The sequence below is a fragment of the Flavobacterium sp. genome (genome assembly GCF_004211145.1).
GTDB lineage: Bacteria > Bacteroidota > Bacteroidia > Flavobacteriales > Flavobacteriaceae > Flavobacterium.
This window is the reverse complement of the sequence record NZ_SEBS01000023.1, coordinates 1-57,671: the sequence shown is the minus strand read 5'-3', so window position 1 is coordinate 57,671 and position 57,671 is coordinate 1. Positions and strand designations below refer to the sequence as shown.

Annotated in this window: 48 protein-coding genes and 1 tRNA gene (1 of these 49 running past the window's edge); 26 read left to right on the top strand and 23 right to left on the bottom strand. The window is 48.1% G+C overall.

Annotation, left to right across the window (positions count from 1 at the left end; translation table 11 throughout):
* The 3 genes from EOO50_RS11670 to EOO50_RS11660 form a co-directional block, all read left to right on the top strand.
* Positions 1-1,525: the 3' portion of an ABC transporter permease gene (locus tag EOO50_RS11670; RefSeq protein ID WP_290840309.1), read on the top strand. 905 nt of this gene lie to the left of the window's left edge; only the last 1,525 of its 2,430 coding nucleotides appear in the window; the start codon falls outside the window, past its left edge; the stop codon is at positions 1,523-1,525.
* A 130-nt stretch (positions 1,526-1,655) separates the two neighbouring features.
* Complete coding sequence (locus EOO50_RS11665) at positions 1,656-2,180, top strand: hypothetical protein (protein WP_290840307.1); 525 nt, start codon at positions 1,656-1,658, stop codon at positions 2,178-2,180.
* Positions 2,177-3,067, top strand: coding sequence for an alpha/beta hydrolase (locus EOO50_RS11660; RefSeq protein ID WP_290840305.1), 891 nt, complete (start codon positions 2,177-2,179; stop codon positions 3,065-3,067). Before EOO50_RS11665 ends, EOO50_RS11660 begins: the two co-directional genes overlap by 4 nt.
* 122 nt (positions 3,068-3,189) lie before the next feature.
* Here EOO50_RS11660 and EOO50_RS11655 read toward each other — a convergent pair whose 3' ends face one another.
* On the bottom strand, positions 3,190-3,774 hold the full coding sequence (locus EOO50_RS11655; RefSeq protein WP_290840304.1) for a porin family protein: 585 nt from the start codon (positions 3,772-3,774) through the stop codon (positions 3,190-3,192).
* 289 nt (positions 3,775-4,063) lie between these two features.
* Here EOO50_RS11655 and EOO50_RS11650 point away from each other — a divergent pair, with 289 nt between their 5' ends.
* The 4 genes from EOO50_RS11650 to EOO50_RS11635 all read left to right on the top strand — a co-directional run bounded on the left by EOO50_RS11650 (position 4,064) and on the right by EOO50_RS11635 (position 7,542).
* Positions 4,064-5,203: an Mrp/NBP35 family ATP-binding protein gene (locus tag EOO50_RS11650; protein ID WP_290840302.1), complete on the top strand. Its 1,140-nt coding sequence runs from the start codon at positions 4,064-4,066 to the stop codon at positions 5,201-5,203.
* A 95-nt stretch (positions 5,204-5,298) separates the two neighbouring features.
* A complete protein-coding gene (locus EOO50_RS11645) occupies positions 5,299-5,538 on the top strand; it encodes a NifU family protein (RefSeq protein WP_290840300.1) in 240 nt (79 codons plus the stop codon).
* 237 nt (positions 5,539-5,775) lie between these two features.
* A complete protein-coding gene (locus EOO50_RS11640) occupies positions 5,776-6,828 on the top strand; it encodes an NAD(P)/FAD-dependent oxidoreductase (protein WP_290840319.1) in 1,053 nt (350 codons plus the stop codon).
* Complete coding sequence (locus EOO50_RS11635) at positions 6,829-7,542, top strand: methyltransferase (RefSeq protein ID WP_290840298.1); 714 nt, start codon at positions 6,829-6,831, stop codon at positions 7,540-7,542. It abuts the gene before it with no gap.
* On the opposite strand, the gene EOO50_RS11630 is transcribed toward EOO50_RS11635, so the two are convergent.
* Entirely contained in the window at positions 7,543-9,066 is a 1,524-nt protein-coding gene (locus tag EOO50_RS11630) for a carboxypeptidase-like regulatory domain-containing protein (protein WP_290840296.1), read from the bottom strand.
* A gap of 365 nt (positions 9,067-9,431) precedes the next feature.
* Between EOO50_RS11630 and EOO50_RS11625 the strand changes: the two genes are divergently transcribed.
* From EOO50_RS11625 to EOO50_RS11605, 5 genes are all read left to right on the top strand, one after another.
* The gene (locus EOO50_RS11625) at positions 9,432-10,610 is read left to right on the top strand and encodes an acyl-CoA dehydrogenase family protein (RefSeq protein WP_290840294.1); all 1,179 of its coding nucleotides are present in this window, start codon (positions 9,432-9,434) and stop codon (positions 10,608-10,610) included.
* Between the two features lie 380 nt (positions 10,611-10,990).
* On the top strand, positions 10,991-11,773 hold the full coding sequence (locus EOO50_RS11620; RefSeq protein WP_290840292.1) for a DUF3050 domain-containing protein: 783 nt from the start codon (positions 10,991-10,993) through the stop codon (positions 11,771-11,773).
* Positions 11,774-11,865: 92 nt separating this feature from the next.
* Positions 11,866-13,248, top strand: a complete 1,383-nt coding sequence (locus tag EOO50_RS11615) for a T9SS type A sorting domain-containing protein (RefSeq protein WP_290840290.1) — start codon at positions 11,866-11,868, stop codon at positions 13,246-13,248.
* An 89-nt stretch (positions 13,249-13,337) separates the two neighbouring features.
* Complete coding sequence (locus EOO50_RS11610; protein WP_290840288.1) at positions 13,338-14,099, top strand: SGNH/GDSL hydrolase family protein; 762 nt, start codon at positions 13,338-13,340, stop codon at positions 14,097-14,099.
* Positions 14,100-14,205: 106 nt separating this feature from the next.
* Positions 14,206-14,928, top strand: coding sequence for an intradiol ring-cleavage dioxygenase (locus tag EOO50_RS11605; protein ID WP_290840286.1), 723 nt, complete (start codon positions 14,206-14,208; stop codon positions 14,926-14,928).
* Positions 14,929-15,034: 106 nt separating this feature from the next.
* Here the strand turns inward: EOO50_RS11605 and EOO50_RS11600 are convergent, their stop codons facing one another.
* The 3 genes from EOO50_RS11600 to EOO50_RS11590 form a co-directional block, all read right to left on the bottom strand.
* Positions 15,035-15,358, bottom strand: coding sequence for a 2Fe-2S iron-sulfur cluster-binding protein (locus EOO50_RS11600; RefSeq protein ID WP_290840284.1), 324 nt, complete (start codon positions 15,356-15,358; stop codon positions 15,035-15,037).
* Between the two features lie 85 nt (positions 15,359-15,443).
* Positions 15,444-15,968, bottom strand: coding sequence for a ribosome maturation factor RimM (gene rimM, locus EOO50_RS11595; RefSeq protein WP_290840282.1), 525 nt, complete (start codon positions 15,966-15,968; stop codon positions 15,444-15,446).
* Positions 15,969-15,979: 11 nt separating this feature from the next.
* Positions 15,980-16,606, bottom strand: coding sequence for a 30S ribosomal protein S16 (locus EOO50_RS11590; protein ID WP_290840280.1), 627 nt, complete (start codon positions 16,604-16,606; stop codon positions 15,980-15,982).
* 195 nt (positions 16,607-16,801) lie between these two features.
* Here EOO50_RS11590 and EOO50_RS11585 point away from each other — a divergent pair, with 195 nt between their 5' ends.
* The 7 genes from EOO50_RS11585 to trxA all read left to right on the top strand — a co-directional run bounded on the left by EOO50_RS11585 (position 16,802) and on the right by trxA (position 24,643).
* Positions 16,802-17,296 (top strand): DUF6252 family protein, encoded by a 495-nt coding sequence (locus EOO50_RS11585; protein ID WP_290840278.1) that lies wholly within the window; start codon positions 16,802-16,804, stop codon positions 17,294-17,296.
* Between the two features lie 291 nt (positions 17,297-17,587).
* Positions 17,588-22,102 (top strand): DNA polymerase III subunit alpha, encoded by a 4,515-nt coding sequence (dnaE, locus tag EOO50_RS11580; RefSeq protein WP_290840276.1) that lies wholly within the window; start codon positions 17,588-17,590, stop codon positions 22,100-22,102.
* A 5-nt stretch (positions 22,103-22,107) separates the two neighbouring features.
* Entirely contained in the window at positions 22,108-22,671 is a 564-nt protein-coding gene (locus tag EOO50_RS11575) for a hypothetical protein (protein WP_290840274.1), read from the top strand.
* A gap of 10 nt (positions 22,672-22,681) precedes the next feature.
* Positions 22,682-23,182 carry a hypothetical protein gene (locus EOO50_RS11570; RefSeq protein WP_290840272.1) on the top strand — a complete coding sequence of 167 codons (501 nt, stop codon included), beginning with the start codon at positions 22,682-22,684 and terminating at the stop codon, positions 23,180-23,182.
* Positions 23,179-23,688, top strand: a complete 510-nt coding sequence (locus EOO50_RS11565; RefSeq protein WP_290840270.1) for a hypothetical protein — start codon at positions 23,179-23,181, stop codon at positions 23,686-23,688. Before EOO50_RS11570 ends, EOO50_RS11565 begins: the two co-directional genes overlap by 4 nt.
* A 30-nt stretch (positions 23,689-23,718) precedes the next feature.
* On the top strand, positions 23,719-23,877 hold the full coding sequence (locus tag EOO50_RS11560) for a hypothetical protein (RefSeq protein WP_290840268.1): 159 nt from the start codon (positions 23,719-23,721) through the stop codon (positions 23,875-23,877).
* Between the two features lie 448 nt (positions 23,878-24,325).
* Entirely contained in the window at positions 24,326-24,643 is a 318-nt protein-coding gene (trxA, locus tag EOO50_RS11555; protein ID WP_290840265.1) for a thioredoxin, read from the top strand.
* An 86-nt stretch (positions 24,644-24,729) separates the two neighbouring features.
* Here trxA and EOO50_RS11550 read toward each other — a convergent pair whose 3' ends face one another.
* From EOO50_RS11550 to EOO50_RS11540, 3 genes are read right to left on the bottom strand one after another with little or no spacing between them, the layout of a single operon-like run.
* Positions 24,730-25,119: a hypothetical protein gene (locus tag EOO50_RS11550; RefSeq protein WP_290840263.1), complete on the bottom strand. Its 390-nt coding sequence runs from the start codon at positions 25,117-25,119 to the stop codon at positions 24,730-24,732.
* 23 nt (positions 25,120-25,142) lie between these two features.
* Entirely contained in the window at positions 25,143-27,143 is a 2,001-nt protein-coding gene (locus tag EOO50_RS11545; protein WP_290840261.1) for a tetratricopeptide repeat protein, read from the bottom strand.
* Positions 27,140-27,844, bottom strand: a complete 705-nt coding sequence (locus tag EOO50_RS11540) for a LytTR family DNA-binding domain-containing protein (RefSeq protein WP_290840259.1) — start codon at positions 27,842-27,844, stop codon at positions 27,140-27,142. Before EOO50_RS11540 ends, EOO50_RS11545 begins: the two co-directional genes overlap by 4 nt.
* Before the next feature lie 287 nt (positions 27,845-28,131).
* Between EOO50_RS11540 and EOO50_RS11535 the strand changes: the two genes are divergently transcribed.
* From EOO50_RS11535 to EOO50_RS11520, 4 genes are all read left to right on the top strand, one after another.
* On the top strand, positions 28,132-28,509 hold the full coding sequence (locus EOO50_RS11535; RefSeq protein WP_290840257.1) for a hypothetical protein: 378 nt from the start codon (positions 28,132-28,134) through the stop codon (positions 28,507-28,509).
* A gap of 255 nt (positions 28,510-28,764) precedes the next feature.
* Positions 28,765-33,210 carry a tail fiber domain-containing protein gene (locus EOO50_RS11530; protein ID WP_290840255.1) on the top strand — a complete coding sequence of 1,482 codons (4,446 nt, stop codon included), beginning with the start codon at positions 28,765-28,767 and terminating at the stop codon, positions 33,208-33,210.
* 184 nt (positions 33,211-33,394) lie between these two features.
* Positions 33,395-34,321 (top strand): DUF58 domain-containing protein, encoded by a 927-nt coding sequence (locus EOO50_RS11525; protein WP_290840252.1) that lies wholly within the window; start codon positions 33,395-33,397, stop codon positions 34,319-34,321.
* A gap of 86 nt (positions 34,322-34,407) precedes the next feature.
* Positions 34,408-34,481: transfer RNA gene (locus EOO50_RS11520), tRNA-Asp, on the top strand.
* Positions 34,482-34,788: 307 nt separating this feature from the next.
* On the opposite strand, the gene EOO50_RS11515 is transcribed toward EOO50_RS11520, so the two are convergent.
* From EOO50_RS11515 to EOO50_RS11460, 12 genes are all read right to left on the bottom strand, one after another.
* Positions 34,789-35,334: a hypothetical protein gene (locus tag EOO50_RS11515; protein ID WP_290840250.1), complete on the bottom strand. Its 546-nt coding sequence runs from the start codon at positions 35,332-35,334 to the stop codon at positions 34,789-34,791.
* A 153-nt stretch (positions 35,335-35,487) separates the two neighbouring features.
* Positions 35,488-40,065 carry a PQQ-dependent sugar dehydrogenase gene (locus EOO50_RS11510; RefSeq protein WP_290840248.1) on the bottom strand — a complete coding sequence of 1,526 codons (4,578 nt, stop codon included), beginning with the start codon at positions 40,063-40,065 and terminating at the stop codon, positions 35,488-35,490.
* A gap of 323 nt (positions 40,066-40,388) precedes the next feature.
* Positions 40,389-41,699 (bottom strand): APC family permease, encoded by a 1,311-nt coding sequence (locus tag EOO50_RS11505; RefSeq protein WP_290840246.1) that lies wholly within the window; start codon positions 41,697-41,699, stop codon positions 40,389-40,391.
* A 50-nt stretch (positions 41,700-41,749) separates the two neighbouring features.
* Positions 41,750-43,501, bottom strand: coding sequence for an amidohydrolase family protein (locus tag EOO50_RS11500; protein WP_290840244.1), 1,752 nt, complete (start codon positions 43,499-43,501; stop codon positions 41,750-41,752).
* A gap of 171 nt (positions 43,502-43,672) precedes the next feature.
* Entirely contained in the window at positions 43,673-44,152 is a 480-nt protein-coding gene (locus EOO50_RS11495; RefSeq protein WP_290840242.1) for a RidA family protein, read from the bottom strand.
* 29 nt (positions 44,153-44,181) lie between these two features.
* Positions 44,182-45,537 carry an MFS transporter gene (locus EOO50_RS11490; protein ID WP_290840240.1) on the bottom strand — a complete coding sequence of 452 codons (1,356 nt, stop codon included), beginning with the start codon at positions 45,535-45,537 and terminating at the stop codon, positions 44,182-44,184.
* A 12-nt stretch (positions 45,538-45,549) separates the two neighbouring features.
* Entirely contained in the window at positions 45,550-46,488 is a 939-nt protein-coding gene (locus EOO50_RS11485) for an NAD-dependent epimerase/dehydratase family protein (RefSeq protein WP_290840239.1), read from the bottom strand.
* 6 nt (positions 46,489-46,494) lie between these two features.
* A complete protein-coding gene (locus tag EOO50_RS11480; RefSeq protein ID WP_290840237.1) occupies positions 46,495-47,010 on the bottom strand; it encodes a nuclear transport factor 2 family protein in 516 nt (171 codons plus the stop codon).
* 11 nt (positions 47,011-47,021) lie between these two features.
* Positions 47,022-47,780 carry a hypothetical protein gene (locus EOO50_RS11475; protein ID WP_290840235.1) on the bottom strand — a complete coding sequence of 253 codons (759 nt, stop codon included), beginning with the start codon at positions 47,778-47,780 and terminating at the stop codon, positions 47,022-47,024.
* 164 nt (positions 47,781-47,944) lie between these two features.
* Positions 47,945-49,834, bottom strand: coding sequence for a histidine kinase dimerization/phosphoacceptor domain -containing protein (locus EOO50_RS11470; RefSeq protein WP_290840233.1), 1,890 nt, complete (start codon positions 49,832-49,834; stop codon positions 47,945-47,947).
* Positions 49,835-49,838: 4 nt separating this feature from the next.
* Positions 49,839-50,579 carry a LytTR family transcriptional regulator DNA-binding domain-containing protein gene (locus tag EOO50_RS11465; protein ID WP_290840231.1) on the bottom strand — a complete coding sequence of 247 codons (741 nt, stop codon included), beginning with the start codon at positions 50,577-50,579 and terminating at the stop codon, positions 49,839-49,841.
* A gap of 136 nt (positions 50,580-50,715) precedes the next feature.
* Positions 50,716-51,510, bottom strand: coding sequence for a hypothetical protein (locus tag EOO50_RS11460; RefSeq protein ID WP_290840229.1), 795 nt, complete (start codon positions 51,508-51,510; stop codon positions 50,716-50,718).
* Between the two features lie 283 nt (positions 51,511-51,793).
* Here EOO50_RS11460 and EOO50_RS11455 point away from each other — a divergent pair, with 283 nt between their 5' ends.
* Positions 51,794-53,971 carry a T9SS type A sorting domain-containing protein gene (locus tag EOO50_RS11455; protein ID WP_290840227.1) on the top strand — a complete coding sequence of 726 codons (2,178 nt, stop codon included), beginning with the start codon at positions 51,794-51,796 and terminating at the stop codon, positions 53,969-53,971.
* A gap of 166 nt (positions 53,972-54,137) precedes the next feature.
* Here the strand turns inward: EOO50_RS11455 and EOO50_RS11450 are convergent, their stop codons facing one another.
* Entirely contained in the window at positions 54,138-54,638 is a 501-nt protein-coding gene (locus EOO50_RS11450; RefSeq protein ID WP_290840224.1) for a DUF456 domain-containing protein, read from the bottom strand.
* 72 nt (positions 54,639-54,710) lie between these two features.
* Between EOO50_RS11450 and EOO50_RS11445 the strand changes: the two genes are divergently transcribed.
* Positions 54,711-55,190, top strand: a complete 480-nt coding sequence (locus tag EOO50_RS11445; protein ID WP_363331752.1) for a hypothetical protein — start codon at positions 54,711-54,713, stop codon at positions 55,188-55,190.
* A gap of 174 nt (positions 55,191-55,364) precedes the next feature.
* On the opposite strand, the gene EOO50_RS11440 is transcribed toward EOO50_RS11445, so the two are convergent.
* Both EOO50_RS11440 and EOO50_RS11435 read right to left on the bottom strand, forming a co-directional pair.
* Positions 55,365-56,498 carry a glycosyltransferase gene (locus EOO50_RS11440; RefSeq protein WP_290840222.1) on the bottom strand — a complete coding sequence of 378 codons (1,134 nt, stop codon included), beginning with the start codon at positions 56,496-56,498 and terminating at the stop codon, positions 55,365-55,367.
* Positions 56,486-57,427 carry a lysylphosphatidylglycerol synthase domain-containing protein gene (locus EOO50_RS11435; RefSeq protein ID WP_290840220.1) on the bottom strand — a complete coding sequence of 314 codons (942 nt, stop codon included), beginning with the start codon at positions 57,425-57,427 and terminating at the stop codon, positions 56,486-56,488. Before EOO50_RS11435 ends, EOO50_RS11440 begins: the two co-directional genes overlap by 13 nt.
* Before the next feature lie 20 nt (positions 57,428-57,447).
* On the opposite strand from EOO50_RS11435, the gene EOO50_RS11430 reads away from it, so the two are divergent.
* On the top strand, positions 57,448-57,671 hold a 224-nt coding region (locus EOO50_RS11430; RefSeq protein WP_290840218.1), incomplete at its 3' end, for a crossover junction endodeoxyribonuclease RuvC.

Genomic DNA, 57,671 nt, shown 5'->3' with positions numbered 1-57,671 from the left:
TTTATCTATCGTGAATTACGTGAATCTTGCCACGGCCGGCGCGATAAAACGCGCGAAAGAAGTCGGCGTACGTCGGATCATGGGCGCGAGCAAGTCGAACATTGTTTTGCAGTTCCTGTCCGAGACCGTTTTCACGACAATGTTCTCAATCGTGCTCGCGTTGGCGATCGTCGAACTCGGATTACCGTTTTACAACGACTTTTTAAGCAAGGATTTAACGATGAACGGAAGCGAATTCTTCTTGAAACTCATCGCGATTTTCGTGCTCGTGATCGTTTTTGCAGGGATTTTCCCGGCCGTTTACGTGTCGAATTTCGAAACTTTAAAAGTGCTCAAAGGCAATTTCGGGCGCAGCAAAGGCGGCGTTTGGATTCGCAACAGCATGCTTGTGATGCAATTTGCGATCGCGACGTTTTTTATAATCGGCTCTCACATCGTGTACGAGCAAGTACATTTTATGAGCACGAAGGATTTAGGCTTCAACGGAAATCAGGTCGTCGATATCGTGTATCGCAACAATTACGACTGGCACGAACCGAATTTCAAGGAAAAAATGGTCGCGCGTTATAGACTCGTAAAACAAGAGGTCGAAAAAATGCCCGGAGTAAAAGCCGTTTCGGGAGGCGCGTTCTCATTTGGGCATAGTGTGAACTCGACGTCGGGATTCGACTATAACGACAATCAGATCATGGCCAAGAACATGGCGGTCGATTTCGAATTTTTCGACATGATGGACGTAAAGGTTGTAAAAGGCCGAAAGATATCCAAGGATTTCGCGTCCGACACGATACAGTCAGTGCTTTTAAACGAAACGGCGGTGCGCAAAATGCAGGAAAAAGATCCGATCGGCAAGAAATTCAAGTGGAACGATCACGAGTTCACGATTGTTGGAATCGTCAAGGATTTTCACATCAACGGGCCGCAAGAGGAAATTCCGGCGATGATTTTCTTCCATTACCGAACCGTCGACTGGATGATCAACAACACCAACCATATCATGGTGAAGGTCGATCCGCAGCAGACCGAAGCCGCGCTGGCGTCGCTTGAAAAATTTTGGAACAAGACCGTCGATCCTGAATATTCGTTCGAATATGATTTCGTCGACAAGAATTTCGCGAGAACGTATAAAGCCTTTGTCAATCAACGCAATCTGTTCGAGTTGCTCAACGTCGTCGTAATCCTGATCGCATTGTTCGGATTGTTTTCACTCGCGTCATTTTCAATCGAAAGGCGCATGAAGGAAATCGCGATCCGCAAGACATTGGGAGCCGAAACAGGTTCTTTGCTCAAGGAATTGTCGAAACAATATTTGCTGTTTTGCATCATCGGTTTCGCGATCGCCTTTTTTCCGACGCGCATCATTTTGTCGAAATGGCTCGAGGAATTTGCGTATCGCGTCGAGATTACGATACTGCCATTCCTGATCGGATTCGCTGTCTTGGGAACACTGACGATCGCGGTCGTAATCGCGAAGGCATACAAGGCGACGAAAGTGGATGTTTTGCGGTATTTGAAATACGAATAGGAGGAACGCTGCGCTCGTGCTTATCATACGCTACATCTGAAATCTAAAATCAGCAATCTGAAATCAAAAACGGCGAAAGGCGCTCAAGCTTGACGCCGTTTTTATATATTGTACGCTGTAAACCAACAACATGATTTTCGAGTTCAAGTTCAACCCAACGGCGTATCGCACACAATTCCGCGAGACGTTCAACCACATGTGGGGAAAAGTCCTCAAACAACGCAATTATTATTTCATTGGTGGCGCGATCATTACGGCGCTTGGGATTTTTGCGGTGGTCGGGAAAAGCAATTTTGGGTATTTGTTTATTTTTATTTCGTTTGGATTGTGGTATTGGGGTTGCAGGTTGCATCTGCATTTTTACGACAACCGAAAGAAGTACGAAAGAAACATCGAAGAAACGATTTCAAATTATCCTGCTGACGGCATAATCATCTGGGAATTCCAGCCCGACCATTTCATCTTCAAGGATTACAGGATGGAAACCAAAATGCTGTGGTCAGTGTTTTCAGGTTATAGGATGATTGGCAAAAACATGGTGCTCGAATCAAAAGTCGGGATCGGCTATTCGCTTGCCGCCGACGAGATCGGCAAAGAAGATTTCGAAAAAGTGATCACATTCCTAAACACAAAAACCAAAAAGCTCACGACATGAAAAAATTGCTGATGATTGCTCTCGCGGCCGCGATTTGTTCGTGTTCGAAACAAGAGTTGAAAGAAAACCCGAATCCGCAGCAGGCCTATGACGACGCGCTAAAAACGTCCGACTACGGCAAGAACAAATCCGGGAAATTCTACGACATCCGAGGATTCAAGATGTATTGTGAAACCTACGGAAGCGGCGAGCCATTACTTTTGATCCATGGCAATGGCGGCAACATTTCGAACTTCGTGATGCAAATCGACTATTTCTCGAAAAAGTATAAAGTGATCGTGCCTGACAGCCGCGCCCAAGGAAAATCGATCGACGCGAAGGATTCGTTGAGTTATGAGATGATGGCCGACGATTTCTCGGAACTGCTCAAACAATTGAAAATCCAAAAAGCCGACGTAATCGGTTGGAGCGATGGCGGAATCAACGCGTTGTTGCTCGCCAAACGCCATCCCGAACAAGTCAAAAAACTCGCGATCACAGGCGCAAATGCGTGGCCCGATGAAACCGCGATCGAACCCGGCGAATGGACGAACATGCAAAAAGGATTTCACGAAATCGAAACGAAAATAAAAAGCGGCGCGTCCAAAAAACCTGAAGATTCGCTTTCGTACAAACTCCAAAAATTGATGGCCGAAAATCCGCACATTTCAACGCGTGACTTATCGGAAATCAAAGCGCCGGTTTTGGTAATAGGCGGCGATCACGACATGATCAGGCCAGAACACACGCTCGCGATTTTCAGGGCTTTGCCGAACGCACAACTTTGGATAATGCCCGATTCGGGACACGCGACGTTAATTGGTTTTGCCAAGGAATTCAATGAAAAAATCGACGCGTTCTTCTCGCGGGATTTTCATATACGCGCCGAAAACGAACGGTTCTTTTAGGAAAAAATGTCATTTCGAATCCTTGCGATTCTTTCTTCGCATCGAAATGCCCAACTAACGTAACTCAATTGCATGAAACGAAAAAGCAGCCATTCCTGACTGCTCTTTCCTACCTTTTTTTTTTAGAATTTGTAACCTGCCGAAACCTGGAATACCCGGTTCTGGATTTTGTTGTCGCCCAGGTCATTGATGTCGGTAAATCCAAAGTTGTAACGCGTCTGAATGAACAAGCCGAAGTCGAATTCATATTCGAGGTTTAAGACGGCTGCGAAATCGGTCGACTTGTAGATGTCTTTTATGTCTTCTTCCTCTCCGCCGCCTTCCGCTTTTGCGTTTACCAAAAATCCGACCTGAGGACCGATGCCCACGCCGAAACCTTTAACGCCGAGATTGTTGTATTTGAAAACGATCGGAACATTGACGTAATCGACATGGAAGTCTATTTTTTCTCCCGCATCCTCCAATGTCGTTCCTTGTTTCGAATACACGACTTCAGGCTGTAATGACAGGTTCTCAGTAAACGCGAACTCCACGACACCGCCCACGTGGAATCCGATTTTCGATTCCTGGTCGATACTCCCGAGTTCCTCGATTTTTTGCGTCGCGACGTTCAATCCGCCTTTAACGCCGAAGCGAACCTTTTTTTCTTGGGCGTGGGCCGCAATAGTGCATGCAGCGACAAGCGCCGTTAAAACGATTTTTCTCATTTTTGTTTGTTTTGTAAATGGATAGTGGCGTGAAAATATAAAAAAAATTACTGCGGTTGATGAGGTCGATGTGAAATTTGACGAATTTTTTAAATCAAACCGAACTGACGCAAAGCGGTTAAAGGCGATCAGAAAACGTTGCGTTGCGGTCGGCAATTATCACTTTCGCATGAACGCCGAAGAGTTTTCAATTATTAACTATTAATTACCCAATTATCAATTGCCAATTGTGATTTGTCAATTATCTTTGCAATCTGAAATCAGTCTTAATAAAGACTGTCGCAATCCTATGAAATTAGACCGTAAAGAAATACTGAAAGCGCTCGAAACCATTACCATAGCCGGAGAAGGCCAGAACATGGTAGAGAGCGGAGCCGTTAAAAACGTACTCACGTTCGGCGACGAGGTCGTAGTCGACCTGGTTTTGTCAACGCCCGCGATGCATATCCGCAAAAGAGCCGAAGACGACATCAAGAAACTGATCCATGAAACGTTCTCGCCCGACATCAACGTAAAAGTCAATTCCAAAGTCGAAGTTCCCGAGAAAGGAACCGAGAACCAGATCAAAGGCAAAGCCGTTCCCGGAATCTCGAACATCATCGCAGTCGCTTCAGGCAAAGGCGGTGTCGGGAAATCTACGGTAACCGCGAATCTCGCCGTGACGTTGGCCAAAATGGGCTTCAACGTCGGGATTCTGGACGCCGACATTTACGGGCCGAGCATGCCGATCATGTTCGACGTCGAAATGGAAAAACCAATCTCGGTCACCGTCGATGGAAAATCGAAAATGAAACCCGTAGAAAGCTACGGCATCAAAATATTGTCGATCGGTTTTTTTACGGCGCCGAGCCAAGCCGTCATCTGGCGCGGACCGATGGCATCGAAAGCCCTGAACCAGATGATTTTCGACGCCGATTGGGGCAATCTCGATTTCATGCTCATCGACCTTCCGCCGGGCACGGGCGACATCCATTTGAGCATCATGCAATCACTGCCGATCACGGGCGCGGTCGTAGTCAGCACGCCACAAGCCGTTGCATTGGCCGATGCCAAGAAAGGCGTTTCGATGTTCCTCAGCGATGCGATACAAGTGCCGGTTTTGGGAATCATTGAGAACATGGCTTATTTCACGCCCGAGGAATTGCCTGATAACAAGTATTACATTTTCGGCAAAGAAGGTGCTAAAAACCTCGCTCAGGATCTGAACGTTCCGTTTCTTGGCGAAGTGCCGCTCGTACAATCGATACGCGAAGCCGGTGATTACGGTCGTCCCGCAGCGATGCAGACCGCGTCGGTCATCGAAAGCATTTTCGAGGAAGTCACGCGCAACGTCGTGCAGGAAACCGTGAACCGCAACGAAAGCCTTCCGCCGACCGAAGCGATCAAGATCACGACGATGGCGGGATGTTCTGCCGTTAAGAAGAATTGAAAGATTGAAAAATTAAAGGATTAAAAGATTAAAGACTCGGTTATCATGACACCGAATCTTTCAATTTTTAAATCTTTAAACCTTTAAATAAAACTATGAATACAACCGAATTAACCCAAACCGTAGAAAAGGCGCTCGAAGAAATCCGACCGTTTTTGAACAGCGACGGAGGCGATATTTCACTCGTTTCGATCGACGACGACAAACACGTGACCGTGCGTTTGCAAGGCGCCTGCACAAACTGCAGCGTGAACCAGATGACGTTGAGGGCCGGAGTCGAAACGACGATCAAAAAATACGCGCCACAAATCGAAACGGTTACCAACATCGCTTAAATTTTTTGGGCGTGCCGGCGGCGTCAAGTCGCAGTTACAAAAGCAATAGCAGTTCGCCGCCGTCGGGCTTCCGCTGCAATCTTTTGGTTTGTTGACCAAAAGGATTTCCGCTAAAATCCCTCACGCGGGTGCGGATTATCGGCGCGATTTCGTCCAACTGATAAATATCATAACCTCGGCCAAAGGAATACCGGAATTTTACATAAATCAAACTCCGAGGCCATGTTCAAAAGAAAAATGATCAAAACCGACATACTTATCATCGGCGCCGGCCCAACCGGATTGTTCGCCGTTTTCGAAGCAGGACTTTTAAAACTGAAATGCCACATAATTGACGCTTTGCCACAAATCGGCGGTCAACTTTCAGAACTCTATCCAAAGAAACCCATTTTCGACATCCCCGGATTTCCTGAAGTGCTGGCAGGCGACCTGATCAAGAACCAGATGGAACAGATCAAGCAGTTCGAACCCGGATTCACATTGGGCGAACGCGCTGAAACCATAGAAACGCTCGAGGACGGAACCTTCATCGTCACAACCAACAAAGGAACCCAACATCATTGCAACGCCGTCGCGATCGCGGGTGGTTTGGGGAGTTTCGAACCACGCAAGCCCGTTATTGAAGACATCGAATTCTACGAAGACAAAGGCGTCGAATATTTCGTGAAAGATCCTGAAAAATACCGTGGGAAACGCGTCGTGATCGCGGGCGGAGGCGACTCGGCTCTTGACTGGAGCGTATTCCTCGCGAACGTTGCATCAGAAGTCACGCTGATCCACAGACGCAATGAATTCCGCGGCGCTCTCGATTCGGTCGAGAAAGTCCAGGAACTCAAACATGCCGGTAAAATAAAACTCATCACGCCGGCTGAAGTCGTCGGGCTCAACGGAGCAGAGAAACTCGAATCCATCGACATAGACGAAAATGGCGCGCACCGCAATATCGCCGCCGACCATTTCATCCCGCTTTTTGGATTGACTCCGAAGCTCGGCCCGATCGCAAATTGGGGATTGGAAATCGAGAAGAACGCCATCAAGGTTAACAATGCACTCGACTACCAAACCAACATTTCAGGCATTTACGCGATCGGCGATGTGAATACGTATCCCGGAAAATTAAAACTCATCCTTTGCGGGTATCACGAGGCGACCTTGATGGTCCAGTCGGTTTACCAACGCATGAATCCGGGCAAAAAGTACGTGTTGAAATACACCACGGTTTCAGGTGTCGACGGTTTCGACGGCACGCGCAAAGAAGCTGAAAAAGCCGTAGTAAAAGCCATCGACTAGATGTTCAATTTCAAGCAATTCGCCGTGCGTCAGGAAAAAGCCGCAATGAAAGTCGGTACCGACGGGGTTTTGCTTGGCGCGTGGGCTTTAATTGATCATGATCCATTTTCAATACTCGACATCGGAACAGGAACAGGTTTGATTGCGTTGATGCTCGCCCAACGTACATCGGCCGAAATCATCGAAGCGCTTGAAATCGACGGGAATGCATTTGAAGAAGCCGTTGAGAATTTCGAGCAATCGCCTTGGAACGATCGTCTTTTTTGCTTTCACGCGTCGCTCGACGATTTCATGGACGAACTCGAGGACGAAGAATACGATTTGATCGTTTCCAATCCGCCGTTTTATTCCGAAGGTGTTTCATCGGGAAATGAATCCAGAGATAACGCGCGACAAAACCAATCGTTGCCTTTTGGAGATTTGGTCGAAGCGGCCGGTGTCTTGCTGTCGGACGAAGGAATTTTTTGCGTCATAGTTCCGTTTAAGGAAGAGCAAAATTTCATCGCACTTGCACAAAATGAAGAGTTGTTCCCGATTAAAATTACGCGTGTGAAAGGAACGCCGGATTCGGAAATCAAACGAACCCTGATCGCATTCTCAAGAACCCAAAACGAAATTCAGGTTGATGAATTGGTCATCGAAACCTCGCGGCATCGTTACACGACCGAATACATCAACCTGACTTCAGGCTTTTATCTGGATTTAAAATCCTGATCAATTGTCAATAGGAACACTGAACTGCTTCATTTCTTCAAGCGGCTCGATCGCGGCATTGTCCTTCCAGATACTCGCGTCGTATTTTCGTATTTTCTGGTAGGTGAAATTCTCCTCTTTCACTGCGTCGAAATCGGCACTGGCGATCTCGCTTCGGTTCACGTTGAGATATTCGGTTTTTTCGAACATATTGCCTTCGATTTTTACGTCGAGCGCGAAAACATCCTTGTCTGACTTGGCGAGTTCTATGAATTTCAACGGTCGGTTCAAATATATGTACTGGCCGCTTTCTTCCGAAGCATATTGCAAGAAATAACCCTCGCCGTCTTTGTTGGGTTTGTAGATAATCGTGCCACGGCTGATATTTTGGGCCGTTTTCACACCGAGCAATAATTTCACGTTCACGCTGTTGAGTTTTCGGCCTTCGTACAAGGAATAGTCGGCGCGCAATACGGCGAAGTCACTGTCGGAAACATAAATTTTGCCCTTGTAGTTCGCACGGCCTTTGCGCGGCTTGAACGTCAAGACATAGGCGAAATTTCCATCGTTCATATAGACCGATCCTTCATACTTGTACTCATATATGTCGCTTTCTTTTATGAAATCCAGGCTCGGGCTGTTCAGGAAGTTCTGATCGGTCGTAAAATTAGTAACCGAAGTCTTGGCGTGCGTAAGCTCATTCCTGACTTCCTTATTCTTTTTCTTTTTCTTGTTGAAGTCCTTGCGCATCGAAATCGTGTCTTTTGTTCCGAACCAACCACTTTTAAAGCGATAGTATTTTGTCGAATCCAAATGTTTAAGGAACAGATCAGTCGTTACTTTTTCAATATCGTCAAGCGAACTCATACGCGTTTCATCTTTCAGGGTCGTGGCTTTTACGACATCGAGTTTGGATGAAAGCGTTTTTCCATCGGTAGTGGATTTTGTTGGGGAATTGTAATAGTTGCAAAGCATGTCGATGAAGACGCGCGGCGGGCTTGACACTAATTTTGACGTAAAGGCCGTGACTTCAGAATTGATTGTCTTCAAGTTGTTTTTTGTGAAGCCCGACGATTCGGTGATTTCGAGATCAAGGATTTTAGGTGCGAACGAGGTCGATTTCCTGATAAAAAGTTTGTCTTTCACAGGTTGTTTCGAATTTCCATAATTGCGGGAAAGGTTCTTTTTGACTTCGGCCATGATCACTTTTGCGTCGGGCGGCCCGGAAACGTTGACCATGTCGAGTTCGATGGGAGTCGGTTTTAACGCGATGACTGAATTGTTCGATGTGATGCCGCCCACGGTCAATTGTCTTCCCGCATACCCGAAGAACGAGACCAGGACAACCGCATCAGGATTGCTGTTTGCGGCTGAAATCGTGAAGAAACCTTCGTCGTTTGAAATGTGATTCTCAGAATTGTTCACGCTGACACTGGCGTACGAGATGACTTCCTTGGTTTCGGAATCGATGATTTTTACGGTCGTCTGTGCCGATAAGCAGTGGATTGACCCTATAAAAAATAGGAGTAAAGCGATTGATTTCATGTTGTTTTGGTTGAATGATTTGTAACGTAGACGGTTTCAAAACGATTAGGGTTGCACGATGTTACAATTTTTTTTCGGGTTGTGGGTGATTTGGTGTTTTGATATGCGTGAGAATTTGATTTTGAGAATCATTAGATTGATGCGGATTTTAGGAAAATGTATGGTTTTAATGGCGTGTTGGATGGAATTTGGGTTTTACCTTATAACCCTTTAAGAGTTTGAAACTCTTAAAGGGTTGCGAATCCAAAAAAAATCGCCCAATCAATCCAAAAAAATCCCATACCAAAACTTTCCACGAAATCGGTTTCGTAACCTTGCCGTTCCCATAATCTTCCTTACTTTTGCCGCGTTAAAAACTTGATTCCATGAAGCCAGACTTGTTCCAAGCGCCCGATTACTACAACCTCGACGATTTATTGAACGACGAGCACAAATTGGTGCGCGACGCCGCCCGCGAATGGGTAAAGCGCGAAGTTTCGCCAATCATCGAGGATTACGCGCAAAAAGCCGAATTCCCGAAACAGATCATAAACGGCCTCGCCGAAATCGGTGCGTTCGGTCCATACATTCCTGAAGAATACGGAGGCGCGGGCCTCGACCAGATTTCCTACGGCTTGATCATGCAGGAAATCGAGCGAGGCGATTCAGGCGTCCGATCGACTGCGTCGGTGCAATCGTCGCTCGTCATGTACCCGATCTGGAAATACGGGAACGAGGAACAACGTATGAAATGGCTTCCGAAATTAGCCTCGGGAGAATTCATCGGCTGTTTCGGCCTGACCGAGCCCGATCACGGTTCGAATCCCGGCGGAATGACCACGAACTTTAAAGACAAAGGCGACCACTACCTTTTGAATGGCGCCAAAATGTGGATTTCAAATGCTCCATTCGCCGATATCGCCGTAGTTTGGGCGAAAGACGAATCGGGCCGCATCCACGGGCTCGTCGTAGAACGCGGCATGGAAGGTTTCACGACACCGGAGACGCACAACAAATGGTCGTTGCGCGCATCGGCTACGGGCGAACTTATTTTCGACAATGTAAAAGTTCCGAAAGAGAACCTGCTACCAAATAAATCGGGTCTCGGCGCGCCGCTAGGCTGTCTCGACTCGGCCCGTTACGGCATCGCATGGGGCGCGATCGGAGCCGCGATGGATTGTTACGACACGGCTTTGCGTTATTCTCAGGAGCGCATCCAGTTCGATAAACCTATCGGAGCGACGCAATTGCAGCAAAAGAAATTGGCCGAAATGATCACCGAAATCACCAAAGCACAATTATTGACGTGGCGTCTCGGCGTCTTGAGGAATGAAGGTCGCGCGACAACCGCACAGATTTCGATGGCGAAACGCAACAACGTCGACATGGCGATCAATATCGCACGCGAAGCACGTCAAATCCTTGGCGGAATGGGCATCACGGGCGAATATTCGATCATGCGCCACATGATGAACTTAGAATCGGTGATTACATATGAAGGAACGCACGACATTCACTTGTTGATTACGGGTGCGGATATTACCGGGTTTCCGGCGTTTAAGTAGTCTGTAACAGACAATTGCGAAAAGCAAAAAACGAAGGACATTTTTATTGGATGTTCTTCGTTTTTTTATTCGAAGCTATTCCGGCTACCGCTATTAGCTTTCTCAAAAGTCATAGATTTTGCAAGCGTTTTTGATGGGCTTACTTTGGTCGCCATCAAAACGCCGCAAAAGCTAATGTCTTTTTTCAAAAGGCTAGCCGCTTGTATCCGGGCTAGGCAAAAACCTCAATCTCCAAAAAACCGTATATCATAAAAGTTTGGTTTGAAATCTTTGAGCAACAACGAATTATCGCTTCGGTGGCTAAAACGATGTATGTTAATCCTATCGAACCGTCGTAATTTCCAGACACGTTTTTTTACTTTTGACCTAAATACCGCTTCATGAACATTGCTACAATCAATGCGGCCATTCAACCGCAGAAAGATATTCTATTACAACATCCGCTTTACAACAAGATTAAAACCGTCGAGGATCTGCACATTTTTCTCGAGAATCACGTGTACGCCGTGTGGGATTTCATGTCTCTTTTGAAGGCGTTGCAACAGAAACTCACGTGTACGACAACACCTTGGTTCGCGACCAAGAATCCTGAAACGAGATATTTGATCAACGAGATCGTGCTCGCCGAGGAGTCGGATCTTGCGATCGACGGAACGCGCAAAAGTCATTTCGAAATGTACCTCGAAGCGATGAAATCCTGCGGAGCGAGTACATTGGAAGTTGAATTGTTCATCGAGGAAATCTTCGCCCTGCACAACGAATTCGTCGCGATCAAGCGCAGTAATTTACACGCCGATGTGAAGGCGTTTCTCGATTTCACGTTCCGCGTGATTGAGGAAGGCAAATCGCACAAGATCGCCGCCGCGTTCACATTCGGGCGCGAAGATTTGATTCCCGATATGTTCACGCAGATCCTCAAGAATTTTCAGGCGCAATTCCCCGAGACCGATTTGTCGCAACTCGTATATTACTTTGAACGCCACATCGAACTCGATGCCGACGAACACGGCCCGATGGCGATGAAGATGATCGACGAATTGTGCGGTGACGATATTCAAAAATGGAAGGAAGTGCAGGAAATTTCTGTACAGGCGCTCGAAAAACGCATCGGTTTGTGGAATGCAATCGAGCAGCAAATCACGATGAAGCCCGAGTTGGCTTAATTTTTTCACCTCTTAAATAGCAGATTTAACCTCTTTTAGGTTGTTTTTTCCAACTAAAAAATTAGATTTGCGCCCTTACTTAAATCACGTCTATGAGAAATCGTTTTACTTTAACATCGGTGCTTTTCCTTTTGGTGTCGATCGCATCATTCGCGCAAACCTCGCGCACGGTTTTCGGAAAGCCCGTTAACAGTATCAACCCATCGAATGGATTGGTTCGTTGTGTTTCATCGGAATATGAACAATCACTTCAGGAAAAAATATCAGGTCGTGCGACCGAAGCGGAATTCGAAGCGTGGATCGCTCCAAAAATCGAAGAAGCGAAACAGAGAATGGCCAGCGGAAAAAGCGTAAACGTAGTCGTAACGATTCCGGTCGTCGTGCACGTAATCCATAATGGCGACGCTGTCGGAACAAGCGAAAACATTTCAGATGCCCGCGTTCTTTCGCAAATCACGGTGCTTAACAATGATTTCCGTCGTGTCTTTGGTACGCCGGGTTACAATACGAATGCTGTCGGAGCTGACGTTGAAGTACAGTTTTGCATGGCTCAGCAAAAGCCTGACGGAACTGCCACGAACGGCATCGACCGCGTAAACCTCGGTTTGGCGCAATGGGCGACCGAATCAAGCATCGAAACGAATTTGAAACCGAATACGATCTGGGATCCGACGCAATATTTCAATATCTGGGTTTGCCAGTTCAGCTCGAATTCATCGGCTGAGATGTACGGAATTTTGGGTTACGCACAATTTCCTGACAATTCAGGACTTGGCGGGCTTAATCCGATCGGCGGCGGTGCTACGACTGACGGTGTGATCATCGACTGGCGTTGTTTCGGTTCTGCCGATTACGCTCCGGGATCTTATTATACTGATTATGATAAAGGACGTACTGCAACGCATGAAATCGGGCATTTCTTCGGTCTTCGCCATATTTGGGGCGACAACAGCTCATGTACTGTAAACGCGACCGACAGCGCAAAAGATTATTGCCCAGACACGCCTGCCGCTTCAACTGAGAATTATTACTGCGATACGGTCGTTAATTCATGTGCGCTAGCCGCCGGAAACGACATGGTCGAGAACTACATGGATTATACGAACGATATCTGTATGAACATTTTCACGCTGAACCAAAAAGCAAGAATGCTTGCGGTATTGCAGAACTCGCCACGTCGTTCGACGCTCACGACTTCCAACAAATGCGCGGCGTTGTCAGCTGATTCGTTCGACAAATTGCAAGGCATGAACTTGTATCCGAACCCGGCCCAGACGTTTGTGACTATCGGTACTCAAGGAGATTTGCCGTCGTCGTATGAAGTGTTCAACACGCTTGGACAAATCGTCGCCAAGAAAGTTATCGCGAGCGATGCTGACTTGACGATCCCGACTTCAGAATTCTCCAACGGCGTTTATTTCGTAAAAGTTACTGTAGGAAGCGCGCAAAAAACGTTGCGTTTCATGAAAAACTAATAGTGATCTGATCATATTTGAAAGCGGGACTTGTTCCCGCTTTTTTTATGCCGAAAAACTACATCGGCCAAAACCGCGTATATTTAGGTATGAAAAGCATCTTCTTCACCATATTGTTCGCGAGTGTGTTTTGCATGGGTTGCAATTCCGACGATAAAGGTTCGACTTCACAGAATCCGGATCCGACGAATCCGACGCCCACAAACCCGAATCCTACCGATCCTACGCCCACGAATCCAAACGCGATCCGTTATATCGCGCTCGGCGACAGCTACACGATCGGGCAAAACGTTTGCGAAACCTGTCGTTTTCCGGCCCAATTGAAGGCGGCGCTTTCGGCTCAGACCATGCGCGAAGTCAATCTTGAGATCATCGCGACAACGGGTTGGACGACCACGAACCTTATTTCGGCCATTTCATCGAACGACCCTGATTCCAACCACGACTTGGTCACGTTACTCATCGGCGTAAACAATCAGTACCAACACAAACCGTTTTCAGTCTATCAGCAGGAATTCCCGCAGCTTGTAAACACAGCGATCTCGCTTGCGCAGGGCGACAAGGACAACGTGATCGTGGTCTCAATTCCCGATTATGCGTACACGCCGTACGGCCAAGGTTCGAGTCCCGAATACCAGGCGATTATCTCGTCTGAAATCGATCAGTATAATGCTTTCGCCCAATCGTATTGCGAAACCAACGGAATCGTATTTGTCGATATTACTGACATCACTAGGCAAGGTTTGATGTATCCGAGTTTGGTCGCGTCCGACGGTCTGCATCCGTCCGAAAGCGCATACGCGAGTTTCGTCGAACGTTTGCTTCCTAAAGCGATCATCGCCGTGGAATAACTCTTTAACATATTTTTACCTCAAGAATCTTTTCGTTTGCCTCAATTGTAAACGCGTATACAATTTTCTGTTTTCGTTTGCTGTTCTATACCCAAACCACCGCATCATGGAACGAAAGCAATTTTTACGAGGACTTGGCCTTTTTGGCCTGAGCGCTGCGATGATCCCGACGTTGGCGGCTTGCGGAAACGAAGACAGTTCGGCCTCGAACGACAGCGGCGTGATCGATACGGGCGATCCGTCTGATTGCGTCACGACCCCGACTGAAACTGAAGGCCCGTTCCCGACGCACACGCCGTCCTCATTGGTCACGACCGACATCCGCGGCGATCGAGAAGGTGTTTTGCTCGACATCACGATCGCGTTGCTCAATAAGAACGACGATTACAACGCGCTTGAAAATGCCATCGTCGACATCTGGCATTGCGACGCCGACGGCAATTATTCGGAATACGGAGGCACGCAAATGCAATCCATAAACTACACGAACGTACACTTTTTACGCGGCCGGCAAACGTCCAACTCGGCCGGAGAGGTTTCCTTCACCTCGATCTTTCCGGGTTGGTACAACGGCCGTGCGACGCATATTCACGTGCATGTTTACAATGCGTCGGGCAGTTCGCTACTGGTTACGCAAATCGCATTTCCTGAAGCGACGAACAGCGCCGTCGTGCAAGTCAACCAAGAATACGGGACGGGAATGGACGGTTATACGTACAATGACGACGATAATGTTTTCTCAGACGGTTTCACGTGCGAGTTGTGTACCATCACGGGAAGTGTCGCAAACGGATACGCGCTCGAACACATCATCAACGTGTCGGCCTAAAGATAATACTGGTTAGTTTATTTTGTTGTTTTTTATTGGTGAAAAGGCGGGGTTTTTTACTCCGCTTTTTGTTTAATAAAAAATAAAAATGAAGAATAAAAAGTAATTACTCCGGTGCCAGCTCAAGTTCGAGCCCGTCAATCTCAGGAGTAATGTGGATTTGGCAACCCAATCGGCTGTTCGGTTTCACATTGAACGCTTCCGACAGCATTGCGTCTTCATCGGGTGACATCTCTGGAAGTGCGACATCGTTGAGCACATAACATTGGCAGGACGCGCACATGGCCATTCCGCCGCAGATACCGATGGTTCCTTCAGGCGCGAGTTCGTACGCACGCACGAGTTCCATGATGTTCATGTTCATGTCGGTCGGAGCTTCGACTGTATGTTGGACTCCGTCCCGGTCGGTAATTTTAATACTGATATCCATCCCCAAAATTGTCAATTATCCATTGTCAATCATCCATTGTCAATTGTCAATCATCCATTGTCAATTATCAATTATCCATTGCCAATTAAAGATACATTTCGATAAGTCCTTCAGGCAAATCCATCACGACGCGTTTTCCTGCGCGGTCGATCTCGACGAGGAATTGGTCGATCATCGGGATCAGGATTTCCACGTCGCCATTTTTAACTTCGAACAAAGGCTGTGCGACCGAATCGTTTATGGAAACAATTTTTCCGACGACACCTAATCGCTTGTCGTCGACTTCAAACCCAATGACTTCGTGGTAGTAAAATTTGTTCCCTTCGAGTTTCGGCAACAAATCAAGCGGTAAGTAAAGCGATTTGTTGAGGATCGCGTCGGCATCGGCTTCGCTTGTCACGTCCTCGAACTGCACGCGCAAAAAGTCGTTCTTGTGCAAAAAAGCGCTTTCAATAAAAAATGGAACCAGGTTTTTGCCCATTTCGACAAAAACCGATTCCATTCCTTCATACTGTTCGGGATCGTCGCTGTCAATGTAGACAAGCACTTCACCCTTGAAACTGAATTTTTTGGCGACTTTGCCTAAGTAGAAGCAATCTTCTTTACGCACCGCCAAAATAATTAAGCTTCTTTTTCTTCGCCTTCAGTCGCAGCTTCTTCAGCGGCAGGAGCTTCTTCAGCAACCGGAGCCTCATCGGCAACAGCTTCAGTAGTAGCTTCAACTTCGGCAGCCGGCTCAGCAGCTACTTCTTCTTCAACCTCTTCTGCAGGAGTTGCAGCAGCGATCAAATCAGCTTCAGCTTGTTTAGCAGCAGCGATACGGCCTTCGTTTACTTTTTTCTCAGCGGCAAGAGCATCGGCTTTCGCTTTTTCTTTAGCTGAAGAAAGAGTGTCTTTCTTGGCAGTTACTTTTCCTGATTTTTCGTCAAGCCATTTTTCCAATTTAGCATCGGCAGCCTCTTGCGTCAAAGCACCTTTGCGAACGCCTCCATCAAGGTGGTGTTTCAACAATGCGCCTTTGTAAGAAAGGATTGCACGAGCTGTATCAGTTGGCTGCGCACCGTTATGAAGCCACTCGACAGCTTTGTCAAGGTTCAAATCGATAGTTGCAGGATTTGTGTTTGGATTGTAAGTACCGATTTTTTCAAGGTATTTACCATCTCTTTTTGAGCGGGAATCAGCCGCTACAACCCAGTAAAAAGGTTTCCCTTTTTTACCATGTCTTTGTAATCTAATTTTTACTGACATAATCGTATGATTAAATTTTGGGTACTCGACCCCGTTAATTAAGGGCGCAAAGATACTGTTTTTTTTATAACGACGTTTCTAAGTCGCTAATTTTTCAGATGTTAAAAATACAACCCTTTTGATTTTTTTAATTACTTTGCTTCGCGTTGCGTGAAAATGCTATTTTTGTCACACAAAAATTACAACCTACAAACTATGAAGAAGATACTTTTACTATTCGTTGCGGCATGCGCACTTAGCTCTTGCACGACCGACGTCCGAGACAACAGCCCTGCATTCGAAGGACTTCGAAACGGCAGCCGTTGGCGCGCACCCGGAGTCGTGGCTTATCTTGGAGCCGGCGGCGATTTGACCATAACGGGAGCAAACCGTTTCGAGACGCTTGAATTGCATACGACGTCAACCGCGCCCGGAGAATACATTTTGGGAAACAGCGCGACGAGAACCGCAACTTTCACCGTAGCGACCAAGGAAGGCGTGGTTGAAAAAGTATACCAAACCGGAGTCGGGATCGGAGACGGGAAAATCACGATCGAAGAATACGACGAAGTCAAAAAAACAATCACGGGGAAATTCCTGTTCAATGCCATCGATACCGAGGCTGAAGATCCTGAAGATCCTACCGCTGCCGAAACGATGAATTTCACATCGGGCGTGTTTTACGAAGTTCCGGTGTATCCGACTTTGTAATTACTTGAAATATGCTTGAAGCCGTCTTGAAAAAGGCGGCTTTTTATTTGGTACTAATCCGGTTTTTGTTTTAGACCTAACAGGTTTTCAAAACCTGTTAGGTCTTAGCGAAGTTCTGTAAATTCCGCAAAAGGAAACTACACTTTTTCTACCTCATTTGTTAAATTCCCAAAGTTGAAAACCACTTCCTTTTGTTGATAATTCGATAGGCGATCGTTCGTGCAAAAAAACTATTTTTGAACATTCCGCGTTATGCTTTTTACGCCACGTTAACCTACCTGAATTCCAGCTATGTATTTAATATTCGATACCGAAACCACCGGTTTGCCGAAGCGTTGGGACGCCCCGATCAGCGATTCCTCGAACTGGCCGCGCGCCATCCAGATCGCCTGGCAATTGCACGACGAAATGGGAAACCTCGTCGAACACGAAGATTACCTGATCAAGCCTGAAGGTTTCAATATTCCATACGACGCCGAGAGAATTCACGGTATCTCAACCGAATTGGCCACCGCTGAAGGAATTCCATTGGGCGACGTACTCGAAAAGTTCAATTACGCGCTTTCACGCACCAAATTCATCGTTGGGCAAAACGTTGGCTTCGACGTCAATATCATGGGTGCCGAATTTTACCGAATGGAAACCGATTCGGCATTGGCGGCGCTTCCCGTTCTCGACACGTGTACCGAAGTCACGGCCGAATTGCTCAAGATTCCCGGAGGTCGCGGCGGGAAATTCAAACTTCCGACGCTGACGGAATTGCATCAGTACCTATTCGGACAACCATTCGCCGAAGCCCACAACGCAACTGCCGACGTCGAGGCCACGACACGATGTTTCCTCGAATTGATCCGACGCGAAATCTTCACGAAGGAAGAACTCGACGTCCCGGCTGATTATTACGAGAATTTCCGCAAAGAACATCCGCAGGAAATTCCGCTCATCGGGTTACGACATATCAATCTCAAGGCTGCGTCCGACGCGATTCGCGAAAGCCTGATCCAAACCGGAACCGTCGATGTCGACATTGACGTCGTGGCTTCGACCACCGATTTGTCGTCGGCCATCTTCGCTCACCTGCACAACCATACGCAATTTTCGGTGTTGCAATCCACGATCAGCGTTCCTGTTTTGGTAAATGCCGCTGCGAAAGAAAATATGCCTGCCGTCGCGATGACCGACGTCGGGAACATGATGGGCGCATTCCAGTTCGTGAGCGCCGTGATGAACCACAACAAGGCCGTCGCCGCGAAAAACAAGGAAGCCGAGGAAAAAGGCGAAGTCGCGACAGGTGTCGAAATGAAACCTATCGTCGGAGTCGAATTCTATATCTGCGAAGACCACAAAGACAAGTCACGCAAAGACAACGGCTATCAGGTCGTGTTGCTCGCGAAGAATAAAAAAGGCTACCACAACCTCGCGAAAATGTCGTCGATCGCGTATACCGAAGGATTTTATTACGTGCCGCGCATCGACAAACGCGTTGTCGAGAAATATAAGGAAGACATTATCGTGCTGTCGGGGAATCTCTACGGGGAAATTCCGAGCAAGATTCTAAACATCGGTGAGAACCAGGCCGAGGAAGCGTTATTGTGGTGGAAAGAACAATTTGGCAGCGATTTCTATCTCGAGATCATGCGCCACAAGCAGGAAGACGAGAACCGCGTAAACCAAACGTTGCTGCAGTTCGCCAAGAAACACAATGTGAAAGTCGTCGCGACGAACAATACCTATTACGCGGCCCAACCAGACGCGAATGCCCACGACATCTTGTTGTGCGTAAAAGACGGTGAAAAACAATCGACGCCGATCGGTCGTGGTCGCGGCTATCGTTACGGTTTACCGAACCAGGAATATTATTTCAAATCGTCGGATGAAATGAAACGGTTGTTCGCCGATGTTCCCGATGCGATCTCTAACATTTCTGAAATCGTCGAAAAGATAGAAATCTACTCGTTGTACCGTGACGTTTTACTTCCGAAATTTGACATTCCCGAAGAATTTCTTGTCATCGAAGACGAATCCGATGCCGGGAAACGCGGTGAAAACAAATACCTGCGTCATTTAACCTATGTCGGAGCCGAAAAACGCTACGGCATCGACGGTTTGACGCAAGATGTGCGCGACCGACTCGATTTCGAACTAGCGACGATTGAAAAAACGGGTTATCCGGGATACTTTTTGATCGTGCAGGATTTCATTCGGGCAGCTCGCGAAATGGGCGTTTCGGTTGGCCCGGGTCGTGGATCGGCCGCAGGATCGGCGGTTGCGTATTGCCTTGGGATCACGAACATCGACCCGATCAAATACGATCTGCTTTTTGAGCGCTTCCTGAATCCCGACAGGGTTTCGATGCCCGATATCGATATTGACTTCGACGACGAAGGCCGCGCATCGGTCATGGATTACGTCATCAAAAAATACGGATCGAGCCAGGTCGCACAAATCATCACCTACGGTAAAATGGCGACCAAATCGGCGATCCGCGATACCGCGCGCGTACTCGATTTGCCGTTGTTCGAAGCCGACCGAATCGCCAAACTGATTCCGGGAATGATGCCAGGGAAATGGAACTTGGCGCGTTTCCTGTCTGAAAATGAAAGCGAAGTCAAAAAGGTTCTGCGCTCCGAAGAGTTCGACCGCGTCAAGGAATTAATCGCGATGGCCCAGGAAAAATCGCTCGCGGCCGAAACCATCCAACAGGCGAAAATCCTCGAAGGTTCGCTTCGGAATACCGGAATCCACGCGTGCGGTGTGATCATCACGCCTAGCGACATCACGAATTTCGTTCCCGTTACGACGGCCAAAGATTCGGACTTGTACGTGACGCAGTTCGACAATGCGGTTGCGGAATCGGCGGGACTTTTGAAGATGGACTTTCTTGGTCTGAAAACGCTCACTCTTATTAAAGATACCGTCAAACTCGTGAAATATCGCACGGGAATCGAACTCGATCCCGATAATTTTCCGCTTGACGATCTAAAGACATACGAACTGTTCCAGCGAGGGGAAACCGTCGGGATTTTCCAGTACGAATCGCCCGGGATGCAAAAGTACATGAAGGAACTCAAGCCGACCGTGTTCGCCGACTTGATTGCGATGAACGCGTTGTATCGTCCGGGGCCGATCGCTTACATTCCGGGATTCATCAAGCGCAAGAACGGCGAAGAAGAAATCACCTATGATCTTGAAGCTTGCGAAGGATTGCTCAAGGAAACCTACGGAATCACGGTCTATCAGGAACAAGTAATGCTCTTGTCGCAAAAACTCGCGAATTTCTCCAAAGGTGACGCCGACGTCTTGCGGAAGGCGATGGGTAAAAAACAAAAGGACGTACTCGACAAGATGAAACCAAAATTCATCGGACAGGCGTCGGAACAAAATGGACACGACCCGAAAATTCTCGAGAAAATCTGGAAGGACTGGGAAGCGTTCGCCGAATATGCGTTCAATAAATCGCACTCGACCTGTTACGCCTGGGTCGCTTATCAAACCGCATTCTTAAAAGCGAATTATCCCGCCGAATATATGGCGGCCGTGCTTTCAAACAACATGAGCGACATCAAACAGGTCTCTTTTTTCATGGAAGAATGCAAGCGCATGGGATTGGAAGTGCTCGGGCCGTGCGTGAACGAATCGTTTTACAAGTTCACGGTTAACGAAAATTACGCCGTGCGATTCGGGATGGGCGCGATCAAAGGCGTCGGCGGCGGAGCGGTGCAAACCATCGTCGACACGCGCAAGGACGGGAAATACAAATCGATTTTCGACCTCGCCAAACGCATCGATTTGCGCGCGGCGAACAAAAAAGCGTTTGAAAATTTGGCGCTCGCGGGCGGACTCGATTCATTTGAAAACACACACCGCGCCCAATATTTCCATGAAGAAGGCGACAACATCACGTTCCTTGAAAAGGCGATGCGCTACGGATCGAAATATCAGGAAAACGAAAATTCGTCCCAGGTTTCGTTGTTCGGGGAAGCGAGCGAAGTCCAGATCGCCGAACCCGTCGTGCCGCCTTGCGAGGAATGGAGCACGATGGAGAAATTGGCGCGCGAAAAAGAAGTCGTCGGGATCTATATTTCGGGGCATCCGCTCGACGATTTCAGGTTCGAGATGAAATATTTCTGTTCGGGCCGACTCGAAATGCTCAAGAATCTCGAACCTCACGTGAACAAAGCGCTCACGTTCGCGGGAATCGTGACCAACATACAATATCGGACGGCAAAAAACGGAAAAGATTGGGGCATTTTCACGCTCGAAGGTTTCGACGAGAGTTTCGAATTCAAGATGTTCGACGAGGAGTTTTTGAAGTTCCGACACTATTTGGCGCAAAACCAATTCCTGCACTTCAAAGTCAACGTGCGCGAAGGTTGGGTCAACAAGGAAACGGGCAAGAAATCAGAACCGAGATTGCAATTCTTGGAAGTGAGAATGTTGCAGGATATTCTCGCGGCCAACGCTAAGAAATTGACATTGAATTTGAATATTTCCGACTTAAAGTCGGATTTGATTACACATTTGAGCCATCTGTTCCAACTCAATTCAGGCGCGAATCCCGTCGCTTTTGAGATCGTCGAGACCGAAACCGTAAAACGCCAACTCGCGCCCGTCGCTGTCGTTGCGGGAGAAATGGAAGAAGGCGACGAGGAAGCCGTTGCGATCGAACTCGATGTTCCGGCCGAAGTTGACGAAACGCGCCTCGTCACGAAATTGTCGATGTCGAGCCGCAAAGTCAAAGTCAATATCTGCACGGAATTGCTCATTGAACTGGAGAAACTGGATGTGAAGTTTAAATTGAATTAGTCCGAATGGACAAAATCCTGACAAAAGACGAAGTAAGCGAAATCGTAAACAAACACTACGCGCGTTCCGGAATTTTGAACACGCTCTTGAGCGATTCGACATACAGGGAATACACGCGAATCGACGATTCGAGATATAGCAGGAAAGAGCAGACGCACGGCCTCACGATTTACGAGAGTAAAGTCCCGTTCATTATGTTGCTCACGTTGGCGGCATTTTTCCTGTTCTCATTCCCGATGTTCAACGCGGGAAATCCCACGCCGGATTTCGTGAAAATTCTTTACGGCATAAGCGCTTTGTTGATCGTATTTTCTCTGTTCAAGATTTTCTTCGTAAACAAGATTTTTATGCAGACAACCGCATCTTCGTTTCGATTGAAGGAAGAGCGTGAAATTAAATGGAGTGACGTCTTGGTTACCGGAATTTACGTCGTCCGTGGAAAATCCAGTCAAGATTATGTGATTCTCGGGCTGAATGATGGCGAAGTCGTGAAAATTCTCATTGAATTTGGAAGCTTGTCGGCCAGGGATTTTATCCGGATGATTCACCTGAACAATGAACAGCCTTAAAAAAAGTAACTTGAAAATCGAACTCGAACCAAAACGGAATTACTTTTTCATCGTCTATTCGAGCGTTGTGTTGTTACTTTTGTTCGTTGCGACGATTATCACCATAATTTTGACGATAGCGATCGAGAGATATCAATTTTTCATCGTGGCTTTAGTTTGGATTGTGCTTCAAGGCCTGTTGTTCAGGAGACTGGCGTGGGAGATAAGCGGCAAGGTTTCGATGACGCGCGATAACGATGTGATCACGGTCGATAGAAAATCGTTCCTCCATAAAACTTCAAAAGAGTACTTCTTTGAACCCGGAGACGTGATCGAAACGCGAAATCATGACCGTATTCGTTTCACCGAAAGTTTTCCGCTGGGAAAAACATATATGAAGTTGATGGAATTCCTCATTAAAAACGAATGGAGCGTCGTGTTGGTTTCGACATATTCTGAAGTGGAAATCGTCAACAAGATTTCAAGAGAACAGGCAATTCAAGTACAGGAATTCATTACCGAAAAAAAATGAAAAAAGGACTTATCATTTTATTTACGATCGCGGGACTTCTGTGGCTTTCGCTAAGGATTTTCAGTCGCGCGCAACATACGAGCATCATGAGCAACGAGGCCGCGTTCGACATCCGGATCAATCCTGACAGGCTCAACATCAATACGTATTTTGATTTGCCCGACGGTACGTTCGACGCACAAAAGCACGTTATCATCTGCAAACTTCCTGTCGAGGTCGACGGTTTCAAGCCCGGTTATCAAGTCGTGAAATTCGGCACCGACGGCATCGATTGCAACGAAGCATACAAACCGGGTTCGTACGTGAAATACAATGCGACCGAACTCAAGAACGAATACAGCAAATTCCTGCTCGTCAAAAACTCGGGAATGAATCTATCCATGTTCGACGAGAATTTGGGTGCGAGTCAAATCCTCGGGGAACAACACGTTTTGCTCGAATACAAAAAAGGCAAGGTCAACCACTTGGTTTTTTCATTGTACGGCGTAGAGGATTTCTGCAAATAAATTATAACCTGATTAAAATAGAAAATCAAAATGGGAAAATTCGGAGTCATGGAGTGGATCATCATTTTCATAATCGTCGGTGCGCCGGCCGCCGTGGTATTGTTGGTCGTTCTTTTGAGATTGCTTAAGAAGAAAAAAGAAAATCAGCATCTCGGGAATGGCCCGAGAGACGACAATTCACCGTTTTAGGTTTCGGATGAATGCCTTGCGGTGAAGAAACCCCCCGAAGTCGTATTTGCTTTAATCGCAATCGGCACGAGTTGTTAATGGCTGTCGGGCTGGTTTCGGGTGACGATATTACGTCCGGAAGTGACGCTCACGTTTTTACGAAAATATATTCCTAGCCCTGATGCAAGCGGTTAGCCTTTCGCTGCAAACGTCGTTTTTTTTGCCCGAGCGGCGCAACGACAGAGGAGTTCGCGCCACGCGCGCAAAAATCGACGGTTGCTAGAAAGCTAGTAGCGGGCAGCAGGAAACAGCTCCCGAACTTCAGCACCTTAGCATTTCAGCACTTTAGCACTTCATACCATAATTTCACGCAATCTTATAATAACGAAATCCAATTCAAAACCTAAAATTCATTACCTTTAAAATACCTACTTTTGCAACGTAAAAAACAACTTATAGATATTTAACTATGGCATTAGCAATAACCGATGCTACTTTCGAAGAAGTGGTACTCAAATCAGACAAACCGGTAATGGTGGATTTTTGGGCAGCATGGTGCGGCCCGTGTCGTATGGTCGGCCCGATCATCGACCAGATCAGCGAAGAATATGAAGGCAAGGCCGTGATTGGAAAAGTCGATGTCGACGCCAATCAGGAGTTCGCCGCGAAATACGGAGTGCGCAACATCCCGACAGTTTTGACTTTCAAGAACGGCGAGGTCGTGAACCGTCAAGTTGGCGTTGCCCCGAAAGCGACGTATGCAAGCAGTCTTGACGCAGCGCTTTAATTAGAAGCGAAAAATGATAGGAAGCTCGGTTTTGGCCGGGCTTTTTTTATGGTTGTTCGATATAAATCGACGGGCTGGCGGCCTTTTTATTTTTTTTTGTCCAAGTGTATCGCATCTATCGTTACCGTTTGGCCATCTTTCAATTCCTCTCCAATCAGATCCTCGCCGCCATAAATATATGGCGCTCTTAATATCAGTATGTATTTTTCGGTGCGATCTATTTTGATTTTTACCGAACCCAACGAATCAGTTATATACTGAGCAATCATTGGAAACTCTTTTTTAGGGAATCCAAATGATTCTATTCGGAGTTCGATCGTGTCGAATGCATTTTTCCGGGGCTTTTCAGTTTCTCGTTCTATCGAATTCACCGTTATTGTAATCCGATCTTCCGAATTAGGTTTTCTGTCGCAGTTAGAAAGAAATAGTACTATTATAGAAATCCCAAATATAATTTGCGTTTTAAAAAGCTTCATAATCACGAGTCACAAATTAAGGTTTACATTGCGGGTAACAAAATCGTAACCGAAGTCCCAGTCGGATTATTATCGACAATTTCAAATCTCGCATTAATCAAAGTTCCCAATTCATAAACCAACGACAATCCCAATCCCGATTTCGCGCTGTCGATTTCCGATGCCTTTCCCGTTAAGATATCGCGTGAATTTTGCGGCATTCCGTTTCCGTTGTCCGAGATTGAAATACGCGTTTCTTTGCCCGATGAAGTCGCGTCGATCGTAACTTTTGAACCTTCGTCGGATGCATTCAACGCATTTTGCAAAATGTTGCGCACGATGATCGTCACGATATTGCGGTCTGAAACCACCAAGAAATCGTGAACGTGATTCTCGCACGAAACGTTTTTGCGTTCGAATTGCGATTGCATGAGCGCCGCGATTCCTGAAACGGCTTCGGCCAAATCGAACTTTTGCGGATTCAACGAGAATTGCTGCATTTGCGATTTCGACCAGATCAGCAAATCTTCCATCGTTTCCAAAAGCGTTCCCGCGGCGGCGGTAATCCGGTCGTTGTGTCTAACCTTATCCTGTTCCGAGAAAATGTCGGGATCGGTTTTCTGGAGTTCCAAAAACTGATAAATATGGCTGACCGGCCCGCGTAAATCGTGACCGATGATGCTGAACAACTTCGTTTTCGTCTGGTTCGCCTTGTCGAGTTCGGCGTTGAGGTTCTGCAGTTTCCGATTGATTCTTCGGCGATTATGGCTCTGATAATACAGTAAAATCCCGATAACCGCCAAGAGTGAAATTGCCGCGATCAGATACCATTTTTGCTTTTCCTTGTTATCGATGGTAAGCTTGCTGATTTGCAGTTCCTTGTTTCGAAGTTCGATCGTGCGCTCGTCCTCGAGATTCTGCAACGACTGCTTGTTCTTGAAATTGAATACCGAATCCTTATAAATGTTTGAGAGTTGGCTGGCTTTAAGCGCTTTGTCGAATTTTGAAATGAACTTATAATAATTGGTCATGATCGCAAAATCGAAAATGAGGCCTTCGTGGTTGCCGATTTGTTTGTGGATTTCAATGGCTTGCTCCAGCTTTCCAAATCCTTCGTTCGCAAGGTTGGCGTCCTTGGTTTTTATTCCTTTGTAAACCATCGCGCCCGCAATGGTCTGCAACGCCGAGGCCAACAAATCCTGATCGCCTATTTTTGAGATGACGCCGAGTGCCCGGTTCGAACGTTCAAGGCTTTGGTCGTACATCTCTTTGTCGAAATACGCTTTCGCAAGCCAACTGTCGACGAATGCCATGGGAACTTCTGATCTTGGGAGCAGTTTTTTCAATTCGGAAAGTGCCCGCGTGTACACGTCGATGGCCGCATCGTATTTTTTTTGCTTTTCGTAAACGATACCTTTACTCGCCAGGTTCATGGCTGACGCAACTTTGTTATTGGGCAGGGCGTCCCACATCTTGATCGCCTTGTCGTAATTGATCAGCGCCTTGTCGAAATTTTCAGTGGCATTGTAGATGTTGGCGATATTCTGGTAGCAATTCGCGCTGAAAGTTTTGTTGGTCTCGGCGTCATCGCATTTCTCCAGATGGCGCAAGGCTTCAAACAACGCATCGAGCGCATCGGGAAATTTACTGAGGTTGCCAAAAAGGCTGCCGCGATGCATGTAGACTATTCCGAGATTGCAATGATCGCCCTGTTTCTTGAAAAGAGAAATCGAATTGTCCAGCGCTATTTTCGCCTGATCGTTGTCGCCCAAAACCATTCGATGCTTGCCCAACGCCAGCCAGGATTTCGCGATTCCGGTTTCGTATCGGAGTTTTTTGGAAAGGGACAAGGCCTGATTGGAATAGTCAATCCCAAGCTTGGGATCGCGATGGTAATAAAAGTCCGATAGGCCGATCAGCGTCTCGCACTTCGCATCAGAATCCTTCTGTTTCTTAAAAACAGTCAGCAGCGAATCAGGCGTTTGCTGGGAAAAACCGACAATTCCCGGAACAGCGATTAAAAATGCGAGCAGCCATTTCTTCATAACAACACGTTGAGGTTGTCTTTAAAGCTTCGTCCAACCGGGATCGTGACATTGTTCTTCAAGACGACTTCGTTGGGCAAAATCTTTTCGATAAATTGTTTCTGGACGGCGAAACTCCGGTGTACGCGCATGAAAGAGCGAAATGCATCTTCCTTGAGCAGCGTCCCGATATTGGAAAGCACGCAATGCTTTTTTGCCGATGTGACGATTTTGGTGTAATCCTTTAACGCTTCCAGATACAAGACGTCGTGCAGTTTGATCTTCGTCTGTTCGTGTCCTTCCTTTATGTAAACCGTATCGCCTCCGATGCTCGATTCGAACAATGCCGCCTTTTCACGCAATTCCATGTAATCATGAATGCGTTGCACGGTTTGGGCAAAACGTTCGGCCTTTAGCGGTTTCACGATAAAATCGAGGGTGTCGAGCGCGAAGGTTTCGATCGCGTGTTCGGGATGCGCCGAAATAAAAATGCAAACAGGAACCTCTGAAGCCATTTTGCGGAATTCCAAACCGTCCATGCCCGGCATGTCTATGTCGAGGAACAGCACGTCGACTTTGTTCTTTTCAAGGGCGTAAAGTGCCATGTCTGCCGTAGCAAATGCGCCTATGACATTTATTTCAGGATAGCGTTTGGCATTCGAGAGTACGCTTAGGCGATCCAGTTCGTCGTCATCGAGTATGAGGCAATTCAAAGTCTTCATTGGTCTCAGTATTAATCAAATATAACAGAAAATTTCCTACTCGCTCATCTTTATCCATTAATAATGATGTTCGCCGATTCGGCGTTTTGGCATTTGTGATATTTGTGATTTTTGATGGAAAGACGACCGATCGGATTTTCGATAATGGAACTGATCGCGCGCGAGACGTCAAAGCAAACATAGTCAAAATTGCCAACCTGGAACTTACCGTCGTATACTGATAACGTCGTTGGTATAGTTACAACAACACGTCGGGAAACAACAATTCGGCTGTGGGACGCAATTCGATGTTCAATAACGTAGACGGTAACGACAATGTCAGCATTGGTCAAAACGCACTTTCTTACAATACGACGGGCGATGAAAATGTGGTGAACGGAAGCGCGGCTTTATACATCGGCAGTAACCCGAACCAAAACGTCGCGTTGGGTTTCGAGGCGTTGAAACTCAACAATGCAAATCAAAACACGGCAGTGGGTTATCGCGCCGGAACGAACAATACGGGCTCGAACAATATCATGGTAGGCGCAAATGCGGCGACGCCATCAGCATCGGCCAACAATCAAATGTCGATCGGGAACGTGATTTACGGAACGGCGATGGCCTCGGCCGCAACCGCAAGAATAGGTGTCGGGGAAACCGCTCCGGCTGCAAGCCTTTGGTGAAAGCCATCCAGGAACAACAACAAATCATCGAGTACGAAAAACAAAAGAACGCGCGTCTCGAAGCCGAAATTACGGATCTCAAATCCAGCCAAAAAGCCCTCGAATCACGATTGAACGCCCTCGAATCCAAGATTTTACAGAAATAACTGTTGTTCGTATATTAATACAGCCATTCGTATATTGGTGTTTTTTTTCAAAGGATTCCCGGGTCACTTTTGTTGTTGCAACGCTTAATAGGCACACAACGACAACAGTATGAAAACAATCTACCACATTCTCGCCATGTCCTTTATTGGTGCGATCGCATCGGCCCAGGTTGGAATCGGAACCACCGACCCGAAATCGAAGCTCGATATTCCGGCAACCAACGCGGCGACTCCGTCCAATACTGACGGTCTGCTCATTCCGCGCATCGACGCATTTCCAGTTTCGAACCCGACCGTCGACCAAAACGGCATGATGGTTTTCCTGTCGGTCGATTTGCCGACGAAACCCAAAGGATTCTATTATTGGGACAATGCGACGGTTTCGTGGATCGGCGTAGGCGGAGGCAAAGGCTGGGATGTCGTTGGAAATTCGGGCACGAACGCCGCGGTGAACTTTATCGGGACAACTGACAATCAAGATGTCAACTTCAGGCGGAACAACATCGGATCAGGAAAAATTTCGGCGACCAACACGACTTTTGGAAATGCGACGTTCACAGGGAATGTCAATGCCGAAGACAACATCGCCATCGGTGTTTCGGCGCTTTCAGGCCAAACGTATAACAACGGCGGCACACCATGGTCAAGCGGGCAGATCGCGATCGGCAACCGGGCTTTGATGACGGTCAACTCCGAAGATGGCGCGAACGGTCTTGAAAACCTCGCGTTGGGCAATGACGCCTTGCGCGAAAATACGATAGGAGGCTACAATGTCGCCATAGGTAATTACACATTGTCGTCAAATATACAAGGAGGCGGAAATGTTGGGATAGGCCGTTTTTCGCTTTACAGTAATATTTCGGGAAGCGAAAACATAGCGGTAGGAATTCACGCATTGCAACAAAATCTGACTGGGGCTGGCAACGTGGCGATAGGAAACGATGTAAGTTCCGGAAATACGAGCGGGAACTGGAATGTGGGCATAGGTGATGAAGCGCTGATTTTAAATACTACCGGCGAAGGTAATGTCGGAATAGGCACGCGTGCTTTGAGGGCAGCGACGGGAAGCAACAACACATCAATCGGCGACCAGGCCGGAGAATTGCTGACCTCCGGAAGCAATAACTTGTTAATCGGCAATTATGCGCAGGTTCAGTCGCCAACGGCAAACGACCAAATGTCGATCGCGAACGCCGTTTACGGAACAGGAATGAATTCGACGGCGACCGTAAAAATCGGAATCGGCGATTTGGCTCCCGATGCGAAACTCGAAATCGCGTCGCCAGCAAATCCGGCCGCACCCGCAAACACTGACGGTATCTTGATTCCGCGCGTTTCCCAACTTGCAACGGGAATGACCGCGGCCCAGAACGGCATGATGGTATTCCTAACAACGCTTTGGTCAGGAAATGCTTCGGGGTTTTATTATTGGGACCAACCCACGACGAGCTGGAAAGGCGTTGGCGGAAACGGAGCGGCAGGTTGGGCTACGATCGGCAACTCGGGCACGAATCCCGCCACGAATTTCGTAGGCACGACCGATCCCGTCGATCTGATATTCCGTCGCAATAACGTACAATCGGGCAGGCTCAATCCGGCAAACACTTCGTTTGGGGTTTCGGCCTTGAATCCGGCGAACTCGGGCGTTTATAATGTCGCAATGGGCGCGTCGGCTTTGCAGAACAATACCAGCGGACATTCCAATACGGCCCACGGAAGTTATGCGCTCAACGTGAATACGAACGGGACGCGCAACACGGCCGTCGGTACGAATTCAATGTATTACAACCAAGGCGGCGAGAAGAATACCGGCCTCGGGAACAACACCTTGAACGCGAATATCAGCGGTAACAACAACGTGGCCGTGGGTAGCGAAGTATTGCAATCCAACCAGACCGGAAGTGACAATACGGCAATCGGAAACCTTGCGGGCAGCACCGTTACGGGCAGCAACAATATCTTGGTAGGCGCGAACACGACCGTTCCTGCGGTTGCGGGAAGCAATCAGCTTTCTATAGGAAATTCTATTTACGGAACCGGGATAAATTCGGCAGCGACCGTGAAAATCGGAATCGGCGACAACGCTCCCGATGCTAAATTCGAAATCGCGTCACCAACTAACCCCGCTGCACCCGCAAACACTGACGGTATTTTGATACCTCGCGTGGCGCAACTCGCAACGGGAATGACAACTGCCCAAAACGGCATGATGGTGTTCCTGACGACACTTTGGTCAGGAAATGCTTCGGGATTTTATTTTTGGGACCAACCTACAACGAGCTGGAAAGGCGTTGGCAAAGCCTGGAACCTTACCGGAAACGCCAATACAGATGCTACTACTGATTTTATCGGAACTACTGATGGCGCTCCTCTGAATTTCAGGGTCGGCAACTTTCAGTCGGGAGTTATCGACAGCAACGGGCCGACTTTTTTCGGATACCAATCTGGAATGAACAATGCTGACCTGGGCAGTGTGGGCATCGGGTATCACGCACTACAGCAAAACACGTCGGGATCGAGCAATACTGGCGTCGGATACCGTGCGCTCAGAGGCAATACTCAGGGCCAGTTCAATATCGCATTGGGCGAAAGTGCGCTGTATAGCAATACTTTTGGGAATAACAACTCTGCAATAGGACGCAGTGCGATGTTCAGCAACACAGACGGGAATGACAACGTTGGTATTGGCCAGAATGCATTGTCATACAACATTACGGGAGATGAGAACGTTGCCAACGGAAGTTCTGCGCTCTTGACTGGCTCTAACCCGAACCAGAATGTTGCTCTTGGTTTTGAAGCGCTCCGGGTGACCAATACCAACCAGAATACGGCTGTAGGCTATCGCGCAGGGATCAACAATACGGGCTCGAATAACCTGCTTTTGGGTGCCAATGCTGCTACGCCATCTGCTTCGGCAAACAATCAGATGTCTATTGGGAACGTAATTTACGGCACGACAATGACCTCGGCCGCGGCAGGAAGAATAGGCATTGGAGAAGTGGCTCCGGCGGCAAAATTCCAGGTTTCGGCATCCAGCCCGGCAACGCCTGCCAATACAGACGGGATCATCATTCCGCGGGTTGCTGCCTTTCCTGTGACAAATCCTGGTGTTGCACAGAATGGCATGATGCTGTATCTCACCACAGCGGTAGGTTTAAGGCCTTCCGGATTTTATTACTGGGACGACGCGACCGCTGCCTGGAAAGGCGTGGGTACCGGAACTTCTAACAGCTGGGGTCTTGCCGGCAACACAGCGGCTGCCACAAATTTTATGGGAACGACCAATAATCAGCCGCTAAATTTCAGGGTAAACAACATCACGGCAGGAAGGGTGGACAATCTGAACTTTACAACTGCTTTCGGATCTGAGGCGCTGGCATTGAACGTGGTTTCGCCATTATATACCACAGCAGTAGGAGCCGGTGCGCTGCGAGGTTCGGCAATCATGGCCAACAACATTGGGTACGGAAATGCTGCATTTGGGCACAATACCATTGCAGGCAACAGTTCTGGCCGGTTCAACAGCGGTTTCGGAAACAGTGCACTTATTTCGAATTCTACCGGATTTTATAACGTAGCTATGGGGTATCTCGCTTTGCCGATGTCAACACAAGGAAGTAACGGAACAGCCTATGGCACAGAGAGTATGCGATTTTTTGCCGGTCCTGCCGGTACATATGACAATACGAATGTCGCCGTGGGTTACCGGGCGATGTGGGGCCAGAATACCTCGGGCACGGCCGGTCCGAACAACACGGGCCTGAACAACACGGCCATAGGGTACAGTGCGCTCGAAGGGATTTCATCAGGATTCAGCAATACAGCCATTGGCTATCGTGCGATGGTGGCAAATACCGTGGGAAATTTCAACAGCGCTTACGGGGCCAGTGCCTTGGCAACAAGCAGCACAACCTCACGTAATTCGGCCTTTGGGCAAAACGCACTATTAGCCATAACCAATGGGTTTTACAATACGGCCGTGGGCGCTTTTTGTTATGATTCGGGTGATTTTAACAATTCTTCGGCCTTTGGTGACGGATGCGACATTACGGCAAACAACCAGGTGCGCATAGGCGATGGTGGCGTTTCGAGTATTGGCGGCTCTGTAGGCTGGACAACGGTTTCGGATGCACGCTTTAAAAAAGATATTAAGAGCAATGTTCCCGGTCTTGATTTCATAAAGCGATTGAAGCCTGTGACCTATCATCTCGATATGGATGCTTTGGCGGGATTCTTAAAAACACCAACCGAACTCCGCAAGCCTGAGAGTGAAGCGTTAAAAGCCGCAATGCTGCAAACCGGCTTCATCGCACAGGAAGTGGAAGCCGCAGCCAATGAATCGGGTTTTGATTTCAGCGGCGTCGACAAACCCAAAAACGAAACCGATTTCTACGGATTGCGTTATGCCGAATTCGTCGTGCCGCTGGTAAAAGCCGTCCAGGAGCAACAGCAAATCATTGAATCCGAAAAAGAAAAGAACACCCAACTCGAAACCAAGGTCTTGGAACTTGAAGCGAGACTCAAAGCCATCGAAACACTGCTCGAAAAGAAATAAACGAAAATAGTTAGTTTAGGAATCGGGTGGAATGCACTTTCGCTCGTGGTTGTTTGAAAAGGTCGGTCGTGGTAGCCGGCCTTTTTTATTTAAGATTGAGATTTAAGATTTTAGATTTGTGATCGGAGGAAAAAATCTGAAATCTTAAATCTTAAATCTAAAATCACCGCTTATCTTTGAAGTTATGAAGATCGAGTCACAAATAGAAAAAATTTCGAGTTTCAAACACCTCGAATTGCTCGCGAACCAAATCGTGGAAGGTTTTATCTCGGGCATGCACAAGAGTCCGTTCCATGGATTTTCGGCCGAATTCGCCGAGCATAAAACATACAATTCAGGCGAAAGCACCAAGCACATCGACTGGAAACTGTTCGCCAAAACCGACCGTTTGTACACGAAGCGCTACGAAGAGGAAACGAATTTGCGTTGCCATTTGATTATCGACAATTCGAGCTCGATGCATTACCCGAAGCTTGAAAACGGAGAACCTTTTTTCTATAACAAGATCGGATTCTCAGTTCTCGCGAGCGCGGTGCTGATGAATTTGCTCAAGAAACAGCGCGATGCGGTCGGGATGAGCGTTTTTTCAGACTCGTACGAATATTTCGCGCCTGAGAAGGGAAGCGATCGCCATCACCGGATGTTGCTTGACAAACTAGAAGGCTTGCTCGACAATTCGAAGACGGCCAGGCAGACCGATCCGGTCACGTATTTGCATCAGATCGCCGAGAAAATGCACCGACGTTCCATGATCATCCTATTCACCGATATGTTCCAGGACGGAGACGACGAGAAACTGTTCAGCGCGTTGCAGCATTTGAAACACGACAAACACAAAGTCGTACTGTTCCATGTACTCGACAACAAGACCGAATTGGATTTCGATTTTGACAACGCGCCAAGGAAATTCATCGACGTGGAATCAGGAGACGAGATCAATATTTTTGCCGACAACGTGAAGGAAGCGTACGAAAAGCAAACGTCGGCCTATTTCAAAAAGCTCGCGATGACGTGCGCGCAAAACAGGATTCGCTACGTTCCGGTAAATGTCGGTCCCGATTTCGAAAAAATTCTCACGACTTACCTTGTTGAGAAGCAGGCGTTTGGTTAAGACGCGAAAAATAAGTTCATTTTTTTTGGTTGAAATGTTTGCAGGATTCAAAAAGCACACTATATTTGCAACCGCAATTAAGCGAAGGTTTGGTAGTTCAGTTGGTTAGAATGCCGCCCTGTCACGGCGGAGGTCGCGGGTTCGAGTCCCGTCCAGACCGCGAAAATTGGGAGAAGCACTTTGGAAACAAAGTGCTTTTTTGCCCAATTGAGGTTCGAGGAATTTAACAGTTCTTCAATCAACCTTCAAAGCAGTTGTGTTGTTTCGACGCGAAAGCGTCAGGTTTAGTAGTTAGACCAATGAAAAGCTTTCCACTTTTGTGGATAGCTTTTTTGCATTTTGGGAGGTTTGTGTTTTATTGGACATAAAAAAGCCTCCCGTTTCAGAGAGGCGTTTCTTAAGCAAATTGTTCCTTTACGACTTCGCAAATAATCACTGTCGGCGCTTTTCATAAATTATTTGCGATCTTAGCCGCTCACCGAATTTATCTTGAGTTTTTTAAACACTTCCTTTTTCCTTACATCTAAAATCGCGTCGATTTCCTGCCAATTATTATTCGTCGTATTGAATTCGAGTTTCTCCCAAAATTTAGTTTCGTCCGCCAGTTGCAGTTTTCTTAAGATTTCAATTTTCGCCTTGATTATCTCAATAGCTTTTTTCGGGTTATGATGTCCTAATTCACGAAACAATATCAGATTGTCCTTCCTATACGAAGTTAGATTTTCTTTGTATTTCGAACTCTCAAAGTAGGGAAGAACATGATTGATAAGATTTCGGCCGATGTAGTTCGCGAACAATTCGTACTCTTTGGTAATTTGAGAGTAATTCCTAATTCCCGGGACAATATTTTCAATGAATACTCCTGAGATCGGTTCGTAATTTTTCACAAGGACATCGGTATCAAAAACTGAAATTACCGCAATTTCAGTTTTTAATGAATTCGACGTTCCGCTCCACGATCCCCGACTATCGAGATGGATCATATGGAAAACGTCATTGCTTTGGCGCATCATTTTTCGTCCATACTTCTTGAATCCAAAAGGCGATAGGTCGGCGTAAATTATATTCTCAATTTCCTTTTTCGCTCGCAATAATTCATGTTTTTCTATAGGCTTGTAAAATTTTAAATCTTCCCAATTCATAATTTCCGATGGTAATTTTTACGGCTAACGCTTGATTACGCGCAACGTCTTCACCGACGAATCATTTGTCACGATCACCGTGTACACGCCCGAACCAAATTCTTTCCCGAATTGTCGCGTCTCGATCTCAGCAGCGGCAAATTCGCCTTCTTCGACTATTTTGCCGAGCATATCGTAGATTTTTACGTTTACGGTTCCTGCTTCAACATCCATATCAAGTGCGAACGATTCGGTGTACGGGTTCGGATACGCGATCGCGCGGAATGCCAATGTCGGTTCGGCATCATTCGCGTCCGACGTATTTCTAGTCGCACCCGGAGCCGTAATCGTGCAATTCTCGCCAAGGTCGGACCAACCTCCCGCCGTCATCACGGCCACCGAAACCGAATACTGTGCGCCCGCGACGTAATTCGGAACATTGTTGAAATAAAAATAATGCGTCGGGCGATCCACGATCGTCGTCACTGAAGTCGCCGCATTCGTCAACGAGAAACGATACGAAGTCACGCGGTTTAAACTCGTCGTCGCAACCGCTGAATTTGCGTTCGAAACAACGCCGCCGCAATTCGCAAGTGTCGGCACGGCCGGAGTCGTAACCATGCAAGGTTGTCCGTAATTCGAGAAATTCCCGTTGGTTTTCACGGCAACTTCGATCGCGTAGGTTCGTCCGTACAAATACGATTGCAGCATCGTAAGCGCGAACCAATGCACGCCGCGGTCAAGCGTCTGCTGTTCGTTGGTCGACGTATCGGTGATCCTGAAACGATAACCCGTCACGGCCTGTAAACTCGTCGTGGCGATGAGCGTGCTGATCGCAGGCAAAACGATTCCGCATTGGGACGGCGTAACCGATGCCGCTCCGCCGCTGCCCAAGATCGCAGGCGTCGAGACCAGACACGATTCTCCATAATAACCTGCCCATTGGCCGTTCACGCGAACCATTATTGAAATGGAATATGTCGTCGCATAATCATAATTCGCCAAAGCCGTCAATTGAAAGTTAGGCGCGACGCGATCGATGGTCTGCACGTTTCCGGTCGCCGTATTTTCGACCCTGAACCGATATCCGTTTACCGGGGAAACCAAATATACCGCTCCGATAACGGTATTGATCGCTGAAAGCGTAACGCCGCACTGAGCCGTCACAACCTTCGAATAATACGGCGTTCCGCAAATCGTTGAGGTAACGCTCAACGTTTCGGTATCGCTTCCCGCGTCATTGCTCACCGTATACGAAACCGTTTTTTGCCCCACGGAACTGTACACTACCGTATGCGGACCGATTCCCGTCGCGGTTGCAGGCGTAGCGTCGGTGCCGAAATTCCAAACATGGCTTTCGGCATCGCCCGTCGCATTGGACGTAAACACGACTTCGCCATTCACGCAAGGCGTAACCGAACTTGGCGTGAATGCCGCGACCGGAGCTTGAAGCGCGAATTCAAAATCGATGTAATTCACGTTGATATCGTTCGATTCGAACACGATCCTGAATTCCGACAAACCTTCGTGCAAATGCAAACCATTCACGCTGACCGTTTGCCAGTTTTGGAATCCGCCCGTGTTCGGTATCGCAATCGGGCCCGGAATGTCCACGCCATCTTGTTCCAAATGTAAAGTGCCGTTGTTGAGCGGCGTGCTGACCCTGAAATGTATGTTGTAATCGCCGTGTTCCGACACGAACGTCGTGTATTCGAGCCATTCGCCGTTTTGCACCCAACCGACGTTGAACGTACCCTCAGACGCGGCCTGCAAATCGACATCGTCCTGACGGAACGCATTGCCGTTGTTCCCAGCCGACAAATCGTGATACGCGATTCCTTCGCCATCCAAATCATATTCCTCGATCTCGACGCGACCCGGAATTACTTTCGGTGTGCCGCCGTAAGGCGACTGAGGCGTTTCCTCGCAAGTGTTTGATTGGATCGTGCCGCTTTTCGAGTCGCTTCCGAAGCCGTTCGATGCCGTGAGCGTGATTGTTTTTTCTCCTTCGGTCGAATACGTTACCGAGTGCGGTCCGATTCCCGTTGCGCTCGAAGGCGTTGCGTCCGACCCGAAATTCCATTCGTACGAATCTATCGTACCCAAGCTTACCGACGTGAACGTCACGGGCGACCCGATGCAAACCAGTTGCGAACTCGCTTCGAAGTCGGCGATCGGTGCGCCATTTTGGGACGACGACAGCACGAACTCGAATTTATTGACGTTGATATTCGCCGATTCGAAATACAATTTGATGATATGTATTCCCGTCGTGAGCGAAACATTCTGGATTACGGCCGTTTGCCAGGCTTGGAATCCGCCCGTGTTTTGGATGTTCACGTCGCCTGTCACATCAACGCCGTCGACCTCGAAATGCAAGACGCGATTGTCTGCATTCGTCGCGATTCTCACGTTGATCGTATAATTTCCGGCCGTGTTCACGTTCGACGTATAACTCAGCCATTCGTTTTGCGCGACCCAGCCGATGTTGAAACCACCTTCACTGCAAGCCTCCGTTCCAACGGTATCGCCCGGACGGTACGCCGTGTCGCCTCCGTTATCCGTATCGAAATACGCTCCGATGCCGATATCGTAATTCTCGGCCTCGATCACGCCCGGAATTTGCGCGACGATTCCCTGATACGGCGCTTGCGATAAGTCGGTTGCCGTGTAAATTGCGGTATACGTGATATCGTTATCTGCGGGCGCCTGAAACAACTGATTCGCCGCGCCGCCGTGCTGCCAATGGTCGAAATCGTAACGCGTATTCCCGACGAATTGGGGTGTCGGCGCATTTAGCGTTTGCAAATTCGCGTTGGCGACGCCTTGTCTGGAGGTCGGTGCGACGCCTGTGACCTGGTTGAGTTCGAGCGTCAATCCGGTGGGCGAACTGTCGGCGGTGACATTGATCAGATTCGGATGTACGTCGACGAAATCAGTTGCCGTCAAACCGTTGCTGTCGGTGACCGTAACCGTGAAACGATACCAGACGTTTGGCGTTTTTTCACCTTGGTTGCTCGCGACAAAAGTACCTGAACTCACGCCCTGCGGACTCGCTCCGGGATGTGAATGTCCGGCTCCGGGAATGTCTTCGTGGAACAGGTCGATGCTCCAGGAAAATGCGCTTGCGGGTAAGTTTCCATCTTCGATATCGGTCGCGGTCGCTGAGAAATTGATCACGTCGTCGGCGTTCCAGGTTAATGTCGGAAGCGGTAAAACGATATCAACCGTCGGCACATTGCTGAAAGGCGTGACGGTCAAAACCGCGGTATTCGAAGTCACGCTGCCGAATGCGTTTGTCACGACACAGGTGTAATTTCCTGCGTTGGCCATAGTAACGGCTGGAATCGTATATGTCGCCGAGTTTGCGCCCGCAATATCTTCGCCCCCAAACTGCCATTGGTAATCGATTTGTCCCGCGCCACTTACATCGACCGTAAAAGAAGCCGGATTCGTTTCCATAACGGTCAGCGAAACCGGCTGGTTCACGATAGTCGGCGCGGTTTCCTGAGTGTAATTGAGTTTGATCAAGTCGCCGTTGTTGCCGTAGCTGCAATAATAAATATAACCGTCGTTGCCGACCATCATGCCGAGCGCGAATTGGTGAGGCGTCGTGTATACGACCGTCGACGGCGGATTTGGTTGTTGCGTCCAGTCGAATTGTCGGATCTCGGCGCGCACATAATCCTTGATGACGAATTTGTTGTTTAAATCGGGATATCGAATCACCGACGGATTGTACAAAACGCCGTTCGTAAGCGCATTCCCGATACTTCCCGTCGCATACGTAAAAATCGGATTGGTGAACAAAGTCGTTTCGGTTTGGATGCCGTCGCCACCTTGCGGATGTCCCCAACCGTAATTTCGGATCGCGGGATTTGAAATTTCATTGACTTCTTCCCACGAAGTCCCGACGTCGAGCACGAACAATTTATTCGCGACCGCATTCGGCACCAAACGCCATGGATTCCTAAAACCGTACACCCAAATACTTTGTCTTTGCACCGATCCCGAACCGTAAAACGGATTTCCGGGCGCGGGAAGTCCGTCTTCGGTAATGCGTAAAATCTTGCCTTTGTACGTATCGAGGTTCTGCGAATTCTGGTTGTTTTGGCTGTCACCGACGGTAATGTAAAGATAACCGTTGAAGAATTTCAGGTCGCCTCCGTTGTGGAAACCGCCGCCTATCGGCTCTAGCAATAAAATTTCGGTTCTCGCAACTTCCTGGTTCGCGGCATTTACCTGGACGCGTTCTATGCGATGGCGCACGATCCCATTGTCGATGATCGAATAGAAAACGTACACGTAGCCGTTCGTCGCGAAATCAGGATGCAGCGTCAAACCCAAAAGGCCTTGCTCGTTGTTCGTCGTCGTGGTCACGGTGAACGCGGTCGAGACCGTTCCATTTTGGTAGACGCGCACGAGACCGGCGCGTTCGGCTATGAAAATCCGTCCGTCGGGCGCTTGCTCCAATGAAAGACCTTCTTTAATGATCTCAGTAGGAGTGAGGTTTTCGGCTGCATATTGGCTGCGTGATTGCCATGAAAAACCGAGTAAAACAAATAATGCGAATGTCCGCAGCGTACGCATTTCAATGAGGTTAGAGAATAATTGTCTTTGCATAGATCGATAGTTGGATGAGGTTGATTTTAGTTGTGTTCATTGTTTACGATGCTCCGGTTCGGACATAAAAATCCCATTGCAGAGCATCGAAATGTCTTTTTGTCGCGTGTCTCAATAAAAAAGGTAGGGATTTTTTCTACGAATATGTCGTAAAAGAACGCTTGTAACCGCTCGCATTTTATTTTGACCGACTAACCAGGTCGATCGCGCTCGCTTTTACTCGAATTTCACTCAAATATAGAAAACGAAACGCTAATGCGAAAGAACTTCGCGTCGGCTTTTTTGAAAATTTAAGATTTCTTAATCAGTGTGAGCGAGGAAATTTAGGATTTTCTGGGTTTCAAAATTCGGAATATCGGATACGAAACCACGAGAATCCCGACGCAAACTAAAAAACTCTGAGTGTCGCTATACGCAAACCCGACTAGCAGCGCCAGCGAAAACGCGACGAGTAAAATCGCCGTATACGGATAACCCCAAGCTTTGTATGGTCGGATGAGGTTCGGCTCGGAAATCCTCAATTTGACGAGCGAGCAATACGCCAATCCCCAAACGATGACCGCCAGAAACGTCGCGAGCGCGAACAGGATTTCAAACGAGCCGACGATGATCAACACAAGCGTAAAGAGCGACGAGCACAGCAACGCGACAATCGGAGTTCCGCCCGAATTCACGCGATCGCCTTGCTCGATGAAGTATCCGTCGCGGCTTAGTCCGTACAAAATCCTGGGCGGAATCATCAAATACGCATTCAATATCCCGACGATCGAAAAAATCGCGATCAACGTCACGATCGCTGCTCCGTCTTCGCCGAACACGACTTTCGCGACTTCGGCGGCGGCCAACGGTGAATCGGCGAGTTCGCGAATCGGCAACACATGGAAGAACGCGATGTTCACCACGACGTAAATCGAAATCACGATAACCGCGCCCGTGTACAGCGATCGCGGAATATTCCTCGATGGATTTTCGTCTTCCTCGGCGAAGAAACACACGGCATACCAACCGTCGTATGTGCCCAACACCATCTGTAAGGATTTGAAAAACCCGATTAACATTCCGGCTTTCATCGCCGTCGGATCAGGTTCTACTTTTGGGATTTCGACTCCGGCCGTCATGAAGCACGCGACGATCAACGCGACGAAACACAGTACTTTTATGACGCTCGTGATTTGTTGGACGACGCTTCCGCTTTTCACGCCCGTGCTATGCAGAATCGTGAAGCCCAACAGGAACGAGACCGCGATCACCGTCGTTTGCCCTTGAACCGATGGCAGCAACATCGCGATATATTCGCTGATCACGATGCAAAAGAAAGCGGGCGCGATTGCGTTCGTGATATAATCGAACCAACCTGACACAAATCCCGCGTAATTCCCGAACGCCCGTTTAATGTAATTGTATGAACCGCCCGCTTTCGGGATCGATGTGGCGAGTTCGGCGTAAGCGCCTGCGCCCATCAAAATATACAGGCCGCCCAAAAGCCAGCACGACAAGATCAGCCATTCCTGGTCGAGCAATGCCGCGATTTCTCCGGGAGTGCGCAAAATGCCCGCGCCTATCGTTCCGCCCACGAGAATCGCGATGCCGAAGCCGAGCCCGAGTACTTTTTTGAGTTGGTTGTCGTTTGTCATGGTTGTCCGTCTGTTCGGTGGATTTTTAGCAGTTTCTTCGCTGCCCGATATCATTGAATGAAATACACCTTTTTGATTTTTCCGTTTTCGACGATGTACATCGCGACGGCTTCGACTGTTTGCGTTCCGAAATTCACGCGTTCCTTGTCGATGATCGTGTTGCCTTGTACGATTCGGCCGAGGATTTCGCAATGCAGATCGGGTATTTCGGCAAACATTTTAGCGTAGGTTTTGCGCATGCCGTCTTTGCCTTTCCCAATGAGTTTATCGGGATAATCGTAGAGTTCGACATCGTCCGAATATGTTTCGAGGAAGCCTTCGATATTCCTGAAATTATACGCGTTGAGTTGGCGCTGTACCAATTCTTCAGGCGTTTCGGGCAAAATTTTCGACGGTTCGTGGACGATGCCGTGATGGAACACCCGATTGATTTTCGTGAGGTTTTCGATGTTGTCGACGGGATTCGCATCGAGCAGGATCAAATCGGCGGTTTTGCCTTTTGTAATCGATCCGAATTCCTGTTGTTTGCCGAGTACTTTCGCCCCGTTGATAGTCGAGGCTTCGATGATTTTCCAATTCGACATTCCGGCTTTTTTCATAGCGAGAACTTCATCGAGATACGAAGAAGCGTGAAGTGTTCCGATGTTTCCCGCGTCGGTTCCTGTCGCGATGATAACGCCCGCGTCTGATAATTTCTTGAGGTTTTTTTCGCAAATTTCAGTTTCCCGTCGGCATTTTTCGAGCGACTTGGGTGAATTAGCATGCTTCTTATAATCGCCGATCAACGTGCTGTCGCGCAATTTCAAGTGTTTCAGATCGAGCAGCGAACCCAATTGAAACGGATCGCCTTCGCGCAATTCATGGATGTTTGTATTGCGATTTTGTGCGAAAGTCAAATCGTAACCCGATGCCACGACCAGCGTCGGGCACAAAATGACATTTTTGGCTTTTATGAGTTTCACGAAATCATCGGTGAGCAGTTCGTCCTCGATGCCGTGCACGAGATAATCGGCTCCGTTTTCGACCGAGAGTTGCGCGGTTATTCGTTCCGTGGCGTGGACGGCGACTTTGATGTTGTGCTTGTGCGCTTCGTCGATTATGGCTTTTACGACGGGCAGGTATTTTCTCGCGCCTGCTTCAGGATCCAATCCATCGACTTTGGCGATGTACCAGATCTTTACGAAATCGGGCTTGCGCGTGAGTTGCTGTTGCAGCATTTTCTTCGCGTCGTCGACGGTTTTGACCAAATGGAAAGGCTCGTCATCGTTGCGGTTCCGGTAAACTTCGGGTTCATATGTCGTGAACAGCGGCCCGGACATATAGATATTCGGCGCGAATTCATCGTCCTTGAATTGTTCTTTGAGTTTGAGGAAACTAAACGTCGAACCCGGATCGATGACCGTCGTGATGCCGTTTCTCAGATAGCGTTTGAGTTGGCTTTCCATCAATTCTTTGGCGCGCGCGATTTCGTTTTCATACGGTTTGGCTTCCTGCAGGTTGATCGCGTCGGGTCTTGTGTACAGGCCGCCGTTCTGGAAGAAATGCACATGGGCGTCGACCAATCCGGGCATGAGGAATTTGCCCTTTCCGTCGATTTGGGTCGCGCCAGGCGGAACTTTGAGCGAACCGTTTCCGATTTCGGTGATGATTTCGTTTACTAGTACGACTGTTTTGTTCGGGATAATTTTGTGTCTTTCCACGTCGATCACCGTCACGTTCGTAATATACGTTTGGGCGCAGAGCGTCGTCGAAAACAATAGGAATAAAATGCCCTGCACGGCATGCGAAAAGTGCGGCTTCATGATGCTGTTGTTTGCTGTTTGGTAATTCGGGAAAAAATGGGTTTCGTAAAGAACGCTATTTTTCTGATTTGTAAGGAATTGAATAGGAATTATTTTTCTGATAAACGAAGCCTGCCGGGTCGGTTACCACACCCGACCCTTCGGCAACTACGCACGATCATCGCGCGATTTTTATAGTTTGTGCACTTCGAGTTCGATCTCGATCATGAACTCGGGAAGCGCCAATTCTTTCACGCCAAGCCATGATCCGGTTGGGAATTGTTTCTTGTAAATTTCATTGCGATATCCCGATTGCTTGAGGAATTCCGGCATATTGGTCGTGAACACGTTTTCGACCACGACATCGTCAAATGTGCAGCCGTAATGCTTCAACACTTTGTCTAAATCCGAATAGCAATTTTTCATCTGTTGCGCCAAATCGCCTGTAGCGGTTGGGCTTCCGTCGTCGTCCATAGACACGGCTCCCGAGATTTTGATGTCGTTCCCGATTTTTACGGCGTGCGTGTAACCGTAAGTTTTTTCAATTTCAGGGCGCAAACTAAAATATTCGGCTGTCTCTACTTGTGCTTTGATTCCGGATTTCTTTTCACATCCGATAAGCAGCATCGAAACTGACAAAAGAATCGGCGCAAACGTGTTTCTCGTTTTCATAATATTGGTTTTAACGGTTAAAAATTTAGTTAAGGCATCGCCGGGATCGACAGTATTTCAGCGTCATGGCGTTCGAATTCCGCGATGCGCGAAACCTGTCTGTCGACGTTCAGGAATTGGATGCCGAGCCATGCGATCGCAATCAGGACCCCGAAAGAAAGAACCACATATTCCCAATCGAACCTGTTCGTAAGCGGTCCGACGAGTGATGCTCCGGCGATTCGTCCGATGTTCGATATCGTCATGAACATCGTAAACTGGCTCGCCGACACTTTTTTCCAGCAACATTGCATGGCCGTCGCAAAAATCCCGATCGTCGTGAACGTATTCAGGATTTGATATAAAACCATGTAGCCGCTTATGACCGCTCGGTTTTGCCAATAGGATTGCATCAGGAAGAACGTCGAAATGAACACGATCTGCAACGCGAGATACACGTTGAGCATTCTCATCTTGCCGAATTTGTCGATCAAGATCCCACCGACCAACATGCCGCCGAGCCCGCCCACGAGCGTCGCCGTTGCGTTGAAATTCGAATACGTCTGATCAGTCCAGCCCAAATGTTGCACAGTGAAAATCGGCAGTAGCGTATCCATGAAATTGACTGCGCCTTGTGTCATGAACGCGATCGCGGCGAACAATAAACTGTTGCGAAGGCTGAACACGCGGTACAACGATTTGAAGATCGCGCCCCAATTGTCGGGTTGGAGCTTTTTGTTTTCGGCCGACGATTCGCCTTTCGTCCACGGCAAAACCTTTTCACCGGGGCGTTCGCGCAACAACAAAGGCGCGAGCATGATCAGCCCGATGCCACACGAAAGCACGAGAATCGCGGTCGAAAAACTGTATTGGTTGAGCAGCCAACTTCCAAGCGCGAGTGACGCAGCCGTTCCCGCAATTTTAGAACCCCACATGAAACCGTTGGCGCGCGCCTGTTGGTTTACGGGAATGATGTCGATGGCCATTCCGTCAGTCGCGACGTCTTGGAAAGCGCCGAAGAATCCGACAGCGAAAACCGCCATCATCAATAATTTCAGGTTGTGCAACGGATCGGGAATGAACGCCATAGAGACGAAACTCACGATCAACCCTAATTGCCCGAACAAAACCCACGGCCTTTTTCGACCCATCGGCAAATACGTGAATCGGTCCATCATCGGGGCGACGATAAACTTGAAACTCCATGGAAGCCCGAAGGCGACGGCAAATCCAGCAATTTCTCCCGGACTTTTCCCGTTCATCGCGAGCCAGGCCGGAATCCCGAAAAGCAGCATGCCTTCAGGAATACCCTGCGCCAGATAAAGCGCGATGAAGTTTACGTATCGCAGCAACGTGTTATCCGAAAGGCTCGGAAAACCTTTTTCAATTTGAATAGATGTGTGCATCGTGAGCGGATTTTAGCTTGAATAGAAATGCAACGTTTCTTTCGCCGACCGAAATTCGACACCCAGATTGCGTTTCGCCAAATCGTTTCTGTAAATGACTTTCGCGTTATTCTTCGGGTTTTCGAGGTTTAGCATGCGCGAGATATCTGAGATCGCGTAGGTTTCGCTGCTCAGCAGATAGTTTTTCCCATGAATGTTCCTGGTCGTCGCCGATTTGTAGATCGCGGTCGCGACGTCGCGAACATCCACCATCGCGAAATCGACATCGCGGTCGTATAGCATCTGCACGAAATCATTAGGCGCGATTTTGTTCTTGAACAGGAATTGCATGCCGCCCGACGTCGAGTCTTCGCGGTCCGAAAGCGATTTCCCGATCACGAACGTGGGCGAGACCGAGCTGATCTCGAAACCCAAATCCGGGTTGTCGGCAAGAAATCGCTCGACGGTTTGGTTCGCGAGAAACTTCGCCTGGCCGTACGGATGACAATCGACGCTGTTGAATTTCTCGTCATTTTCATCGAATGTATCGTTTGGCGTTCTGTCCGCGGCCGGCATCGAGAAATTGGCGTTGTAACTCGCAACCGAGGCCACGATCACGACTTTCTCGATTCCCGATGTTTGCTTGATGACTTCGAGGAAATTGCGCGTGCCGTTCACCGTCGGGTCGAAGAGTTCGGTTTGCGGATCTTTCACGTCAAGTTGGAACGGCGTTCCCGCATGGATCACGATGTCGCAGTCTTTCACGAAATCGCGCAACGCTTCTTTGTCGCGCACGTCGAGTTCGGCGATGTGAAGTCGGTCGGCGCCTTCAAACAGCATCAAGTGTCGGTATTTTGCTTCGGTCGAAATATCGGTAGACGAAACCTTGACGTCGAAGCCATTGCCGAGAAACAGTTTGGTGACGTAGCTTCCGATAAAGCCCGATCCGCCGATTATTCCTGCCTTTTTCATGACGGTTTATTGTACGGTTTTTGTGCTGTCGGCCGGTTTCGTTGCCATTGAAGCGACGATGTCGGGCAAGACTTTCGAATTGTCCCAGTATCCGAGTTCACGCACGATCTTTCCATCGATGAAACGCGCTGTCGTGAAACACGGGATTTCATATTCTTTGCCATTTGACTTGAGCGTGGCTTTCCACAGCGCGAAGAAATTCACCCAGGTTTCGCCTTTGTCGGTCGTGACCATTTCGTATTCGCTTTCTGATGCGACGTATTCCCATTTCGAAAAGAGTTCGGCGTCTTCTTTATTTATGTCGAGCGCTTGGGCGACTGTCTTCGCGTCCTTTTTCGTGACGTTGTTGAGGATTTTTGCCGTGTCGGCGTAGAAGCTCGTCATGGTTTCCCAATCGCGTTTCTCATAAGCGGCGACCGCTTTTTTGTAGGTTTCGATTTCAGCCGATTTTTGCGTGTAACGGTCTCTTTGCGTACACGAAGCCAACGAAATGGCAACAACGAGAAGTAGTATGTTTTTCATGATTTTGTGTTTTATTTTTTAGCGAAATAACTCAAGTCCTGTTTGGCGTAACCTGACGTGACTTCATAACGGGTTGTGGCTTTGAACAGCGCGTCCATGGCTTTGGCGCCTTCGTCTCCGAGCAGTTTCTCAGTTTCATCGGACGTTTTTTGGTAATCGGCTTCGTCTTTTGCTGAAACTACGACCAGATAATATTCTTCCTCGCAACCCAAACTGCTGTGATAAATCTGGAAATATTCCTTGGCTTTGTTTTTCACGTATAGCGCGTGGACAGCTTTCATCTTTTCAGCGACAGCATCGGAAGTCGAAGGCGTCACATAAAAATAATGGTGTTTGCGGAAGTTGAGTCCGGGCGTGTTTATGGAATAGCCATCGGGCATGTAGGTCAGTTCTTTTACGTTCGAATTGATAAAACTGTTGTGTTTGTCATAACACTTGTCCATGTTCTCGAAAAGCGTTGCGAGTTTCTCCTTGCCCATTTTTTCGCCCAAAGCCTTGAACGGATTGACGTCGAGCGCAGCCAAATTCGGAATCGTGGAAACATAACGATACACGCCATTGCTCAGTCGGATCATGATCCAGTCGGTATTTTGGATGTTGTACTGTTTGCAAGCGTCGGCCAATTCCTTGGCGAGTTTGGTGTATTGCTCCTGCATGGCAGGTTTCACATGATCGTCATGTACCCAGACGAGTTGGTTCTGTGCGTTCGATTTGGCGGGAAGCAACAGCAGGAAAGCCGCCAGCAACAACGTGATTTTTAAAGTTTTCATATTTTTGTCGTATTGGTTTACAAGTAGAAACCGCGATGATTTCTGAGTCTAAGTAACTGACAACCAATTGAAATAAAAACCCGTTTAGGACGAAACGCGTCGAATCCTGTCCGAACCCGCACTTTTATTTATCCGATAAGTAAGATTTGCTGAACCGATGAAGATTACGCTGCCGCCTTCAACTTAAAACGGAACACTGTTTCGGTGCCGTTTTGTAGATGTTCTTCCATGATTCCATTGAGTTGGATCGTGAGCAAGTGTACGAGTTGTGTGCCGAAACCCGTTCCTTTTGCGGCCGAATTCGCGGTTTTCCCGATGCCGTCGTCGGACACTTTGAGCGTAAGTTCCTTGGGGTTTGTCCTGGAAAGGCTGATGGTGATTTTGCCCTCGGCGTTTTGTGGGAACGCGTATTTAAGTGAATTCGTAAGCAATTCGTTTACGATCAAACCAATCGGAACGGCCGTATCGATGTCGAGTTCGAGATTTTCCATCGCACATTCGATCCTGACTTTGTCGTCGGCATTGAACGTGTCGAGAATTCCCTCACCGAGATTCATGAAATAGTCCTTCATTTCGATGCTTCCCAAATTCTCGCCCTGATATAATTTTTGATGGATGATTCCCATCGATTGCACGCGGTTCTGGCTTTCGAGCATCGCGGTTTTCGTCTCGGAATCTTCCAGATGCGCCGACTGCAGCGCGATCAGACTTTTGACCAATTCAAGATTGTTCTTCACGCGATGGTGGATTTCCTTCATGAGCAGTTCGTTCTCGGCGTTTTTCGTCGCGAGTAGTTTGTTGGCTTGGGTTCGCGCGCGATAACTTCTAAGACCGAACGCCAGAAATGCCAACAACAAAACCACAAATCCAGCGCTTAGCCATTGCACGAGACGCTGATTCGCAATTTGCCGATTTTGCGTTTTGATCGTCGCTTCTTTTTTCTCGGTCTCGTATTTCGTGAGCATTTCGCTCATGGCTTTGTCGCTGTCGGCTTTGGCGATGCTGTCGCGCATGGCGAAACTCTTCTTGTGGTATTCGAGCGCCTTTGGATAATCGCCGAGTTTTTCGTACGTCGTGCTGATATGGCCGTAGTTTTCAGTGAGATTCGAAACGTCGTGATTTTCTTCCTGATATTTGATGGTTTGTAACTGATACGGAAGCGCCTCTTTGTAATTCCCGATCAACATGTTGACCTCGCCAAGATTCGCGGCGACGACACCAAGCGCGACACCGTAGTTGCTTTCGGTCGCATATTTCCTGGCCTGCTCGTAAGTGGCGAGCGCTTCCTTGTATTTTCGTTGTCGTTTCAGCGCATTCCCGACATTATTGGTCAGGTCGGCCAAAGTCATCTTGCCTACGCCGAGCGTTTTCGCCAAATCAAGCGAGCTCTTGAAATAAAAGTAGGAATCGTTCACCTTGTTCGCGTGGATGCTTGCGTCACCGGCGGCCACGTACGCGAACATGAGTTCGGTGGGCAGATCGTTTTTTTTGCAGAAATCGATATTTCTTTTTGCGTATCGCAGTGATTCCTCGAGACGTTCCTGACGTGCCAAATCTTCGGCGACGCGAGTCGTCGCTCCCGCAATTCCGGCCTTGTCGTCAATGGATTCCATGAGTTTCAGCGCCTTCAGGTCGGCTTGGAGCGCGTGTTCGAATTCGCCTCTTTTTTTAAGTACCCAGCCCATTTTGAAATACGTGGTCGCCTGTCCTTTTTTATCGCCGACGGCCACATAACCTTTCATCGCGCGCTCGAAATTTACCCAGGCCGAATCGAGCTCGAGCATGTTCGCATAGTTGCGCCCGAGTCTTTCATGGAATTTAGGCAGCCATTCTTTGTCTATCGTTTTTTTTGCGAGGTCGACACCTTTTCGAGCATACGTTGCGGCCAATGTAAGATCTGTCTCGGCGCTTTTGTCGTTCAACTGCGTCAGGAGGTCGAATCTGCGCGACGGTTTTTTCTCTTTTTCATAAAGCGCGTTGAGGCTGTCGAGCTGTTTGGTTTGGGCTGAAAGCGATGAAACCGAAAGCAGGATCACGAAGTACAGTTTTTTCATCGGCTCAAATGGTTTGCAGGCGTTTGAGCAGTTCGTCCTTAAGCGGTTTGCTTACGGGAATGGCTTTTCGCGCGATCACGACATGGGTTTGGGCGACTTCATCGATCTGGGAAATGTTCACGATAAACGACCGATGGATTCGGATGAAATGTCTCGGAGGCAATTTCTCGTCGAGATCTTTCAATGTCATCACGAGCAAATATTCCTTGTCTTTTGAATGGATGCGCGAATAATTGCGTTCGGCTTCGATGTATAAAATGTCCTTGATGTCGACTTTGACCATTTTTTCGTGATGTCGCACGAAGATGCTGTCGCTTAGGATAAGTGCTTGGTCGGTCGACTGGCTTTGGCCTTCAGCGGGTCTATTGCGTTCGATCTGGTTTACGGTGAGTTCGATCGCGCGTTGCAAGTCGAGTTTCTTGTACGGCTTTGAAATAAACGCGTACGGATTCGTAGCCTTCGCGCGTTCAAAGTGCGCCTCGTCAGAATTCGCGGTCAAGTAAATGATCGGGATGTCGTGCAGTTTCTGCATCTGGTACGCCATTTCGATACCGTCGATATCGCCTCTCAAATTGATGTCAAGCAACAAAATGTCGGGCTGCCGATTGTTGATATGCGCGAGCGCTTCGTCGGCCCGGGGAATGATTCCCGCAACATCGTAACCCAATTCCACGAGCTGCAACGAAAGGTTGGCCGCGATGATCATTTCGTCCTCGACGATTAATATTTGGATCGGTTTGCCCATAGCGAAAAAGGTGGGCAGCCAATACGTCGGGGCAATCGAAAAGGCCGCTGTGGATGTTTGATGGTTTGAAAATCAACGATTTCCATTTCGGCTAAGATAGCGAAAAAAGGTTTCGATAACGGGCGCGAAAATCAAATCAATCCTCGTGCGGCTTTATCATTCCGACTTTCTTGCCCGAACCGTTTTCGATGTTTCCGCCCTCGGCAATGTAAAGGTAGTTGTAGTTTTTGTCGGTGAGCATGAGTCGGTAACCGCGTTTGTTCGATTCCGACAGGCTTCCGATGAGATACATCGATTCCTCATCGACGTTCACCAGATTCCCTTTGTTCGTGATGTAATAGATGCCGTTGCTGTCGGCGGCGAAATGCACGTCGAACGCGATGTATTTTTCAGCTGCGGTTTGATCTTGCGTCTGGCGACGGATGAGCACGGGTTTTTCGACGTTGTTTCGTGAAACCGACGTTTTCGTGGCGACACCGTTCTGGCCTTTGGCGTTGTTCCAGCCGTTCGCGATCGCATTCAAACGTTGTTGGCGACCCGGATGCGTGTGCGATCCTTTTTGGGACGCCGCGATTGAGATGGCCGCCTGCGCTTCTTTCAATGTCGCGCCCATTTTGCAGAGTACGAAACCTGAGAATTCGTCCGATTCCAATTCGGTCGCGGGCCTGCTGCCGCCTTCGTCTAACGTATGTCCGTTCAAATGATGTCCGATCTCGTGCGCGAGGATGCTGATGCCGCCCCAATATGTTCCCGACGCGAGGCTGATCTGATCCATGAATTCGCCATTGTATAAAATGTATCGTTTGTTGTCGAGGATGACGGCGGCCGCATTCGGGACGTTGGCTTCCCGGATTTCGAAATTCGGTTTGAGTCCGATCACCGATATCACGCCGTTGATGACGTTTTTGGCGTGGTCGCTCGCGGGATACATTTTGACTTCGGCATCGAGATCTTCGCCATAATAGCTGCAAGGTTCGTAATCCGATTCTACTGGGCGAACAAATTTTGCGAAAAAAACGCAGTGAAAATGAAAAAATACAACGTCGATTTCATCGGGAAAAATACATTGGCAGGCATGTGTTGTCGATTTAGGTATCCATAATAACAGCGTTTATGCGGTTTTTAGTGTAAACCAGGCTTACTTTATTCGAAATGAGCCCGATAGTCAGCGAGAATCAAAAAAATGTATATTAGTAATCCAAAAAAGCAACACTATGATGAGAACTTTACTTTCACTTTTATTACTGATAAGTTTTGGATTTGTTTCGGCCCAGGAATGTGCCACTCCGCAAAACGTCGCCATCATAAATCCGACACAGACTTCGGGCAACGTAATCTGGACACAGGACGACAGTGCTTACGGATGGGAATTATTATCACTTCCAGCCGGTGCGCCCGCTCCGCTTAGCGAAACTTTTGGTACACCCGTTGCGTCCATGCCGAATTCGGTTTGGGGTTTACAATGCGGGACGACCTACGACGTATACGTTCGCAGTCGTTGCGGTGAAGATTCGGTCAGCGAATGGGTTGGACCTACGACTTTCACGACCTCAAGTTGCCAAAGCGGCTATCCGAACGCGGCCGCCTGTTTCGGAGCCAATCCGCTTTGCGATGCTTTGGACAGCCCATTCTTGAATTCGGTGGGAATGCCGAACGCTGAGACGGGCAACAATTACAACTGTCTGGCGTCGCAACCGAACCCGACTTGGTTCTATTTGCCCGTAAGCCAGTCCGGAGACATCAATTTACAGATTGAACAAAGTACGACGATCAATTTCACGAACGCGAATCTCGACGTCGACTTTATTTGCTACGGTCCGTTTTCGAATGCTACATCGAATTGCGGCGCGCTGCTGCCTTCAGACGTGATCGATTGCAGTTACAGCGCGAATCCTATAGAAGAAGTAAACATCCAAAATGCGATTGCAGGACAGTTTTACCTGATCATGGTGACGAACTTTTCGAACCAGCCGGGTTATATTAAAATCTCGGACATGGCCACGACGACGGGTGAGATTGACTGTTCGGGTTTTCGATTGAACGCGTTTCTCGATTCGAACGCAAACGGCACGAAAGACGGCGGCGAAGTCGATTTCCCGTTAGGTCAGTTCCAGTATGAAATCAACGCCGACGGAAATATCCACAACATCACGTCATCAACAGGAATCCACACGATTTACGAGGACGATCCGGCCAATCTATACGATATAAGTTTTGAAATCGACGCTGCCTATGCGGCTTCATATAATATCACGACGCCATCTTATTCCAGTGTGGCAGCGGTTCCGGGCGCAGGTCTGACCGAATATTATTTCCCTGTCGTATCGACTCAGAGTTACACCGATCTTTCAGTTTCGATAGTTCCGATGAACTCGCCAATGCCGGGATTCACGCACGTTCAAAAACTGGTATACACGAATTTCGGAAGCCAAACCGTGGCATCGGGAACAGTTTCGTATGCAAAAGATCCGAACCTGTCGATTACGACGATTTCCGAAGCGTCGGCGGTTTCGAACGCGACTGGATTCACGTATTCCTTCACCAACTTACTGCCGTTTGAATCACGCGAGATCACTGTCGATTTGCAAGTTCCGGTAATTCCTACGGTTTCACTTGGGCAAGCCGTGATTTCATCGGTCGACATCGTTCCGCTCACGGGCGATTCGGTTTCATCGAACAACAATTCGACTTTAACTGAAGTGATAATCGGATCGTATGACCCGAACGATATTTTCGAGGTACACGGCCCGCAAATCCTGTTCTCAGCTTGGGACGACGATGATTATTTATATTACACGATCCGATTCGAGAATTCGGGAACAGCTGCCGCCGTAAACGTAAACATCGCCGAAAACCTAAGCGGAATGCTTGACGAGGCTTCGGCCAACATGATAACCGCGAGCCACAATTACGTGCTCGATCGCGTGGGCGGATTCATGAATTGGACGTTCAAGAACATCATGTTGCCACCGGCTTCGCAAACCGCAACGGGAGCGCAGGGTTATGTGCAGTTCCGCGTGAAGCCAAAACCGGGATTCGTGGTAAACGATGTGATTTTGGCCCAAGCTTCGATCTTTTTCGATTTCAATCCGGCGATCATCACGAACGAATTCTCGACAACTTTCGTGGCGCAATTGCAGGCCGACGACTTCCAGACCGCCGAACTCGCGTTTTATCCGAACCCGACAAACAGCAACGTGAACGTGTCGGTCAAGAACGGTTCGATCGCCGAAATTTCGGTCTATGACATTTCGGGTAAGAAGATCATGACGAAAACATCGGGAATGAGCGTTGACGTGATCGATCTTTCGGGCGCGACATCGGGCATGTATTTCCTGGAAGTCAGTACCGATACGAACGAGAAATTCACGCGCAAGGTCATCAAGAAATAATTCAAAAGAAAATAAACAAAGAAAGCCGGTCAGTCGATCGGCTTTTTGTTTTTGAAATTTTATCTATCAGTAAAGAATATAAGTTCAGGTGCTGAAATATTCGGACTAAAAACGCGAACGCTTAGTTTTTCAATTCCTTTAATTTAAAAGTCCTCAACGCTAAAATCTAAAACAACTTCCCCGCATTCGTCCAAACAACGGCCACGAAAATCCCGAACAAGATCATGCAAAACACGAAGTTCACGAACGTCGACGCGAGAAAGCCAAGGAAAGAACCCGTCGCCGCCTTGAGCGCTCGCTTGTGGTCGGATGAATTGTAGATCAGTTCGCCGATCAACGCGCCCAGGAACGGCCCAATGATGAACGCGAACGGAATCGGTGTAAAAATCCCGACGACCAACCCGATGTTCGTTCCCCAAATCCCGTATTTGCTGCCTCCGAACCGTTTCGTTCCCTGAGCCGGAATTACGAAATCCAGAATCGTAATGATTACGGTGAGCACGAACGTGATGCCCAAAAGCCAATAATTGAAGTCGACGGCATCGGTAAAGTACAGCAGCAGCAACCCGACCCAACTCATCGGCGGGCCCGGCAACACGGGAATAAAACTCCCGATTATTCCGCCAATCATGAGCAACAGCCCAAGAATCAAAAGGATTGTATCCATAGCACGTTTTTTTTAGTATTTTTGGGAACGATTCCGTTAAAGATACTCGGTATTTTTGAGCCCTTGCAAACCATGATGAAAAATTTGACACTGCTTTTACTCCTGTCTCTGGCCGTTTCGTGCCAGTATTTTGACAAGCAGGTGCCATCCAAGGACGAGTTGCTCGAGAAGGAATTGAAGTCGATCAACTGGAACGAAGTCGATGAATTCCCGACCGTCGAAAGTTGCGATTCGATCCAGGATAAAATGCTCAACAAGCAGTGTTTCCTGGATTTCCTTGTCGCGAACATCCAGCAACGACTGAGTTCCGACACGTTGAAGGTGTTGTATCCCGACCTCGATACGATCTCTATGAAAGTCACGATATTTCCCGATTCACGCGTGAAGTTCGAACCAAAACTCAACGACAGCCTGGTCTACGGACGCGACAAGATCGACAGCATTCTCCAAGCCCGACTTTCAGATTTTCCAAAAATCAAACCCGCGCTCAAACGCGACATTCCCGTGAAGACGCAATTTATGCTGCCCGTTGTTCTTGAGGTGCGGAAATAACTTTTAATTTTATCAGGAGCTGTTTCCTGCTGTCCGTTCCAAGATTTTATCGACTTCCGTTTTGTCGCATCGCCCAAAAGGCGCTTCCGTTGGTCGCACGTTTTGGTCGGCGTCAAATACGGCTTTCTCAAAAATGCTTTCCACTGCCATCAGGGCTAGCCGATCACGTCACGATCAACGCGAAAAACTCCGGCCTTTCCACCTGTATTTCCCTATTAACGCAAAGCCGACGACCGCAACCGTAAAGAACGGATAGACCAAGGCTGCGAACACGGGAAACACAAATCTTCCTTTTCCGAAGAACGAATTCGACTTCGAAATCAACAGCCAATCGGGAATCAATTTGAGCACAAACAAGCCAAGCGGCAGTTTCCAATCGAGGAAAGTCGTCGCGGTCAAGATCACCGAAATCACCAAAAACAGATTCGCGAGGAAAACCACGATCGCCAAATCGTCGGCAAAGAGATTGTCATAAGCAGTCGCTTTCGACGCCCAACGCACGCGCTGATTGAGCAGTTCGAACCACGATTTTACGGGTTGCGTCGTGACGATCGCGCTTCGGGATTTTAAATAATGGACTTTTTCGGGGAACTGCTTTACGGCTTTCTGCAACAGGAACACGTCGTCGCCGCTCGCCATGTTCTCGTTTCCGTTGAACGCGCCGATGTCGTAGAAAAAACTCTTTTTGTACGCGAAGTTCGCCCCGTTGCACATGAACGGTTTCCTCATGCCGAAACTCCCGATCGTCGTGCCCTGCAGACTCAGGAAATCCAATCGTTGGAAATGATGCAGGACTGTTTTCTTGCCCGAATAGGCGACAGGTCCGGCAATCATTTCAGCGTTGTTCTGCAAAATGTAATCGTTGAGCGTTCGCAGCCAAGTCGACGGAAGTATGCAATCGGCATCGGTCGTGATGATCCAGTCGGATTTCACGATTGGGACGGCTCTTGAGATCGCGTCTTTTTTGGGCGAACCCGTAAGTCGGATATTTTCAAGCAACGTCGTCTGGAACAAACCGTTCGCCATGCGCCATTTGTTGATCACGTTCGTAGAGAAATCCTCAGACGCGTCATCGACGAAAATCAATTCGAACAACTCATGCGGATATTCGATTTTGGAAATGGAATCGAGCAATGCGTGCAGGTTTTTTTCTTCGGTGCGAAACGGAATGATGATCGAAAACGTGGTTGTTGGCTGCGAATTCGTCGGTTCAAACGATTTTACTTTTGGGAACGCGCGAACCAAAGCGACGATAAACCCGCCGTAAACTAAAATATAAACCAGAAAAAGTGCGGCTATTGCGACCATGGCGACTTGAATTTGACGACGTAATAACTTCCGATGCTCACCGGCAAAACTACATTTAAAAACCACATGAGCGTCGCGATGAATACGGTAATCCATTCGTTCACGCCCAGCAATCCGAAGAAATACACCGCGACGCTGCCTTTCACGGCGAAGTCCAAAAATTGGAATGTCGGCAATGAAGACGCCAAAAAATACACGCTTGTGATCGCCGACATGAGTAAAATATATGGCAGATCGACCCCGAACATCACGAACAACAAATAATATTGATGTGAAAAGACCGCGTACCGCATCACGGCGAGCAAGGTGTTTTTTCGATGGATTTTCTTGGGCAGCGAATTGATCTTATGGATGATTTTCTCAATCGAGAAACCTCGGATCGTAAAACGTTTCAACGCGAAGAAAACCAAGAACAGGCCGCAGACGACGCCAAAAATTATTAGGACAGTCTGCGCGGTTATGATGTCGAAGTGCACATTGAAATACAGCAACCCGAAGATTCCGAACAGCACGCTCAGAAACATTTGAATTCCGTTGCAGACCAAATTGAGGAATACGATTTTCCTGGCGAGCGGCTTCTCGAAGTACAAGGCTTTCGCGCCGTATTCACCGATTCCGTTTGGAGTGAAAAGCCCCGCGGTCAGGGCGCCGAGAACTTGTTTTGTCGCTTCGGGCAAAGAAATTTGTCGGATGGAGAAAACAAGGTTTTGCCATTTCAGAATTTCCAAAAACCGATTGGCGAAACTCAATAACAGAACCAAAAAAATCGACGGCCAGGTCCAATTTTCGAACGTCTCGAGAAATTGTTTCCAGTCGAGTTTGTCGTTGTTGGCCAGCGAATCCCAGATGTAATAAAAAGCGCCCACGAGCACCAAAACTTTGACCGCGGCAATCCAATATTGTTTAGCTTTGTGCGAAACCCGAATCATGGGGCAAAGAAACGATTAAATTGGCAAACGAGCGCATCATATTGGGGATCGATCCCGGAACGACCATCATGGGTTTCGGGCTCATAAAAGTGGTTGGAAAAACCATGAGTTTTATCCAGCTCAACGAACTTATCCTGTCGAAATACGACGATCATTATACGAAATTGCGCGTCATTTTCGAGCGTACGATAGAACTCATCGAGACGCATCATCCGGACGAAATCGCGATCGAAGCGCCGTTTTT

Coding starts and splice junctions, on each gene's coding strand:
- EOO50_RS11600 (WP_290840284.1), bottom strand. CDS start 15,358: ATGGATATCAGTATTAAAATTACCGACCGGGACGGAGTCCAACATACA.
- EOO50_RS11490 (WP_290840240.1), bottom strand. CDS start 45,537: ATGCACACATCTATTCAAATTGAAAAAGGTTTTCCGAGCCTTTCGGAT.
- EOO50_RS11575 (WP_290840274.1), top strand. CDS start 22,108: ATGGACAAAATCCTGACAAAAGACGAAGTAAGCGAAATCGTAAACAAA.
- EOO50_RS11530 (WP_290840255.1), top strand. CDS start 28,765: ATGAAAACAATCTACCACATTCTCGCCATGTCCTTTATTGGTGCGATC.
- EOO50_RS11540 (WP_290840259.1), bottom strand. CDS start 27,844: ATGAAGACTTTGAATTGCCTCATACTCGATGACGACGAACTGGATCGC.
- EOO50_RS11590 (WP_290840280.1), bottom strand. CDS start 16,606: ATGTCAGTAAAAATTAGATTACAAAGACATGGTAAAAAAGGGAAACCT.
- EOO50_RS11500 (WP_290840244.1), bottom strand. CDS start 43,501: ATGAAGCCGCACTTTTCGCATGCCGTGCAGGGCATTTTATTCCTATTG.
- EOO50_RS11455 (WP_290840227.1), top strand. CDS start 51,794: ATGATGAGAACTTTACTTTCACTTTTATTACTGATAAGTTTTGGATTT.
- EOO50_RS11550 (WP_290840263.1), bottom strand. CDS start 25,119: ATGAAGCTTTTTAAAACGCAAATTATATTTGGGATTTCTATAATAGTA.
- EOO50_RS11465 (WP_290840231.1), bottom strand. CDS start 50,579: ATGGGCAAACCGATCCAAATATTAATCGTCGAGGACGAAATGATCATC.
- EOO50_RS11645 (WP_290840300.1), top strand. CDS start 5,299: ATGAATACAACCGAATTAACCCAAACCGTAGAAAAGGCGCTCGAAGAA.
- EOO50_RS11535 (WP_290840257.1), top strand. CDS start 28,132: ATGTTCAATAACGTAGACGGTAACGACAATGTCAGCATTGGTCAAAAC.
- dnaE (WP_290840276.1), top strand. CDS start 17,588: ATGTATTTAATATTCGATACCGAAACCACCGGTTTGCCGAAGCGTTGG.
- EOO50_RS11450 (WP_290840224.1), bottom strand. CDS start 54,638: ATGGATACAATCCTTTTGATTCTTGGGCTGTTGCTCATGATTGGCGGA.
- EOO50_RS11485 (WP_290840239.1), bottom strand. CDS start 46,488: ATGAAAAAGGCAGGAATAATCGGCGGATCGGGCTTTATCGGAAGCTAC.
- EOO50_RS11475 (WP_290840235.1), bottom strand. CDS start 47,780: ATGAAAACTTTAAAAATCACGTTGTTGCTGGCGGCTTTCCTGCTGTTG.
- EOO50_RS11510 (WP_290840248.1), bottom strand. CDS start 40,065: ATGCAAAGACAATTATTCTCTAACCTCATTGAAATGCGTACGCTGCGG.
- EOO50_RS11615 (WP_290840290.1), top strand. CDS start 11,866: ATGAGAAATCGTTTTACTTTAACATCGGTGCTTTTCCTTTTGGTGTCG.
- EOO50_RS11505 (WP_290840246.1), bottom strand. CDS start 41,699: ATGACAAACGACAACCAACTCAAAAAAGTACTCGGGCTCGGCTTCGGC.
- EOO50_RS11435 (WP_290840220.1), bottom strand. CDS start 57,427: ATGATTCGGGTTTCGCACAAAGCTAAACAATATTGGATTGCCGCGGTC.
- EOO50_RS11620 (WP_290840292.1), top strand. CDS start 10,991: ATGAACATTGCTACAATCAATGCGGCCATTCAACCGCAGAAAGATATT.
- EOO50_RS11630 (WP_290840296.1), bottom strand. CDS start 9,066: ATGAAATCAATCGCTTTACTCCTATTTTTTATAGGGTCAATCCACTGC.
- EOO50_RS11560 (WP_290840268.1), top strand. CDS start 23,719: ATGGGAAAATTCGGAGTCATGGAGTGGATCATCATTTTCATAATCGTC.
- EOO50_RS11525 (WP_290840252.1), top strand. CDS start 33,395: ATGAAGATCGAGTCACAAATAGAAAAAATTTCGAGTTTCAAACACCTC.
- EOO50_RS11655 (WP_290840304.1), bottom strand. CDS start 3,774: ATGAGAAAAATCGTTTTAACGGCGCTTGTCGCTGCATGCACTATTGCG.
- EOO50_RS11445 (WP_363331752.1), top strand. CDS start 54,711: ATGATGAAAAATTTGACACTGCTTTTACTCCTGTCTCTGGCCGTTTCG.
- EOO50_RS11625 (WP_290840294.1), top strand. CDS start 9,432: ATGAAGCCAGACTTGTTCCAAGCGCCCGATTACTACAACCTCGACGAT.
- EOO50_RS11495 (WP_290840242.1), bottom strand. CDS start 44,152: ATGAAAACGAGAAACACGTTTGCGCCGATTCTTTTGTCAGTTTCGATG.
- EOO50_RS11460 (WP_290840229.1), bottom strand. CDS start 51,510: ATGTATCCCGCGAGCGACCACGCCAAAAACGTCATCAACGGCGTGATA.
- EOO50_RS11470 (WP_290840233.1), bottom strand. CDS start 49,834: ATGAAAAAACTGTACTTCGTGATCCTGCTTTCGGTTTCATCGCTTTCA.
- EOO50_RS11650 (WP_290840302.1), top strand. CDS start 4,064: ATGAAATTAGACCGTAAAGAAATACTGAAAGCGCTCGAAACCATTACC.
- trxA (WP_290840265.1), top strand. CDS start 24,326: ATGGCATTAGCAATAACCGATGCTACTTTCGAAGAAGTGGTACTCAAA.
- EOO50_RS11660 (WP_290840305.1), top strand. CDS start 2,177: ATGAAAAAATTGCTGATGATTGCTCTCGCGGCCGCGATTTGTTCGTGT.
- EOO50_RS11640 (WP_290840319.1), top strand. CDS start 5,776: ATGATCAAAACCGACATACTTATCATCGGCGCCGGCCCAACCGGATTG.
- EOO50_RS11515 (WP_290840250.1), bottom strand. CDS start 35,334: ATGATGCGCCAAAGCAATGACGTTTTCCATATGATCCATCTCGATAGT.
- EOO50_RS11665 (WP_290840307.1), top strand. CDS start 1,656: ATGATTTTCGAGTTCAAGTTCAACCCAACGGCGTATCGCACACAATTC.
- EOO50_RS11480 (WP_290840237.1), bottom strand. CDS start 47,010: ATGAAAAACATACTACTTCTCGTTGTTGCCATTTCGTTGGCTTCGTGT.
- EOO50_RS11440 (WP_290840222.1), bottom strand. CDS start 56,498: ATGGTCGCAATAGCCGCACTTTTTCTGGTTTATATTTTAGTTTACGGC.
- EOO50_RS11605 (WP_290840286.1), top strand. CDS start 14,206: ATGGAACGAAAGCAATTTTTACGAGGACTTGGCCTTTTTGGCCTGAGC.
- EOO50_RS11585 (WP_290840278.1), top strand. CDS start 16,802: ATGAAGAAGATACTTTTACTATTCGTTGCGGCATGCGCACTTAGCTCT.
- EOO50_RS11635 (WP_290840298.1), top strand. CDS start 6,829: ATGTTCAATTTCAAGCAATTCGCCGTGCGTCAGGAAAAAGCCGCAATG.
- EOO50_RS11565 (WP_290840270.1), top strand. CDS start 23,179: ATGAAAAAAGGACTTATCATTTTATTTACGATCGCGGGACTTCTGTGG.
- EOO50_RS11545 (WP_290840261.1), bottom strand. CDS start 27,143: ATGAAGAAATGGCTGCTCGCATTTTTAATCGCTGTTCCGGGAATTGTC.
- EOO50_RS11610 (WP_290840288.1), top strand. CDS start 13,338: ATGAAAAGCATCTTCTTCACCATATTGTTCGCGAGTGTGTTTTGCATG.